The sequence below is a fragment of the Faecalitalea cylindroides genome (assembly GCF_028321995.1).
GTDB classification, from domain to species: Bacteria; Bacillota_I; Bacilli_A; order Erysipelotrichales; family Erysipelotrichaceae; genus Faecalitalea; species Faecalitalea cylindroides.
This window is the reverse complement of record NZ_JAQLXG010000010.1, coordinates 29,069-78,840: the sequence shown is the minus strand read 5'-3', so window position 1 is coordinate 78,840 and position 49,772 is coordinate 29,069. Positions and strand designations below refer to the sequence as shown.

Genomic DNA, 49,772 nt, shown 5'->3' with positions numbered 1-49,772 from the left:
TAAAATAGTGGACTTCATAAGCGGATTGAGTGGACTTCTCTATCGTACAGGATGGACTTCAGTTAACGGAATACTCATTAATTCATAAATTGAATGATTTTAATGTTACAGAAAAGTTTTAAATGTATTGATTTCGACGATGATAATAAGAGATTTAATATTTTGATTGGCGACAAAGGTAGTATTAATTATTTTGATATATCTAAAATTGATGTACTGAATCAACAGGCATCCTTTAAAGGAGAGCCTAAGCCATTTACCATTGAGTTCTAGCTGGAACAACATTCCTTTGTGAAACAATGAAGCCCCTTTTTATCTAGGTTTAAAGATCACCTTAAAAGATGGAACGATCAAGGCAGCATACATATCAGATAGAAAAACAGGCTTTAATATAGATATCTATCACGAGAATGAAGAAGAAGCCAATGCAATCAAAAAGATCATCAAAAAAAAGATCCTATCCTAAGATCATTCTAAGTACTTTTGCAGCTTAAACACAATAATTTAAGGAGAACATAATGAATCCAATTCTAAATATGATTTTTTCAATTATCATAATGTTGTTATTGATCATGGTATCGAGAAAGCTTCTTGATAATGAACATGAACTACTCTTCTTTTTAATTTTCAATATAGCCGGATTTATCTTTGAGTATTTAATTTGCGGTTTAAGAGGACCTTATCTTGTATTTCAACTGATTCTATGGTTCATTTTCTCATTATTGCGAATTTATATTGTACGAAATGAAAAGCGCTTTTGAGCGCTTTTTCTATTTAATATTTAATTTTCATGATTCTTCCAAAACCAATGGTTCCCTGCCCTGTATGCGACATGATAATAGCTTTAAATTCATGCTGTTCCACAGGTTGATGGACAGCTTCTTCTAACATTATCTTTAGCTCATCGCTCATCTTACGATTGTCTGCATCAATGATCATCCAATCATAATCAGTGGGGTTAACCCCTTTAGTAACATATTCAATACCTTGAATATATGCTTTCTTTAAAGTACGTACTTTGGCAACAACATCGATTGCACCATGATCAACACATAGAATAGGTTGAATCTTTAACAATCCGGCTAGACTTGCCGCCGCAGGAGAAATACGTCCCCCATTCTTTAATGTCGTTAAATTTTCAGGAATCAAAGCTGCCAACATATTTCCTTCAGTCTCAATTTTTTCTTTGACCTGGGCTGTAGTATATCCTTTTTTAAACATTTCTCGTGCCGTCAATAACATCTTGATAACCGGATAACAAACAAACTCTGAATTGACAACAGTTACTTTTCCATCAAAATTTTTTGCCGCCTGCAAGGCAATATTACAAGTACCAGACAAGGCATATGTCAAAGGTAAGTAGAAAACTTCATCACATGTTTCCAATAAATCATGCCACATTTTGACCATATCCCCAAGCAATGGTTGTGACGTTTTTACACTTTCATTATTGTTTAAAGCTTCAATGATCATAGAATCATCAATGTTTACACCTTCAATATATTCTTTATCTTTTATAACAATAGGCATTCTTAATACATGAATATCTAATTCTTTTGCTTCCTGTTCTGTAATATCTGCGCTTGAATCGCACATCAAAGCTATCTTACTCATACTCTCACATCCTCGTTATAATTTACCCTAACAATTAATTTGGAATTGACAGATTATTTCCCTTTTCGCTTAGATTTCTGGATCAGTTTTTTATAAACTGGAAGAACCGTTTTTAATTCATCAAAAGATGTTAACCTCCATTCCCAGTTTGGTGACCCGACAGTTCCTGGTGTATTGATTCTTGCTGCATCATCTAAAGCCAATAAATCTTGAACAGGAAAGATTACAAGATCAGCTACACTGTTAAAAACTGCATGAATGATTCGATCCGTACATTTTCTTTCTTTATACTTTTTAAATTTTTGTGAAATCTTTCTTTTCTGATAGGAAGATAAATTTTTATACCATCCTACTAAAGTTTGATTATCGTGAGTCCCTGTATAAACGATCGTATTCTGTGTTTCTTTAAAATCATTATTGGATTCATATGGATCCAATTCAAATTGAACGATTTTCATTCCACTTAAACCATAATGATCTCTTAATTCAAAAACTTCTTCTCTTAGATCGCCTAAATCCTCTGCTACAATATGTATATCAGGAATCTTTTTATTAATCATATCAAATAATTCATATCCAGGAGCCTCGACCCATTCTCCAATTTCTGCGGTTGGGCAGCTAACTGGAATCTTCCAATATGTATCAAACCCTCTAAAATGATCGATTCGAACAATATCAAATAAAAATGTACTCCAGATCAAACGATCGATCCAGAATTGAAAATCCGTTTCTTTTAAATATTCCCAGTCATAGATTGGATTTCCCCATCTTTGTCCAGTTTTACTAAAGTAATCCGGTGGTACACCGGCTACATATGTTGGATTGTATTTCTCATCTAATAAGAAACAATTTTTATTCGTCCAAACATCTGCCGAATCAATTCCGACATAAATGGGGATATCTCCAACAATTTCTATGCCTGCTTCATTGGCATATTTTTTTAGATCAAACCATTGTCTATAGAAGACATACTGAACAAACATCTCATACTCCAATTGTGGTCGATGTTGTTCAATATCATATTGATATGTGTCTGGCCATTCCTGCTCTTCAACAGGCCATTCCAGCCAACATTTCAGATCATGTTTTTTCTTCAGTGTAATAAAGGCAGCATAATTAAATAACCATGGATGTTTTTCTTTGAAATAATGGAATCCATCTCTTTCAATACCTGTTTCCATGCATCTTTCAAAGGCCATATGTAAGTAAGTTTCTTTAAAAGACCTTACCTTTGGATAATCAATCGAACTTCCTTCTTCTAGATACTCATCGATTTCTTCGCTCTTTAATAAGCCCCATTCTACAAGCAATTCCAGAGAAATATAGATTTCATCTCCTGCATAAGAAGAATATGGCTGGTAAGGTGAATTCCCATATCCAACAGGATTTAAAGGAAGGATCTGCCAAACTTTAAATCCTGCTTTTTTAATTAAATCTACAAACTCATAAGCACTCTTTCCAAAATCACCAATTCCATGTGCTCCACCAAGCGTAGATACTGGAGCTAGTATACCTGCACGTCTTGTCATAACGATCCCCCAATACTTTTACAATAAATGGTATTCATGTTCCCAATTGGAATCAATAAAGAATTGGCTAGATTCTTTAGCTTTTTCAAGATCCATGTATGTATAATTTCCACACTCTTCTTTTTTCGCACCTGGAATCTCCTTATCCCAGCAGGCAATTTCTTGAAACACTTCTTTGATGACATCAATGACTGTTTCAAATGATAGATCTTTAATGATCAGATAAAAACCCGTCATACATCCCATAGGTCCAAAATATATAATCTTATCGGCATATTTTCCATTTCTTAATAAAGTCGCTCCTATATGTTCAATCGTATGAGCAGCTTTGGGATCAAGTGGTGTATCCACATTAGGTTCACACATACGAATATCATATGTAATCAAAGTATCATCCACACGCGAGATATATACCCCTTTTTTTAACTTCGTATGATCCACACAAAAACTTTTTATTCTTTCCATAACCATTCCTCTTATCCTATATTGTAATCATTTCTTTTTTCAAACTCCTGTTTCTTGGCATCATTCCAACGATCTACAGGTCGATAGTATCCACTTACTCTTGCCCAGACTTCACTTTTCTTGCCACATACAGGACAGGTTGATTGTTTTCCGTTGATATATCCATGTTCTTTACAAATGGAGTAAGCTGGAGAAAGAGTAAAATAAGGCACTTTATATTTAGTACATATTAATTTGATTAAATTTTTGATTGCCTTTGAATCAAAGATGCGCTTATTCAAATACACATCAAATACTGTTCCACCTGTGTATAAGGATTGAAATCTCTCTTCAATTTCCAATGCTTCAAAGACATCGATCTTAGCATCAACAGGAAGGATTGCTGAATTTGTATAATATTGATCCGCCTGAATATCTGGATACAACATATGATCTTTTTTCTGAAAACGATACGTCACATGTTCAGCTGGTGTTGCCTCTAAGTTAAATAACTCATGATATTCGTGTTGATACTCCAACAAACGTTTCTTCATATGTAAAAGGACTTCTTCGCAAAAATCCTGTGTTTCCTTTTTCAACAAAGAAGCTTGAAGCCATTTGGCATTGATACCTGCTTCATTCATTCCAATCAAACCAATCGTTGAAAAATGATGATCAAACGTTTGAATATATCGCTTTGTATATGGGTAAAGACCACCATTTAAAAACTTATCCAGCACTTGTCGTTTAACATGTAAACTTCTGGCCGAAAGATCCATAAGATAATCTAATTTTTGAAAAAAATCCTCTTTATTTTCCGATAAATATGCAATTCGAGGCATATTGATCGTGACTGTACCAATATTACCGGTATTTTCTCCATAGGCAAACAACCCACCTGATTTATTGATCAGGATATCTTCTTTAAACTCATTATCAAAGCTTTCTCTTAAATCAATAGGTCTTCTATTTGTCGCAATACAGTTGGCAAAATAAGGGGTTCCATATTTTGCTGCCAATTCAAACAATAAATCATTGTTTTCTCCATTTTCAAAATCAAAATCTTTTGTAATTGAAATCGTAGGAATTGGAAATTTAAAACCTCTTCCTGTCTGATCGCCATGAATCAAGATATCCAAAAACACTTTTTGGATCATACACATCTCTTTTTGACAATCTTTATATGTAAAATTTTGAGGTTGTCCTCCTACGATACAAGGAGTATCTTTTAACTCTTCAGGAACGATCCAGTCAAAGCCAATATTGGAAAAAGGTGACTGTGTTCCCCAGCGGCTGGGAATATTCACTCCATATATAAACGTTTCAATACATTTGTGTACTTCATTCTCACTTAAACCATCCACTTTGATAAATGGCGCCAAATATGTATCAAATCCTGTAAGGCTTTGAGCCCCTGCCCATTCATTTTGCATGATCCCTAAAAAGTTGACTAGTTGATTTGCCAGGGCAAATAAATGTTTAGCCGGTCTCGATGTAACATTTTCCTTAACACCACCTAAGCCTTCCAATAAGAACTGGTGTAAAGACCATCCTGCTCGATCAGCCGTTAACATATCTAGATCATGGATATAAATATCTCCATTTAAATGCGCCTGAGAAATCTGTTCATCATAGACCTCATTTAACCAATAATTTTGTGTGATCGCTCCTGAATTGGATAAGATCAAGCCACCTACAGAATATAATTCAAGGGATCCCTCTTTTTTCTTTGCGGTACTTTGACTTAAATACGAATCGACAATATTTTTGTAGTCTTTGACCGTATTGGAAATATCTCGCACATTTTCTCTTTGTTTACGATACAGGATATAGGCCTTTGCCACTTGATAATATCCTGTTTCTGATAATATCTTCTCAACACTATCCTGAATTTCTTCGACTTGGATCGCATGATTTTTGATCTTGTCTTGAAAATCGGAAGTAACACGTAAGGCAAGCAAGTCAATGATCGAATCATCCGTATCCAGTTTCAAAGATAAAAAAGCTTTCTTAATTGCAGCCTTTATTTTATTGATATCAAAAGATACAAGTTTTCCATCACGCTTCTCTACCTGAAACATATGCTTCCCCCTTTATTTGTATATTTGGTATAAACGCTTTAAAAATATGTAAAGCTTCATTCATTTCGTTTTGATCAAAGGCATGATAATTTTCAACCATGGTCGATGGATTTGACATCAAAGTCACTTGTTTTACCCCTTTAAGCCATCCTGCCATTTCCTTTAAACGGTTGGTATCATGTAATTCTTTGATCAAAGTAATCGTAATATCATAATCGATTTGACCTTTTTTTAAGATTTCGATCGATTTTGTAATAATATCGGTATTAAAATTTGGAATACCAATCGTTTCTCCATAATAAGAAGGAGCATTTTTAATATCCAGGCTCACAAAATCAATCAATTTTTGATTGATCCATGATTTAAGTCGATCTGGATACGATCCATTCGTTTGAATCTTCACAAGATATCCAAGTTTCTTTACATATCTTAAAAAAGGTGCAAGTTCTTCGTGCATCAAAGGTTCTGGTTCCTTAAGACAAACGGCATCATATATATCTTTACGTTTCTCTAAAAAATTCTTGATATCTTCCAGGTTTAGCTCCATACGATTTTCGTTTAAGAAAATCAGATTGCGTTTCGTACAGTGTTTACAGCGAAAATTACAACCTGCTGTACTCAAGACAGTCGAAACTTTATCTGTATAAAAACTCAAATCCACTTTCTGATGATCGAAAAACTGAACCTGTTCATCATCTTTATCCGCGAAGACCTTTGCGTTTTCAGCCATATCTTCATATAAATAAGAAAACTCTTCGATTTTTTTAGAAGGAATCGATTGAATGATGTGCTTCCACCAATTTCTTCGAATGCTGTAAATCTGATTCATAACCTCTTTGGTCTTATCGGTCGTATATAATTCTTTTGCTCGTTTATCTTTGATTGAAGACTGTACAATAACATAACCTAAATTGACCAATTTTTGAACATTTTTTGTGATCGTTCCCTTGTCATATCCACCATCTAAGGCAATCTTTTGCATTGATATTCCCTCTTCTTCATAAATGGCGATCAAGATTGGCAATTGTGCATAAGTTAAAGATAGATTTGCAAGTTTTTTATCATAATATTTTTGAGTACTGCGATATAAAATGCTGATGTCCATCAACAAGTCATTCTGTCTAGCCATATATTCTCCTCAATTAGTCATAGTTTATCATGCAAAAGTTGCCCATTCAACTATTTATAAACAAAATAAAAAGATCAGACAATTGCCTGATCTTATCTACATTATTTTACTTTTGCATCAAAGTGTTCATCACGCACAACAACATCGTGTGCGCCACCTTCTACGATACTTGTACTTGACACAAGAGTAACTTTGGCATTTTTTTGAAGTTCTGGGATCGTTAAGCATCCACAGTTACACATTGTATGGCGAATCTTAGATAGAGTTAGACCTACATTATCGCGTAAGCTTCCAGCATATGGAACATAAGAGTCAACACCTTCGACAAAAGACATCTTATTTTCTCCACCAACATCATAGCGCTGCCAGTTTCTAGCACGAGCACTACCTTCGCCCCAGTATTCTTTCATGTAATTTCCATTTACACTGACGATCTTATTTGGTGCTTCTTTAAAGCGGGCAAAATATCTTCCTAGCATTACAAAATCTGCACCAAAGGCAAGTGCCAATGTGATGTGATAATCATGCACGATACCACCATCACTACAGATTGGAACATAAATACCTGTTTCTTCAAAGTATTTATCACGAGCACGAGCTACATCCAATGTAGCAGTAGCCTGTCCACGTCCAATTCCTTTTTGTTCGCGCGTGATACAGATAGAACCTCCACCGATTCCAATTTTAACAAAGTCTGCTCCGGCTTCGGCAAGGAATCTAAATCCTTCTTCATCCACAACGTTTCCGGCACCAACTTTTACTGTATCTCCGTATTTTTCGCGAATCCATTTAATCGTATTTGCCTGCCATGCAGAATATCCTTCACTTGAATCAATACATAAAATATCTACACCAGCATCTACTAGAGCAGGAACACGTGTTTCATAATCACGTGTATTGATACCAGCACCAACGATATAGCGTTTATCCGCATCCAATAGTTCATTTGGATTATCCTTATGTGATTCATAATCTTTTCTGAACACAAACGCTTTTAAATGTTGTTCATCATCTACGATTGGAAGCTGGTTCAATTTATTATCCCAAATCAAATCATTTGCTTCAGATAATGAAATATCTTCTTTACCTACGATCAATTTTTCAAATGGTGTCATAAATTCTTTGACTTTTGTTGCCTTATCCATTCGGCTGATGCGATAGTCACGACTTGTTACGATACCTACAAGTTTTCCATCCGCTTCCCCATTATCTGTAACTGCCATCGTAGAATGACCTGTTTTTTCTTTAAGGGCAATTACATCGGCAAGTGTTGCCTCTGGAGAAATATTTGAATCACTGCCTACAAAGCCAGCTTTTGTCGCTTTTACTTTTCTAACCATAGCCGCCTGGCTTTCAACAGACTGGCTGCCAAAAATAAAACTGATTCCACCTTCTCTAGCCAATGCGCATGCCATTTCCTCTCCACTGACAGCCTGCATTACAGCCGATACCATAGGGATATTCATGCTCAAAGAAGGTTCTTCCCCTTTTTTAAATTTAACGATTGGAGTTTTTAAACTCACTCGATCAGGGGTACAATCCTCAGATGTATAACCTGGAATCAATAAATACTCACTAAAAGTTCTTGATGGTTCTTCAAAAAATTTTGCCATAAACGTCTCCTTCTCTTAAGTTTTATCTATTATAAATCTTACACAAAAATTCATCAAGTTTATTTATGCTTAAGCTTAAAATTTAAAAACAATAACACTGTACGGAGCTACCAATATCTTGTTGGTATTGCTGGAATTGCATTGTCCATTGTCAAACAAGATCCTTGCATCGGCATTAAGATCATAGTTAAAATAACGATTCGTTGGATTAAAAATGACACCACAGCTATCATCATCTTTCTTAGTATAATAAACCAAAGCTGAACCTTCGATATCATTAAATGATACATTTTCCAATTCTTCTTTTGTACTTAAACGGAAACATTCATGTTCTTTACGAATACTTATGAGCTTTTTAGTATCATTCACGATTTTAATATGAATATCTCGTCTTTGATAATCGATACAGTTATAATGATCACTTCGATTATAAGAATTGCCTAGATTTTGTTTGGTACGACCAAATTCCTGCCCAGCGTGAAGAAAAGGAACTCCTTGTGCTAACAACACCATCGCATTGGCAAGAACTTGACGTTTTTCACGTATTTCTCTTCCTTCTTCTCGGCAACAAACCCTGTTTTTATCCCATAACGTATGATTGTCATGACACTCTACATAATTGATTGTCTTTTCCATGTTGTCATAATATCCAATATCTACACAACCACATAAGGCATGAGAAGCCGCTTCAATCATTTCAACAGCGCCATTCGAATACCCTTTTCTTTCTAATTCGCTATTCGAGCCTCGAATATGCTCTCTAAAATAATCATTGAAATGACCTACATGTTCCATCTTATGTTGATTTAATTGACTTGCTCGACGATCTTCCGACAAAAAGCTAGGCATGTTCCATCCTTCGCCATAGACCATAAAATCAGGTTTTAGCTTACGACACTCCTGCTCAATTTCATTCACAAGATCAACATCTAAGATTCCCATCAAATCAAAACGGAATCCATCTACATCAAACCATTCCACGATTCTTTTACAAGTATCGACAAAATATTTATGTGACATCCTTTGCTGGGTATCAATGTCATTGCCGCAATAACTGCCATTGGAAAACTCTCCTTGTTGATTCATCAAGAAATAATAATCTGGAACGAGTTTTTCTAAAGGATAATTTTCTTTCTCATAGACATGATTGAATACAAGATCCAAATTCACTCGTATACCGGCCATATGACAATTTTGAACGAGTTGAGCAAACTCTTCTACTCGACATAGTGCATCTTTAGGATTGGTGGAATAATACCCTTCCAGGCAGCGATGCGCCACTGGATCATAGCCCCAGTTATAAAAGATATTTGGATACACTTCATCAACACTGCCAAAATCAAATACCGGTAAAAGTTGAACATGAGTGATACCAAGGCTCTTTAAATACGAAAAACCGGTATTTAAAGCACGCGTTTTTTCATTTTCTTCCGTAAATCCTACAAATTTTTTTGGATGATCAACACCAATATTGGCTTGTGATGTCATATCACGGATACTCGCTTCATAAATGATCGCATCTGTTGCTTTTTTCATTGGTTTTAATTTGATTTTTTGTGGTATAGACAAAGTATTTGGATCAACTACCACGCTGGCCAAACCATTTTGGGTACAGAAAGAAGAATATGGATCAATGGTCTCATTCCATTGACCATTGGTTCGCACCATAAATGTATAATGATAACCTGAAATATTTTTGTTGACACGAACCTCATAGATTCCTTTATCTTTTCTCTCCATTTCATAGACTTCACGTTTGCCATCTGATTCTAGACAAAGCTGAATACGATAAGCCACTGGAGACCAAAGCTTAAATGTCGTTACAGCTGGAGCATATAAGCATCCAAGATCATTTCCATCATAAAAGAATTCATCGTTAAATCGATTGGTTTTGACAATATGCGAATAATGACAAACAGCTCGTTTACAGTGCTCATCATATAACGTATATTCCTCACCAACATTGATCATCCCATTAATTGATAATCGATAATGCGTATATCCGTTATATAGATCGCTCATTGATTGAATAGTCAAAGGAATAATGTGATCTTGTGTATCTTTTAAATGGAAGATGCGACTGCTTCCATTAAAAAAGTTCTTGGACATATACACATTTAAAATATCATAATCATCTAAATAAGCCTCATAAGGTTCTTTCATTCTCATGATTCATATCTCCTTTATTTGCTAGTATCATTCTATCATATTGAAAAGACAAAGCTCAAAAAAAATGGTATATTATACAAAGACAAGGAGGATTTGTATGAACAAATATCGTATCGAAGAAGATTGCCTGGGGCAAGTTCAAGTAGAGGCCGACAAATATTGGAAAAGCCAGACTCAAAGAAGCATTGAAAACTTTAAAATTGGCTATGAAACAATGCCTGAATCAATAATTGTAAGCTTTGCGATCCTAAAAAGTGCCTGTGCCAAGGCAAACCTGCATTTCAACAAGATTACTCAGGAGCAATGCGAGCACATCATGAAAGTCTGTAAAGAAATTGAAGAAAAGAAACATATGGATCAATTCCCATTAAAAGTATGGCAGACAGGTTCAGGAACACAAACAAACATGAACGTCAACGAAGTGATCAGTATGATGGCTAATGAAAGAGCTGAAAAAAATCTTTGCCATCCTAACGATACGGTGAATTGTTCACAAAGCTCAAATGATACATTCCCGGCAGCCCTGCATATCATGATTGCCAAAAAGATCTTGGAAGATTTGATCCCAGAGCTGGATGAAATAATCGAAACCTTCAAAAAGCTGGAAGAAGAAAATAAAGGAATCATCAAAATCGGACGTACCCATCTTCAAGATGCTACCCCCCTTTATTTCTCACAAGAATTAAGTGGTTATCGTTCAATGATCGAACATAGTAAAAATCAAATCCTAAACAGCTTAAATTACGTTTATGAACTAGCCTGTGGGGCTACCGCTGTTGGTTCTGGTATCAATTGTCCAAAAGGATTTGATGAAATTATCTGTTCAATCTTGCAGGAACACACAAACATTCCATTTAGACCCGATCCAAATAAATTTCATGCCCTTACTAGTAAAGATGCCTGTGTCTTTGTCAGTGGTGCACTTAAAGCTCTTGCAGCCAACTGCATGAAGATTGCCAACGATATTCGATGGCTTGCCAGTGGACCACGATGTGGTATTCATGAAATCGATATTCCTGCCAATGAACCAGGTAGTTCCATTATGCCTGGTAAAGTCAATCCAACACAGTGTGAAGCCTTAACAATGGTAGCCGTTCAAGTTATGGGAAATGATACTGCGATTGGCATCGCAGCCAGCCAGGGAAACTTTGAATTAAATGTATTTATGCCTTTGATTGCCTATAATATGAATCAAAGTATCCAGCTTTTAAGTGATGCAATCCATTCCTTTAATGAACATTGCCTATCTGGATTAAAAGCCAATCAAACTGAAATGGGAAAAAACCTTCATAACTCTTTAATGTTGGTAACATGTTTAAACCCAGTCATTGGTTATGAAAAAGCCGGAAAGGCAAGTCAATACGCCTATAAGAACGATCTAACGTTAAAACAAGCAATTCTAGAGTTAGGTTATTTAAGTGAAGAAGAGTTCGACCTTTACGTCGATCCTAAAAAGATGATCAATGAATAAACGCATCTACACGATGCGTTTTTTAATAAACTAAAAAGATCGCCATTTAGCGATCTTATAAGATTGGACTAAATACTTTTAATACATTTCGATATGTGCGGACAATGAAATTTGTCTTCATACATTCTTCCAATGTAACTAAATGACTTGCTTTAAAGATTTCTTCAAAGTCTTCCTTGATATCCTTAATACAATCTACATCATGTACCCAGACACCACATTCATAATGAAGATAATAACTTCTAAAATCCATATTAACAGTTCCTACTAAGGCACTTCGATCATCTGCCAAGGCAACCTTTCCATGAATAAAGCCTGGTGTATATTCATAGATTTTGACACCTTTTTTGATCAAGATATCAAAATTGGCCTTCGTAACTTCATAAACCGTCTTTTTATCTGGAATGCCGGGAACGACGATACGCACATCTACGCCATTGCTGATGGCAAGTGTTAAAGCTGATATCATTTCCTGATCTAAGATCAGATATGGGGTCGTGATCCAAAAATAATCTTGCGCACAGTTGATCATATTCAAGTGCATCAATTTTCCTGTATCATTTTCATCAGTAGGAGAATCTGAGAACGGAATCACATATCCGTTATAAGGTATTTTTGTTTTTTTGTGTGGTAACAAAAACTCCTCATATGGCGTATTAGTTTCTGCCTGATAATTCCAAATCTGTAAAAAAGAGATTGTAAACATTTCAACCGCTTCTCCACTGATCATGATACCCATATCTTTCCAATATCCAAACCTTTTTTTAGTATTGATATATTCATCACTAATGTTACATCCACCTGTAAAAGCTACTTTACCATCAATAACCAAGATCTTACGATGATCTCGATTGTTCATCTGCATAGCTAACTGTGGCTTCATTGGATTAAACAAATGCGTTTTGATTCCTCTGGCATTCAGCCAATCTGGATAATCAGGATCTAGATAGGTAATGCTGCCAGCATCATCATAAATCAAACGTACATCTACACCCTCACTGGCTTTATCTAGAAGGATCTGTAGGATCGTATTCCACATGACACCTTTATTAATGATGAAAAATTCCATAAAGATAAAATCTTTGGCTTTCACCAATTCTTCAATAAACATCTTATACTGCTCTTCTCCACTTGGAAAATAAATTGTTTTGCAGTTTTTATAAACAGGAAAGAAACCATTAGACCATGCCATAGATACCATTTTATCTAAAACATAATCATCTTCGTGTGATTCATTCATTAATTCGATATTTCTTGTCGCATAAATCTTATAATCTGAATAGGCTTGTCTATCTTGTATCATCAAAGCTTTTGGAATCTTTCTTTCTCCAAATAGAAGATAAACAAGACCTCCAAAGAATGGCAGTGACATGATCAATAAGATCCATAACATTTTTGAACTTGTATCCGATTCGCGATTGATGACTCGTAAAGACACGATCCAAGATAAAAGCACTAGTATATAGTAAATCCCAACAAATCGCTGTGAAAAATATGTTACCAGTAAAAATAATGCAATCAACTGAATCAACAGAGCAGAGGCGATATAAAATGTTTTTGATTTTAAGAACTTAATAATTTTATTCATTATCACAACACCTCTGATACGTGAATTCTATCACAAATAGAAATATATACAAGGGTCCGTTAATAAAGATTTTCTTAAGAGATCCATTAATAAATACATTGATTTTATATAAAAAAGCCATCAGATAAAAATCTATGGCTTTATGGCTCTTAATTGTTCGATTTCTTCCTTGTATGGAGCTTTTCCATCTATATAAGGTGTTTCTAAGATCTTAGTAATATTATCTAAACGAGGATGATGAACGATTTGGGCTAAGATATCAAATCCAATATATCCTTTACCTAAATTTTCATGACGATCCTTATGCGCACCAATCGGATTTTTTGAGTCATTGATATGTAAGACTTTTAAGCTATCCAATCCTAAAATTCGATCAAACTCATCCAATACAGAATCAAAGTTAGTTAAATCATAACCCGCATCGTGAATATGACAAGTATCCATACAAAATCCAATACGATTCGATTTATGAACTCCGGCTTTAATTATCGCAAGTTCTTCAAAATTACGACCACATTCACTGCCTTTTCCTGCCATTGTTTCCAAGGCAATACAAACGTTTGAATCATCCTGATCTAATACTTCGTTTAAGCCATCTATGATCCATTGTAATCCAACCTCGGCACCGGCCTTAACATGACTTCCAGGATGTAAGACAAGATATGAAGCACCTAGATACGATACTCGTTTTAATTCCTGTGCTAAAAATTCAGCACCAAACTTCGCTGTATCAGGATTCATAGAATTGGCTAAGTTTATGATATATGGAGCATGAACAATGATATTTTCCATCTTCATTCCACTTTCTTCCATTAATGACTTAGCTTCTTGAACCTTCATCTTGGAAATATCAACTCGACGCGTGTTGCTAGGAGGACCGGTATAGATCATACATGCATTGGCTCCATAGCTTAACGCCTCTTTGATCGAACCTAAGAAATAATCGGGTGCTTTTAAAGAAACATGACTTCCTAAATACAACATATTTTATCCTTCCCTTTTCGCTCTCTGTTTTTCCATTGCGCGTTCTTTTTTCTGTCTTTGAATATCCTTTTTGATCATAGCTCTACGTTGTTTACGATGAAGTCTTTCTATTTCCTGTTTCTGTTTTTTCTTGTAGTTTGGCTTTACCTTTTTATTTTTCTTTTTGACAATTTTTTCAATATCCTCTTTTAGCGGATCTTTTTTCTTAACAGCTTTATGTTCTAAAGGTTTCAAATCGATCCATTCATTGTTTTTTACATCCTTATGTTCAAAAATAATTCCATCTTTTGTCAATGTATCGATAGCGCGTTTATCTTCTGGGCGATATAGGGCAATACATTGTCCTTCACGTTTAGCACGACCTGTTCTGCCTGCACGATGAATATAAAATTTAAGATCTTTTGGGAAACCACAACTAATAACATGTGTAATTCCCTCAATATCAATTCCTCTTGATGCAATATCGCTGGCTACAATATATTTTTTCTTCTGAGATTGAATCATTTTAATTGCCTGCATACGCTCTCTTGATTCTAAACCGCTGTGCAGTTCCACAAGATCATATCCATTTTCACGTAATGTATTGGCCATGCTGGAAGCTTGTTCCGTTGTATTGGCAAAAATTAAACATACATATGGTTGAATAACAGGCAATACATCCAATATCTTTTGTTCATAGGTCTTATGCTTACATGGCACTAAGAAGTGTGTAACATCTGATTGAAATTCATCATTTGTATCAATCTGAATTAATTCTGGATCATATAAATACTTTCTTAAGAATGGTTGAAGTCCTTCAGGGATCGTTGCACTAAAGACCATCATCTGCACTTTTTTATCCATTTTAGATAAGATCATATCAATATCTTCCAAGAAACCAAATTCCAATGTCATATCGGCTTCATCAACCACAACAATTTTAGCTGTATCAAGACGTAATGTTTTATCTTTTAAGAAAAGATCTTTCATACGTCCAGGTGTGCCAATAACGATCTGAGGAACATGTTTTGACCCACTTGTTTTCTGCATTCCTCCTGTTACCAGTTTTGTGCGTACATTAAAGTAAGCCGCTATCTTCTTACAACGTTCATGTAACTGAAACGCTAGTTCACGTGTTGGAGCAGAAATAACCGCCTGTACTTCATTCTTTTCAAAGTCTAACTGTTCAAAAATAGCCATGAAAAAAGCATGTGACTTACCTGATCCCGTACTAGAAATACCAATTAAGTCTCGATGTTTGTTTTTTCTATTAACAACTTTTTCCTGAATTGGAGTTAACTTTTTAAAGTGTTCCAATTTCATTATCTCTTGAATACGTTCCATCATTACGCCTCCTTTTTAATTATCCCACAAACCGAATTCATTTACCAAAGAAACGAATTCATATATAATATTTACATGAAAACATTTGAAATTATTAAAGTAGATCCTCAAGGATATTGTGGCGGTGTTTTACAGGCAATTGCCATCGCAAAAAAAACCAGGCTTGAAAATCCAGACTCTAGAATAACAATTTTAGGCAATCTTGTCCACAATCAATATGTAAAAAAAGCTTTGTCTTACGATAAGTTAGATACTATTGAAGATAAAAGTAAAACAAGATTGGAACTCTTAGATCAAATTGAAGAAGGTATCGTAATTTTTACAGCTCATGGCATCAGCCAAGACGTTCGACAAAAAGCATTGAATAAAGGATTAAAGATCATTGATGCTTCCTGTCCTTTCGTCCTTCAAACACAAAAGATCATCCAACAAAAACTATCAGAAGGATTTGTGATCTTCTATATCGGCAAATATCGCCACCCTGAAGCAGAAGCCATCTATTCAACAAGTAATAAGATCTATCTTATTGAAAAAGAAGAAGACATCCCAAATGGTATTCAAGAACCAATCTTTGTGACCAATCAAACAACAATGTCAATTTTTGATATCCAGTTCCTGTTTGATGCGATCAAGCAAGCATATCCAGAGGCTGAATTTCATGATGAAATATGCAACGCAACAAGAATTCGCCAACAAGCCATCCTTGATTTAAAGGATAAGAACATTGATACTTTGATCGTCGTTGGAGATCCTTCCAGCAACAATACAAAACAATTAGCCAACATAGGAAAAAAGGCAAAAATAAAACAAGTAATACGTATCAATGATGTTAATGAACTCAATGTTGATGACCTACATGAAGCCTGGCGAATTGCCATTACAAGTGGAGCAAGCACACCAACATACCTTACAAATCAAGTCATAGAATATCTAGAAAACTATCCTTGTCAAAAACCAGAAATAAAGATACAAGACATACTTTAAAAGGCGCTAACTATAGAGTTAACGCCCCTTTTTTATTCGAATGAAATGGTCCAGATCCAATAATCTTCATCTTCTCCTATTGTACTTCTAACTTTGTCTAAATTATAGAAATCATCTAGCTCTGGTCTTACGTCCTTATCCTGTGGATAACAACGATATGCAAATACTGGTGTTTCCTTGGTTACATCTAAATCAACCGTTCCTATTTCGTCTACTTGTGAAACATAATTTACCCCATAAGTCTTTTTATTCTTTTCAATATCTATATGGTGATAAGTGCTCGCAAAGTTTTTATTAGTCATACCAAGTATGACTCGGCTTTCACATGTTCCCAAAATTGAAATTTCAATTGGTTTTGTATATTGTTGAATTTCAATTTCACTCTTATAATGACTAATCCATTCCCCATTTATATATTGATAAAATTTAAAATACATTGTTTGGATATTTTCTTTTATCTTGATATTATAGACAAAACCATTACGTCCACCACCTAATGCATATAAAAAGAATTCCTCTTTTTCTGTTTGTGGCTCATACCATTGGATCTTTGATTTTTCAATAACTTCTTCAGATTGATTAACTTCAGAAACATTATATGTTGCACAACCAACCAAAACCAAACATAAGCTAAGAAGCATCAATCCTTTTTTCATAGGAATCACCTCCTCAATTAAATTAAACCATATTAATTAAATAAATTTGTTAGCATTTCCTAAACGGTTGTTGAAATGGAAAAATTGGTCAAAAGAAAAGCGAAGACTAGCTTCGCTTTGATAATATATCAATAATTTCATGAACTTGATCCAGTGTTAGATTTTTGATACCACTGGCGCATTCATGACCACCACCATGATATTCCACAGCGACATCACGAATTGGAATCGTTCTTGAACGTAAAGAAGCACTATAGTGAATGCCATCTTCCATTTGTGTAAATAAGGCCCAAATTTCAATTTCATCAATGCCACTTAGAACATATACTTTCTCTTTAGCTTGAGAAAAAGTAAGTCCTGCTTCTTCATATTCTTTTTGATCAATGATCGCATACATAAACTTATTTGAAACAGTTGCCTGTTTACGAACAAGAGTTTCATATTGATAATCTAATAAAGAGCTATTAAAGTTAACTCTTTCTGCTTCGATCACATCCACACCTTGTGAATAAAGATACTTAGCAGCATCATAGGTTTGTTCTCTGACCGTTGAGATCGTAAAACGAATATTATCCGCAATTAGCCCTTCATAAATCAACTGGGCACTCTTCTTTGGCAGAGAAGCTTGAATATGATCAAAATATAAAGCTAACATCTCACATGTTGCACTTGCATGATCATCGATCCATTCTTGATCACAGAATGATTCAACTTGAACATGATGATCGATTCGGCATGTTTGTTTACAAAGAGTAAATCTTTGATCATCTACACGAGATGCATTGGATGTATCTAAAATAATTCCTAAAGAACCTTTTAAAACATCTTCCGTCACTTCATCCATTTGAAACCCTAGTTTATCCGACAGAGAATTGTTCTGACCTAAACAATATATCTGTTTTTGAGGATAACGATTCTTTAGCCATAAAGAAAATCCTAATTGAGAACCCAGAGCATCCATATCTGGAAACACATGGCGAAATAATACGATGGTTGAATGTTGTTCAATTAAATCGATTAGCCAATTAGGCATTGTTTACCAAGTCCTTATAAGCATCACGTGCAATCATTAATTCTTCATTTGTAGGAATCAACCATACTTGCATCTTGCTGGCATCACTAGATAGTTTTGCTTCTTTTCCACGAATGCCTTCATTTAATTCAACAGGAACATCTACACCAAAAACTTTTAAACCATCGCAAATCTTTTGGCGCATTTTCCAATCATTTTCTCCGATACCACCAGCAAATACGATAGCATCAGCGCCACCCATTAATCCATAATATCCACTTACAGTTTCAACGATTCTTGAAACATACATTTTCTGAGTAAGAATGGCTCTTTCATTTCCTTCATCTGCTGCTTTTTCAACATCACGTCCATCGCTGGAAATACCGCTAATTCCTAACATACCTGATTTTTTATTCAAGATGTTATCTACTTCATCTGGTGTATAACCATATTTTTTCTGAAGATAGATAACGATAGCTGGATCGATGTCTCCACTGCGAGTTCCCATCATGATTCCTGATAAAGGTGTAAATCCCATAGATGTTTTAAATGATTTACCATTCTTAACAGCTGTAATGCTGGCACCATTACCTAGATGGCAAGTGATAATATTCATTTCTTCAACAGGTTTGTTTAAGATTTCAGCCAATCGATATGTTAGATACATGTGACTTGTTCCGTGCATACCATAACGACGAATTTTGTCTTTTGTATAATATTCGTATGGAATCGGATAGATGTAGTTTTCTTCAGGCATGCTTTGATGGAAAGCTGTATCAAACACAAAAGTATGTGAACAGTTTGGCAAAGCTTTCTTAAATGAAAAATATCCTGTTAGACCAGCTGGGTTGTGCAGTGGAGCTAATTCGCTGCATTCTTCTATCTTATCTACAACATCCTGACTTGCTGGTACAGATTTAGCATAATACTCACCAGCATGAACCATACGATGTCCGATGGCTTTGATATCATCCAAACTGTTTACGACCTTGTGTTCGATCAAAGCATTGATCAAATGTTCTACGGCTTGTGCATGATCCTCAATATCCTGTACAGTCTCAAACTTTTCTCCATTTACTTTCATTCCAAAGATTGAATCTTTTAAACCGATTCGCTCAACGTTTCCCTGTGCCAAGACTTCTTCTTCTGGCATCTTGAAGACCTGGAACTTCAAAGATGAACTTCCTGCATTAACACTCATTACAATAGACATTTTCTTTTTTCCTCCTATAATATCTCCTGTATTTTTTCCAAAAGGATCGAATCATCCTTAATTAATTCAAAAACTTGATTTCGATGTTCGATGTAATGGATACAGTCTTCATATTTCTGTAACGCATTGCATCCTTTATGTACCGCATCCAATACGGCAGCACGAGAAATAGAAAGTTCTTCGCTGATTTCTGCATAGGAGAAGTCTTCCTGAAAATACAATTGAAGGATCTCCTGTTGACGTTTTGTCAGTAAAGAGCCATATATATCATAAAGTTCATTATAATAAACTTTATTCATCCGAATCCATACCTTTCGTGATTCCCATCAAGAAAGCATTGATATCAAAACTTTTTAGATCTTCCGGTTTTTCACCTAAACCCAAGAAGCGAACTGGTAAATGTAACAAATCTCGAATAGCCAAGACTACTCCACCCTTTGCGGTACCATCCATTTTGGTCAGGACGATTCCACTTACATCTGTAGCCTCTAAAAAGATTTTTGCCTGTGAAATACCATTCTGTCCAGTTGTCGCATCAAGAACAAGCCATACTTCATGAGGTCCACCTTCAATTTCTTTTGAAACGACACGACGCATCTTAGAAAGTTCATTCATTAAGTTTGTCTTATTTTGTAAACGACCGGCTGTATCACAAATCAAGATATCAACGTTATGTTCCTTGGCATAACGACAACCATCCACGATCACACTGCTTGGATCTTGATTTGGTTTTCCTTTAATACATGGAACGCCTAATCGATTTGCCCATGTATCAATTTGATCAATAGCGCCAGCCCTAAAAGTATCGGCAGCCACCACAGCTACTGATTTTTGTTGTTGAAGATAGTGACGGATCAATTTAGCCGAAGTTGTTGTTTTCCCTGATCCATTAACACCAACCATTAAGATAACTGTAGGACCATCTTCGTTATAATTGATTGGCGCATCCTGTTCTTCATCATAAAAATCATAAAGAATACTAATCAAATAATCCTCCATTGAATCATAGTTCTTCAAATCTTTGGCATTGGATTCAAACGCATCTACGATTTTTTGAGCAGTATGAATACCAACATCGCTTTCCAATAGTATCACCATGATTTCTTCTAATAATTCATCATTGATTCCATGAAAATTATTAGATAGAGCTCTTAATCTATCACCAAAGCTTTTCTTTGAACGATCAAGCCCACTCAAATATTTGTCTTTATCTTCATTTTTAATAAATGCTTCTTTAATCTTCTGAAAGAAAGCCATTATTGTTCTGCCTCCTTGTCTGTATAATGGATCGCATCTTTCAATTGTACACGCAACAGTTTAGATACACCATCTTTTTGCATGGTTACACCATACAAAGTATCACATTGTTCCATAGTTCCTGGCCTATGTGTTACCACAATAAATTGAGACTGACCACGATAATGTGATAAATACTTCGCAAATCGTTCAACATTAGCCTGGTCTAATGCCGCTTCCACCTCATCGAAAATACACAATGGTATTGTTCTTGCCTTTAATATCGCAAACAAGACACTGATTGCGATCAAAGCTTTTTCTCCACCCGAGAACGCCTGAATGTTTTTAACAAGCTTGCCTGGTGGCTGGACATCAATATCAATACCAGTATTCAAGATATCATCTGGATCCACCATGGAAAGTTTTGCCTTACCTCCACCAAACATAGATTTAAAGATTCCATCCAGTTCTGCATTGATCTTATCAAACATATCTTTGAATTGCGTGATCATTGTTTGATCCATTTCATCAATAGCCGCTAAGATCTGTTCACTGGCTTTTTCCAAATCTTCTTTTTGACTTGTCATGAAATCAAAGCGTTCCTTGATTTCTTCATATTCTTTTGGTGCATCAAGGTTAACATTTCCTAATTTATTAATTTCCTGACGTAAGAATAAAACTCTTTCTTTGGCCTGTTCAATATCGATATCTTCTTTTTGCGATTTCGCATTTTCATAGGTCATTTGATAATCAGTATTTAAACGCATCAATGCGTTTTCTAAATACGTTTGTTGTTGAGTAAGCTTTAATTCATCTTGATGAATCTCGCTTTGTAAAGAACTCATTTCACGTCTTGTCAAACGCACTTGATTTTCCATTTCTTCGACCTGATTGCCCTTATTAAAACGTTTTTGACGAAGAGATTGCATATTTGATGTAATTTCATCAATACGTGCATGCATCTTAGACATCAAAACGACAATTTCATCTTCAACAAATTCTTTAGACTCATCTAATTCTACACCTAACTGATTCAGTTCAGCTGCATAGTCATCATACTTTTGTTTTTTTGTAGCCAATATATTTTCTAATTTAGCTTGTTCAATTTGTAAATGGACACATGTATCCGTTTCATCATCAAGGCGAGTATTTAATACACGCATTTCCTCTTTTAAAGTATCTACCTTTAATTTCTGACCATCAATTTGAGACTGAATCGATTCAATTTGAGAACGAATGGTCATTGGAGTCGTCTGATTTTTGGTAATACCACCTGTCATACTACCACCCGTATGAACAATATCGCCATCTAAAGTTACGACTTTAATTTGATAATTTAACATTTTGGCAGCTTCGTTGGCATTTTCCAATGTATCAATTACCAATACATTTCCCAACAGACGATCTCTTAGATCCCCATATTTTTCATCGCAGTCTACTAAATTGCATGCCCAATCGATAAATCCATTACAATTTGAAGCAATGAGTTGTTGATTATTTGAAGCAAAACGAGGTTTACATACAGTCATTGGTAAGAACGTTGCACGCCCACTACGATTTTTCTTAAGAAAGCGAATGGCTTCTCGTGCAGATCTTTCATCTATTGTGACAATATTATAAACACTACCGCCTAAAGCCGCATTGATCGCATTTGCCATATTATTATGCGCCTTCAGCAATTCACTGATAACCCCTTCGATCCCAGATAAAGAACGTCTGGCACTCATAATGGCTCGTACACCAGCTTGATGCTGGAATGGCTGTTTGGCAAGATTTTCCAAGATTTGTTTTTGATTTAACAACTGTTGATATACATCATTAGCCTGTCGAAATTCATACTCTGCTCTTTGTGTTTTTGATTTTAAATCATTCATGCTCTTAGTATGAAGTTCTAATTCAGCCTTTTGTTTATCAAAACGAGCTTTACGATCAAAATACTCAAAGCGAGCTTCATCTACTAATGTTTTTAACTGTTCTTTTCGTTTAGCATTATCTGCCATAGACATCGCATATTTACGTTTTTCATCCAGTTCGACCTTCCGTTTTTCCAACTGGTAACTTTCTTCCATAGCTTTTGTATATTCGCCTTGAAGCTCATTGATTTGTTTATCTAAAGCATACATCTCTTTTCTTAGATCCATGATATCCAGATCTTGTTTAGATAAAGATGCTTCTTTTGAAGTATAGATCGTTTTGTTTTCAAACAAAGATTTCTGTAATTTTTCTATTTGTGAATTTAAAGATTCAATTTCTTCCGCAAGAACACTAATTTCTATTTTAGAAAGTTCTTCTCTTAATTTAAGAAATTTTTCAGCTTTCTTAGCTTGTCTTGATAATGGCGTTAATTGTCTTTCTAATTCATCTAAGATATCTTGTAAACGATCTAAATTCTCTTTTGTTTGATTTAATTTATTTAAAGAAATTTTCTTACGCTTTTTATACTTAGATACACCCGCTGCCTCTTCAAATAATAAACGTCTATCTTCTGGTTTGGCATCCGCAAAAGAAGAGATATTCCCCTGTGTGATGATACTCAATGAATCTCTTCCCAATCCTGTATCCATTACCAGATCTGTTATATCTTTTAAACGGCACGGTGTTTTATTGATAAAATAACTAGCCTCATTGGTAGAACGCTGTAATTGACGAGTTATTTCAATTTCCTCAAATGGAGAATCAAATACTTTTGTAGAATTATCAAACACAAGAGTAACTTTCGCCATATTTACAGGTTTACGATATTCACTACCAGAGAAAATAATATCTGCCATTGAGCTACCTGAACGAAGTGATTTAACACTTTGTTCACCAAGTACCCATCGTATCGCATCGTTAACATTGCTCTTACCACAACCATTTGGTCCAACGATACCAGTAATATCATTTTCAAATTGAATGATCGTCTTATCGGCAAAACTCTTGAATCCTTGAAGTTCGATTCTTTTTAAAAACATGGATTCACCTCATTCTAAACCACTAAACATTATAGCAAGAAACCCTCTTTTTTAGAATATGTAGCCACAAAAATTAACACTCTTCTAAACTTTATCAACAAAGTTCAAAAGAAAAGAAGAAGAATTTCAATCCTTCTTCTAATTTAAACATATATCTTAAAACTCAGTCATTCATCTGTTTGCTCTGTAGAAAGACTTTTATCTGTTTTCCCTTTTCGAAAATATGCCAAACCTATTCCTATTATAACAAAATAAGCTGGTAAAAAATCAATCTCAGAAATGATTATTGAAATTATATTTACGTATGTTGGCCATGGAAGAGTCCATTGAAGTAAAGGAATCATGCACCAAGGCATCATAAAAATTGTATATGAGATCAATAACACTACAAATACTATGAATATTTTAAAACTCGTTTTTTGAAGTCCTAGAAATCGAATTAAAGACCATCCTAAACACAAAGAACAGAACGGCATTACAAACGGTCGATTTACCCATAACAAATACCCAAGTTGATATGATGTTTGCATTTGTCGAAGTTGTATATATTCTAAAATATCAAATAATGGCAAAGCTAAGGCAAAAACAAGAACAAGAATTAAATATAAAGTACGATGCTGTTGTTTCATGAATATTCCTCCCTTCAAAATTAGCTCTAAATTTTTTACAACAAATAAATAATGAACCCTGTTAGATAGATTTCATTATATAGTAAATAAAATCAACCTTTTATAGACGGTTGCATACTAAAATTTATCTCGGTTAAATTTTATCTCTGCATGTACAAAGAGAAACATTCCTATAACGAAACCAACAGCTAGAACAAGAATGCCATATGATACATTTGTAAAGTAATTGATTAACCACATAAAAATGAAACTTAGGCCAACGATTATCAGTGCCACACCTATTTCTGCACAATATATTTTTCTATCTTGATCTTTTACTCTTTTATAATGGTACCTACGAATTAAAGAAATCTTTTGTTTTTTCCAAATTAAGTATCCACATACAATTAAAATTGATCCTAGAGATATATTCATAATTAATGTAAATAACCATTCCATAGAATTATCTCACCATCATTCAATATTATTATATAATAACGCTATATAAAAATAAATCATCGCAAGAGATGCAACAAAAAAATAGTTTTAATATGTCATCGTTTGATAATCAAATCTTTTTTTTAATAGTTGAAAAAGTTAACAATTAAGCCTATAGTATACCTATGAAAAAAAGTAAAAGTATGAAATACACATATCCATTACGCTTTTCTGAAGAAGTTGGTAACTCAATCAGTCATGGTGTAATGGGTCTATTATTGTTGTTTACCTTGCCATATTATTCTATATACGCATATCTAAAAGGTGGTCCAAAATTCGCAACTGGAATCGCAATTTACTTTATTTGCCTTATCTTCATGTTCATGGTTTCATGCCTGTATCATGCTATGAAACATGAAAGTATGCATAAATATGTGTTTAGAAAACTCGATCACATTATGATCCTTCTTGCGATTGCCGGAACATATACACCTATTTGCTTAACTTTAATGGATGATTTTACTGGAATTATAATCCTTGTCATTGAATGGATCATGGTTTTATTTGGTATTTTATTAAAATCAATTGCAAAGAACAGTCATCCAATTTTATCAATGGTCATTTATATGGTTATGGGATGGCTTGCGATTTTTGTAATTCCTGTATTGATTCAAAAAAGTTCACCAATCTTCTTAGGACTTATTATTGCAGGAGGTGTTCTTTATACGATTGGTGTGTTCTTTTATTCCAAACCACAAAAATATATGTTTCACTTTACCTGGCACATTTTTATTGTTCTTGCATCGATTTGTCATTTAATCGCAATCTTATATTTCATGATTTAATCTATTAAAAAGATGGATATCAAAATTGACTAGATATCCATCTTTTATATTTTCGAATTTTTTATTTGCGAACAATCATTTTATCTTAAACACATAGACATCAATATTTAATCATTGACCATCTATTCCAAATCTTCCATCAATTGTGAGTAAAATTCATAGGTCTGTTCATCGCCTTTTTTATTTAATAAAATATATGAATCTTTTGTCTTGATTGCAATATATGAACATTGATTCCAAAATATATATACTTTGCAATTGCCAAACAACTCACTATACCCTTCTCCTGCTGCAAATTCTCTAGTATCAACACCTCTTGAAGATGCTACATTTTCCTTCATAATTTGGCTTCTAGGTATTTTTTTATGTGGTTTTATTGGTCCTCTAACTTTAGTAGAATCGTATAATAAAACATCATTTTCAATATATTCTATTTCTTTTACTTCATCTAATTGTATTACCTCTTCTAAATTGTATCCTTCTTCTTTAATCACAATTTCATCGTTACCATATTCAATTTGAATCGTTTGCAATGAAGTAAAATAGAAAATGCAAATAAGTGCAATACCTATACCTAGTCCAAAAATAATACATGGTATTAAATAAGCCTTTTTCATATTTCCTCCAACAACATTTATAAAGATTTATCATTTACGTACAGAATAATTAATCAATCTGATTTATAGATGATCTTATTTTATCATAGAATTGTTTTGTTGCTTCTTCTGTTTCCAAATTAAAAATAAATTTTTCATTCTCTTTATCCGTATAAACATAAATATAATTCTTAACGACATAAGTTATATAAGCTCTACATTTCGGCACGGATAAAAGAGTCGTATCGTCATCTGTGATATTAAAAGCTGCATCACCAGAATAATAAATACCATTATCCCATCTATATCCATTTGCAGATAAATCGAGTTCTACATCTTCAAAATATTTAATACTTTTAATATCGTTAAATCGAATAATTTCATCTTTTTTAAAGATTAGACTATTCGCACTTATTGTTGCTTGAACTGGAGGATTATCAAAGCGAGCAAGAGCCATGTCAAAACATATAAAAGTTAAGATTGCACACAAAATAACAATAATTCGTCTTTTCTTTTGTTTTATGAATACTTGACAAAAAAATATAATTATTACAATCAAAACAGAGAAAAATATAGTTAATTGAGTATGAGTTATTGGCATTTTAATCACCTCATGAAGTTTTTAATACATTAGTATTTAATTCTATTATACCCTTGATTTTTATCTAACAATAAATTTTCAAACAAAAATTTTGGTATTATCTTTGTTTCAAAAAAAATTTTAAAGTATATACAAATATTAAAAGATATATCTTGTTAAAAACAAAAATACTCTGCTATACTTTCAGTAAGGAGATATTGCTTATGATCAATAAATGTAAACACGGAGTTTCTATTTTCTTAGATGTACTCTCTTCTTGTTTAATGCCATTAATTCCTATGTTAATTGCTGCCTCAATGTTTAAAACACTTGCAGCTATTTTAGGCCCTGATATGTTACACTGGGTATCCGATAAAGACGCTTTATACATTTTATTAACTTTTACCGGAGATGCTGGATTTTATTTTTTTCCGATCATGATTGGATATACGGCAGCGAAACATTTTAATTGTAATGTCATTCTTGGAATGTTTATCGGCGCCATCATGCTGCATCCAACTTTTGTACAAATGGCCGAAAACAAAACGAATTTTAATGTCTATGGAATCCCTTGTCATGTGCAAAATTATTCTTCAACAATTATTCCCATCTTATTATCTGTTTTTGTATTCTCGTACATTGAAAAATTCTTTAATAAATATATTCCTCAATCTTTATCGGCTATTTTCTCTCCCACTTTATCAATTGCCTTGATTTTACCAATAGCTCTATGCGTTTTAGGTCCCCTAGGTTCCATTATAGGAGAATATATAAACTACAGTTTAATTACGTTAGGAAATTTGGGTGGATTGGCTACAATTCTTTGTACAGCCTTAATTGCTGCTTTTTGGGAATATATTGTCATGGCCGGCATGCATTGGCTTTTCATTACAACAATATTCATGATATTAGCGCAAGAAGGTGTTGAAACAATGATTGCTCCATCGGTTTTGTTAGCTGCATTTACTGTAGGAGGAATGTGTTTTGGAACTTTACTTAGACTGAAAGAAAAAAAAGAAAAATCTTTAGCTGTCTCATATATTATTGCACAAATGATTGGAGGTGTTACAGAACCTGGATTATATGGAATTGGTGTAAAATACAAACGACCTTTTATAGGAATGATGTGCGGTGGATTTGTTGCTGGTTTATTCGCATCCATCGTTGGATTACAAGTATATAACTTTTTACCGGTTGCTAGTTTTTTGGCGCTTTTAAGTTTCGTCGGAGGCAGCACCTTAAATCTTATTTATGCCATCATCGGTGCAATCATTGCTTTTATAGTTTCCGCATTAGTAACATATATCTTAGATATTAGAGAAAATGAAAATATACAAATTAAAGAATAATACCATTCAAGAATAATTATATTTATCTATAGAACACATTTTGTAATGCCTCTAATTTAAAATTCCATTATATATAATAAATTCGTATATAAAAAAGCCCAAATACTTCAATACATATTTGAGCTTTAATAATAATTTACACTAATATTCTTAAATGTTCTTTATTCAATAATGGTGAGGCCGATGAGACTTGAACTCACACGGGATACCCCACTACCCCCTCAAAGTAGCGTGTCTGCCTATTCCACCACGGCCTCATTACCCGAATATTCTACAATAAGAAAGAAAAAAATAAAAGAAAAAAAGAAGATTAGAAGAGTTCTTCCTCTGTCTTATCTTCTTTTTTAGGATGGATCCAAATAGATTCAACATTTTCAATACAGTCATTGACCATGGTTTCAAAATCAAAACGATCTTCATATTTTTTACAACGATCAATCTTTGGCTTTGTAACAGGATTTTTTGGTGTAAAGATAGTACAACAATCTTCATAAGGTAAAATTGATGTTTCATATGTTCCTATTTTTTTCGCAAGATCAATAATTTCTACCTTATCCATACATACAACAGGACGAATAATTGGTGTGCTCGTTACTTCGTTGATTGCCTGCATGCTCTCAAGTGTTTGGCTGGCTACCTGACCAATAGATTCTCCGGTTGCGATTGCCTGAGCATGACGTTTTTCAGCCAGTCCTGTTGCGATACGCATCATCATTCTACGCATCAATGTAATCGCATAACTCTCATCTGCATGTTGATAGATTGCCAGCTGGAGATTGGTAAAAGGTACAACATGAACTAGCAGATCGCCCTGATATCCACAAATCTGCTGAGCAAGTTCCATGACTTTATCCTGTGCATTTTGTGATGTATATGGTGGAGAAGCATAATGAATGCATTCGATATGCGTCCCACGTTTCATCATCAAATAACTTGCAACAGGAGAATCAATACCTCCACTTAATAAAACCATTGCCTTTCCGCCTACACCAACCGGATATCCTCCAGCCCCTTCAATACGGTCTGTCATAATATAGGCAGCATCTTTATGAACTTCTACAACAACTTTAACATCTGGATTATGTACATCCACTTTCCAATTGCTATTCTTTAAAATTGCTGTTGCGACCAAACGATTCATTTGATCTGAAATAATTGGGAAAGTTTTATCACTTCTTCTAGCTGCTACTTTAAAAGTTTTGCAAGCATCTAAATCCTGCGAATCAAGACAAGCCTGAATGATTTCATCCATATCTGGTTTTGTTTTGATCGCAAGTGAGAAAGAAGAAATACCAAATACCTTTTTTAATACTTCACTTACTTGTTCGGCATTTTCATCATGAAGGTAAATATACATACGATCATGCTGGCGTTCAAATTCTAGAGTTTCAAAAGACTTTAATGCTTTTTTTACATTAACCATTAACTGTTTGATAAAACTGTTTCGATTTTTTCCTTTTAAACTTAACTCGCCATAACGAATCAAGATATGATCATAACGATAATCCATATTCTTTTACTATCTCCTTACATGCTTTGATAAACTGTTTTGCTTCTTCTAATGTGTTGTTCTTATCAAAAGATAAGCGAATCATATGGGTAGCACTCTTTTGAGACTTGTTCATAGCTAATAAAACACTGCTGGCATTGCTTGAATGCGATGAACATGTACTTTTAGCCGAGACACAGATTCCTTTTTGATCTAAAGCATTTAACAATACTTCACTTGTAATCATATCCAATGAAATATTTAGTATATAAGGAATCGCATCATCTGGCGAATTGATTTGTGTATTAGGAATCTTCATGATTTCTTTTCGAATGTATTCATTGATTTCTTTAACATGTTTATATCCAGCTTCCTGTTCTTCTAGTGCTAAGCGAATTGTTTTTGCCAAGACAATATTAGCTGGAGCATTTTCAGTACCGCCACGTAACCCTTGTTCCTGCTGGCCACCTTGAATCAAAGGTACCAATTGAATCTTATTTTTCTTCATCAATAAAGCGCTACCTTTTAATCCATGGATCTTGTGCGCAGAAATCGTAGCCATATCCAAAATTTCAAAAGGAACATCAATCTTCGAAAAACTTTGAACACAATCCACATGAAATGCACAAATAGGATTTAAGTGTACGATCTTTTCAATCTCTTTGATTGGGTTGATTGATCCAACTTCATTATTTACATGCATGATCGATACCAGAATTGTATCTTTACGCATGTGATTTTTAACGGTTTCAGGTGTAACGATTCCCTGCTCGTTAATCTTCAACTCCTCAATTTCAAAACCAAAGCGCTTCAAAAACTCCATTGAATGTGCGACACTTGCATGCTCCACATTGCTAGTAAGAATATGATGGCCTCGATGTTCATTTGCCAAAGCATAGCCAATGATAGCTAAAGAATTGGATTCACTAGCACATCCTGTAAAAATAATTTCAGAAGGATTTACATGCAAAAGCTGTGCGATATTCGCACGGCTTTTTTCTAATAATTGATGTGATCTACGCCCTAAAGCATGAAGACTATCTGGGTTTCCATATGTATCTTTTAAAAGTTTTGTATATACATCAAGGACCTCTGGGCGCACAGAGGTCGTTGAAGAATTGTCAAAATAAATCATATTACTGAGCCACATTCATGACCGCAGGATCTTTGCGGGCAACAAGTTTTTCATAAACACCAGGATGCATATTCTCAATTGACTGGATCGCAATTTTTAATGCTCTAGTATATTCACCATTCTGAAAACACAATTCAGCACGTGTTAAATCGGAGTCAATTGCCGGATGAGATGAACGGAATCTATTACCAAATACAATTGCATTTTCAACCATGATTGCAACACCGATCAAATTATTAGCATTGTTGTAAAGACGATAAACAAAATCAATCGCATCCTGTAAATCAGCATTTAAAGTTTGAACATCTAATGGTGAATGTTCAAGTACAACACGTACACGAGAAATCAAGCGTTCCCCCTCTTTAATATCTTCATTAAAAGAAGAAGAAATACTTGGTAAATGACGTGTCATGGCGCTTAAACGAACTTCATTTAAGATCAACTGTAATTTGATCAATTGTTTCTTTGCTCTTGATTCATCACTAGAAGCTCCCACAAGTTTTTGTTTCATGTCTTTGACCTGAGCATGGAACTCTTCAACTTCTTGTGTGTATTCACGATACTGATGAACTAATTCAACACTAGTCTGTTCATCATTCTTTAATAAATTAACAATTGAATCACGCTTTTTCTTTAAAGATGTTAGTTGTTCATTCGCTAACATGAAGCGTTGTGTCCAATCTTCCAATCCAAAGCGATCTTTAATGTTTGTATACAAATTAACGATTTCTTTTAATTCTACTTCAATCTGATCAACAACACTTAATGTTTCTTCTAGATTTCCATGAATTTCATCATATGCATGCTTCTCATTTAAGATATCATCCTGCAAAGCAAGGATATGATCTCCGATTTCATTAAGCGCATCACTTGCCTGATCAAAATTTCCAGTATCCAATAAAGATATAGTTTTTTCCAATGCATTTTCAATCGCATTGATTTTTTGCTCTGGTTCAAGATAGCTCAAATCAATTTTTTCAAGCTCCATCTGTTTCATAGTTGCCTTTACTTCTTCTAAGGCACGTGGCAAGACCACTTTTGCCTTCTCATAATATCCTGGGCAGGCAGCAATCTTAGAGCTGATATCATCTACCATCTTGGAAATTTTTTCCTGTTCCTCTTTTGCCTTATTGAACTCACTGGCAAACATCCATTCTTCAAAGTTTGAGAATTCGTCTTCAATCACATTCAATGCATTATCAATATATTCTGCAGCACTGTAATAAGAAGAACGATTATCATTGTAAACTTTTTTAACATTACCATAGCGTTCTTTTAAAGCATTGGCCTGTTCACGAACTTCCGTTTCTTTTTTCAAAATATGATCCAGAGATTGAGTTACAATTCGAATTCTTTCTTTTGTTTCATCAATCACTGTTTCTAATTCATCCATAGAACGCATTGCCTTTTTAATTCTATGTCCTGCTAGATAATCATCTGCTTCAGTAAACAATGTTTCACAATCAACCACACTGTCTACACATGTCTTATATTTTGGAGTTAAATTTTTAACACGTTCCATTATATCATCATTGACTCTTGCAAAAGCTGAAGCTTTATTGAACTTATATTGTAATGAATTGTTGCGAATTTCATTAACTTCCAGTTCTAGATCATTGATACGTTTGTTTGCCTTACGAGAACGAATTGTTCTTGTGATGATCCAAATCAAAATCAGTAATAATATGGCAATAGAAATATAAATTAACATTTCAGTTGATAAGTGCGATGTAACCACTGAAACGATTGAATTGAAAAAGTTAACAACGCTTTCCATAGTGCACCTCCCGCATACCGAGTCTATTATAGCAAAACTTATTCATTCTTGCACTAAAATTTAATTCAAGTTCTTGATTTTGCGTTTTTGCTCTGTTATGATACTAGAGCATAAATTGATAGCAGCATACAAAGCTATGGAAAATGCGTTACAAGCCACTAGGCGATACGAGTAAACAAAGAGCTGATTGTAAGAAAGTATCTTTTGTAACACAAGCTATAGTGATTTGTACTGTTATTGTTTTATGAAGCATAAAACAATAGGAGGAAAAGAATTTTATGTCAAGAAACACAGGAAGTACTTGGAAAAAGTCACGTCGTCTTGGTTTCTCAATCCTTGAAACAGGTGAAGAACTAACTCGTCGTAATTATGTTCCAGGACAGCATGGTAATGCACGTCGTGCAAAACTAACTAACTACGGTCTTCAGTTGCAGGAAAAACAACGTATCCGTCACACTTACCAGTTAAGTGAAAAACAGTTCTACAACACTTATATCAAAGCTAGCAAGCGTCCAGGACCTTCTGGCGACAACTTGTTAGTAATGTTAGAATCTCGTTTGGATAACCTTGTTTATCGCATGGGATTTGCCCGTACTCGTCGTGGAGCACGTCAGCTGGTGAACCATGGTCATATCTTAGTTAACGGAAAGAAAGTAGATATCCCAAGTTATCAGGTTAAACCTGGAACCGTTATCGAAGTTCGTGAACGCGATAAAAACATGTCAGTTGTTGCAGAAGCTTTAGAAGCTGCTACTACTCGAGTTGCATTCGTTGAAGTTGATGCAGAAAACAAAAAAGGAACTTATGTTCGTTATCCAGAACGTAACGAATTATTCACTGCTCAGCCAATCAATGAATTGTTGGTAGTTGAGTTCTATAACCGTTAATACTTGAATAAAATCACAAAGAAAGCTTGGATCAAACCAAGCTTTTTTTGTATGTCAAAATTAAAATAAAAAGTCTGTTTAAAACAGACTCTTTATCAAGATCCTATCGTTACTTCTTAAAGGCTTGAATAAAACCAACATTTTCCGCTATAAATGTATAAAATCGATAAGTTTTTTCGGATTTTTGGATCACTCTGGTTGCGATACGTCCTTTAACACTGATCCAAGCCCCTACTTCGGCAACATGGCAGATTGTTTCAGCTAATCCTCTCCAAACTTCAACCGTGATATAGTCGTTCTCAAATTCCCCTTCACTGTTGGAAAAGGGGCGGATCACCTTTAATTCAACTTCACACGTTTTCAATCCGGTGCTTGTTTCTTTTAAGACAGGAAGCCTTTCAATCTGACCTACTATACAAAACACATTCATATACTACCTCCGGTATGGTCGATAAACCATATTATCACCTGCCTTCAGCAGTATCTTATCGATTCTATTTTTCTATAACAAATCTCCTATCTTCTCTAAAATCTCATTTTAACCCTTATTTAGAGAAGTTTTTTTTACTCTAAATCACAAAGAATGAACTTATTTAGAGGATTTAGACTCATTTGGTAAGATTTCAATAATTGAACGATAAGAAAAATCCATATGGGAACACAAATCCTCAATCACACTTGGATCCATTTCTTTTACCAGTTCTAAAGATTTCAAATAATCGTAGTTTTCAAAATGCGCACGCATCATTTCAATCGCCAATGAATCAAAACTGTCCAAACTACGAATATTTTGTGAAATCAATTTTGTTGATAAAGCATGATAGATAGATGGATCAATTGGTTCTTTTATCTTTTTAACAAGCATATCAACAAGATCGATAAATTCCTGCACCTTATAGGTTTGAGCCACAAAAATAACATAGCCATGATCTACATTAAAATCACATTCCGCAAACGCTACCTGTGAAATGATCTGCTCATCCATCCAGGTTTGATATTCTGGGTTCAAAGGACCAAACAAAGAGTCCATTCGCATCTGCAAGGCAATATCCAAACGCATTGCATCCTTGATCGTATCCACAGGATTTAATTTATAGGCAACACAAACATATGGCATCGTGATATCCATGTATTCAATGCTCTCTTTTAAAACAACTTCTTTTGGCTCTTCTGGCATGATACGAGCAATATCTCCCTGAATCTTAGAAGCAACACCTTTTTGATGCTCAATAACAAAATCCATGATCTTATTGATATCTTTGCCTGTAACACCTACTAAAGTAAGTCTAGACGGATCATAATTCATTTGATAGAACTGAGTCAGTATTTCTGGGGTCATATTTGAAATATCGTCCTTGTTTCCAAGAATATCAATTTTCAAAGGATGCTTATGATAAAGTGCACGCCATGTATTCATCAAAAGTCTTTGTTCGGGATTTTGTTCATACATATTGTATTCACTAAGGATGATTCCTTTTTCCTTTTCAACACTTTGTTGATCAATATCTAAATTCTCAACAAAATCTAATAATAAAGCCAAAGGCTTTTCAATATCAGATGTAGTTTGAAAATAATAAGCAGTCTCTGTATATGAAGTAAAAGCATTTGTCTGTGCCTGCATCTTGGCAAAATCCTGGGTCACATCTCTTTGATTCAACCGAAACATCTGATGTTCTAAAAAATGAGCACAACCACTGGAATGTTTTACGATTTCATCCTGATTTTTTTGGACCACATCAAACCCACCGGCTGGTACACCTAACATAAAAAGCGATTTAACATAATCCGGCTTTTGAATCAAGATCACATGCAAAGAGTTATCTAAAGTTTTATTCAATATATTCATATTGTACTTCATACTATTCTACTTCCTTTACTATAACTGAAGAAATTTTCTTTAATTTTTTTGCAGCTGCAGATACATCTTCAAGACTAACTTTTTGTATATTCTTTATTTTCTTATCTCTATCTGTATCCCTTGACAATAAAACATCCATAAATCTTTGATCAATTTGTGAGAATGGATAATCTTGAGCAACGATCAATGAATCGATACAATCCTTTTTAGCCGTATTCAATAATTCCGGATCAAAATCAAGATCTATGATCCTTTGAATTTGCTGATTGATCAAATCAATAGCCTTTTCTATATTTTCTTTATTTGTACCCAAGGTGATGATCAATGCTCCATCAAACTGAATTAAATAAGAAGAAATGGAATAGCATAAGCTATGTTTCTCACGAACCTCTTCGAACAAAAGACTTGTTGGACTTTGCCCCAACAAAGAGTTCATTACAAACATTTTATAATAATCTTCAGACAGAATATCTGTACTTGTTGCATACACCAAGGCAATGCTGGACTGTGAGATATTCTTGTCGATAATTTCTTCCTGATAATCAAGTATCGGTAATAAACTACGTGTTGAATTTAACTTTGAACTAGAATCCATTCTTTCTAGATACGTTTTCATTTCTTCATCCAAACATCCACAAACAAATATATGCTTATCCGCCTTTAAATATGCACTGTACACATTCTGGATATCTTGAAGCGTTAATTGATCTAAATCATCCAGACTTCCTTGAATAGGTATGGAGATCTCATGATTTGTATTTAACGTCGTTAAACAAGTATATATAGCTAAACCATCTGGATCATCTAAAATACGTGTCAATTTATTTCTATATAAATATTTTGCTTCTTCAAAACTCGCTTCATCCAATACAGAATGAAATAATACTTGATCTGTAATTTCTTTAACTTTATGGATATAGTCTTCCTCTTCGATCCAATCCGAACGAATATATTGAATACGTGTTGTCAAGATAAGATCAGCCCCATAGGAACTCAATCCACAAGCCAGTTTCATTCCATAAGCTTCATTTAAATTTGAAATCAAAGCTTGTTTTGTCTTAAATAATTCTGTTTTGGTTTTCAACATATAAACCAGAATATTATATGCCGTTATTGTAGAGCGCTCTAAAGGAAGCTGTGTTCTTATCGCAACGCTCACATCACTAAATTTATTCGAAGAAATATAATTCATAAACTACCTCCGGCGAATATAACTATATTAAAAAATACGACCTGAATAATCAAGTCGTATACAAAAAAAGAGAAGATTTTCTCTTCTCTTTATTAACCTATGTGAACGTATCCAATCAATGCGTTACCGCAATTGACTGATGCTAATACGGTTTGGTTACCAAGCCATCCACCGTGGATTGCCTGTCCATTACCAACATAGATTGCAACATGTCCACTGTAGACAATAATGTCACCTGGAACAGGATTGCTAGTTAATGTACCTAAAGATAAATAGTCTTCAGGCCATCCGTGGAAATTGATACCAACTGCAGCTAAAGAGTTAGTAACTAACATTGTACAGTCCTGCGTTCTTCCTAATTGAGCGTATGCTGCACTTACAATAGCATCATTGCTTACATTAGGTGTTGATGGGACATTGCTTGAACCTGAGTTACCAGAACCAGCATTAGAGCTTGATCCTGAACCAGTTGATGGTGTTGATGGAGCTGTTGATCCACTATTAGAAGGTGTTGATGAACTTGTATCTTCTTGAACAGGCTGTGTATTGTCAGCTTGTTCAACGATCTCTTCAGCAACCCCGTCTTCACCGATCGTATAACCATCTTTTTCTGTATTAGTGATCATTTCACCATTTGCATCAAAAGCGTATTTCTTTCCATCAATATCTTTGAATGTGTCTTTTACAAGATTACCATTTTCTTCATAATAGTATTTTTTACCATCTTTTTCGACCCATCCAGTTTTGAATGTTCCATCTTCCTGTAAGTAATAAGTCTGACCATCGATATCAACCTGACCTGTGCACATCTTTCCATCTGTACCCATGTAGTATTTGTTACCGTCAACTTCTAGCCAACCAGTAACTAGGTTTCCATCTTCGTCAAAATAGTACTTAGCTCCTTGATCTTCGACCCAATTTCCTGTGATCTTGAATCCCTTCTCGTCATAGTAAGATTTTCCATCTTCTGACCAGCCATGTTGAAGAGTACCTTCACTCTGGAAGTTGTAAGTAGTACCCTGAATGTTTGTTTTACCTGTTGCAGCTGTTCCATCTTCTTCGAAATAGTAAGTTTCGTTAGAAATTTCTTGCCATCCGAATTGCATCTCACCAGCGTTATTGAAGTAGTATAACTCATCTTCAATTTCTGTTAAACCAGTTGCAGTCTGATGATTGGATTCCAGAATATAATATCTGTCGGCTCCTTCACCATGCCATCCTGGTTTAGTTTCGTATGCGTAAACTGTAGAAAGAACTGGTCCGCAAGCACAGAAACATAAGGCTACAGCCAATAATTTACTGTGTTTTTCGATAAAATTCACTTCTATCACCTCTCATACAACACCAACAATTTAACATGATTACCCATTTCAAACAAATTTTGAAAAAAATATTTATCAAAAATTAATTGTTAATTTTGTTTAAAAATTTATAATTCTCCTTTATATAAAGGACTTTCAAACAAATTATGTAAAATTATGTGAATTTGACTAAAATTATCAAATCATTTTTGATATATACATCTGTTCACGATTTAAAAACAAAATTATTCAAATAGTCGAATATACTCAAAAACATAACCTACGATTCGATATATCAGATATACGATAATTACACATTCAAAACCAAGGATAATCATGGATAATATATGTAAAATACTTACTAATTCATCAATAGATGAAACTTGAAATCCGTAAAACAAGCTTCCCTCTACTACAGCAAACATCAATATATAAAGAACAATCAAAAAGATCCAACTCTTTTTTTGTCTAGATTTCATGAACAAAATAACCGTAAAGAAGACAGCCAGAATATCAATGATTCTCACATTATTGACTACAGCATTCAAAATTGATATAAGCGATACACTATTACTTGAAATCATGTCTAATACTATTTCAATTAACAAAGCATGAGAATACTGACTTAAATTTTCATAAAATGAAAACAAGGTGTCATAATTGCTTACACGAGCTAAATCAAACATGAATACCCCTTGCCAGATATTCTGCCATGTCCAATACACTAAAACTAAAATTGCAACAAAGCATGATCTTTTAGGATAGGTATCAAACAAACGATCAATCCACTGATAGATCTTCAAGCCAATGATCTCCCTTTAATTGCTCACTGGTGGCAAGCCCAGGATAATTTTGTTGACGTAAAACCTCATAAACGATGATTGCTGCACAATTGGATAAATTTAAACTTCTTGCACTGGCAACCATTGGAAGTCGCATACAACTGTCTAAGTGATCTTTTAAGATTTTTTTATCGACACCTGTACTCTCTTTTCCTAAGACTAAATACACATCTTTTGAAGTATCGCTAAAATCAAATTCACTTGGTGCCTTATGTCCATATCGAGTCATAAAATAATATTTATCGCTTGGATTCTCTTTTACAAACTCTTCCCAGTTTTTATGAATATGAATATCCGCATCTTTTATATAATCCATTCCGCTTCTTCGTAAATGCTTTTCATCCAATGAAAATCCAAGTGGTTCGATCAAATGAAGACGAGATCCTGTCGCCATACATGTGCGAATGATATTTCCTGTATTCTGTGGTATTTCCGGTTCATATAATACAACGTGTAACATTATTTATTTCTCCAATCTTTTAAAAATTTCTCTAAAGCACGAGATCTATGTGATACTTTGTTTTTCATCTCACTTGAAACATTCGCTAAAGTCGTACCATACTCAGGATAATAGAAGATTGGATCATATCCAAATCCGTTGCTCCCAAGGATCTTATCGTTGATTTGCCCTTCGACTTCACCACGATATGTATGGCCTTTGCCATTTTCATCAATATAGGCAATTACACATACGAAACGAGCAGTTCTAGTCTTACCTTCAACATTTTTAATGATTTGAGCATTCTTGACATCATAGCTTGTATCTTCGCCCATCCAGCGTGCTGAATATACACCCGGTGCCTTATCCATGGCGTCCACTTCAAGTCCAGAATCATCACTGATAACTGGCTGGTGTAAAACATCATATAAACTGCGAGCTTTAATCAAGGCGTTTTCTTCGAATGTCTTACCATTCTCAACAATTTCAACCTCCTGATCAAGATCTTTTAAACAACATACTTGTACATCTTCGCCAAGCATTTTCTGAAATTCTTCAACTTTGTGCGCATTTGAAGTTGCGATCCATATTTTTTTCATTTTTATCACCGGTACTTATTATAAAAAGAAAAAAAGTCCAATTCAATGGACTTTTTTAATTCTAGTACATTCCCTGAGGCATTGGAGCTTCTTTTTCAGGTTCTGGAATTGAAGCAACCCCAGCTTCTGTTGTAATGAATAAAGCAGAAATACTTGCGGCATTCATTAATGCATTACGAGTTACTTTTGTTGGATCAATGATACCTTCTTTTAACATGTCGACCCATTCACCATGTTTTGCATCAAATCCGATATTTTCATCTGCACCCTTCTGGATCTCTACGATTTCTTCACTGTTATATCCAGCATTATCGGCAATTTGAGAGATTGGTGTCAACAATGCATCAAATACAACTTTGATACCTTTTTGTACATCAACAACATCTGATTTGATCTCATCTTTCAATGCTACATAAGCATTTACTAAACAAGCTCCACCACCGATAACGATACCTTCGCTTACAGCAGCACGAGTAGAGTTCAATGCATCTTCAATACGAAGTTTCTTTTCTTTCAATTCACTTTCAGTAGCTGCACCAACTTTAATGATCGCAACACCATTTGATAATTTACCTAAACGTTCAGCCATGCGTTTCTTATCATATTCACTTGTTGTGTTTTCCATCTGTGCTTCGATTTCTGCAATACGAGCCTGCACATCTTCAGTCGATCCAGCACCACCGATCATTGTTGTGTTATCTTTTGTAACGACGATCTTCTTAACTGTACCTAAATCACTCAACTGCATATCTTTCAGTTCCATCTGAAGATCTTTAGAATAGAATGTTGCACCAGTTAAAATAGCAATATCCTGTAACATTTCTTTCTGATTATCTCCAAATCCAGGAGCTTTTGTGGCAACAACATTGAATGTTCCACGTAATTTATTCAATGCTAAAGTAGAAACAACTTCATTTTCAAGATCATCAGCAATGATCAGCAAAGCACGATTTGCTTGAACAAGCTGTTCTAGTAATGGAAGAATTTCCTGGATATTTGAGATCTTCTGATCTGTAACCAATACATATGCATTTTCCATAACTGCTTCCATCTTTTCACGGTCGCTTACCATATATGGAGAAATGTATCCTTTGTCATACTGCATACCTTCGCTGATTTCAAGTTCTGTTTCAAAACCGTTGGATTCATCAGTCGAGATAACACCATCACGTCCTACTTTTTCCATTGCACGAGCGATGATTTCACCGATTTCTTCAGATCCTGCAGAAATTGTAGCTACATTGGCAATATCCTGATTGCTTTCAACTTTTTTCGAATTTTTCAAGATATAATCACTGATTGCCTTAGCAGCTTTTTCAATACCTTCACGCATCAAAACTGGATTTGCTCCACGATCTACTGCACGCAATCCATTTTCAATCATGCTTTGAGCAAGGATCGTTGCTGTCGTTGTACCATCACCTGCTGTATCATTTGTCTTGTTAGCTACTTCATATACTAACTTTGCCCCCATATTCTCGAATTTGTCTTCCAATTCGATTTCTTTGGCAATACTTACACCATCATTTGTGATAAGTGGTGAACCATATTCCTTTTCAAGGACCACGTTGCGTCCTTTAGGGCCTAAAGTAACACGTACGGCATCTGCCAATGTGTTTACTCCTTTTAACATTGCTTCACGAGCATCTTTTGAAAAACGCACTTCTTTAGCCATAAAAATGTACCTCCTTATTTGCTTACTGCAATAATATCTTCATCTTTGATCACGATATATTCTTCGTCATCTACTTTGATCGTTGTTCCTGAGTATTCTTTATATAATACTTTATCATTTAAAGCATATTCACAATCTTTAACACCTGAACCGATTGCAGCAACAACGGCCAATTTAGATTTTTCTTTACCGCTTGTCAAAATAATTCCACTAGCGGTTGTCTTTTCTTCCTTTTCTCTTTTTAACAAAACATAATCATGTAATGGTTGTAACATAATATTCCTCCTTTAGCACTCTTTTAAATCAACTGCTAAGAATATTATACACGCTTTTAGCAGTTATGCAATAGGTTTGCTAAAAAATTTATACACCTTTTTTACTTTGCTGGATCCAGTTTTCAAAAGAAATCAATTCATAGCCTTGATAAATCAACCTCCCTTCCCATCCTACTTCAACAACATTATATTCAAAGGCACTTACTTCTAAAGAAACAGTCGATTTATCTTCTTTTAAAAACACCAATTCATAAACTTTCTGTGGTTCAAAGATATTTCCAGGCATAGGATAATAGTCACTGCATTTCTTTTCAATCAACTTGGCATTACAGTTTGTGATTTCATGTCTATTTATAGTATAGCGTTTCATTCTTCATCACCATCTTCTAAATGATCTACTCTTTTTACATAAATTCGATTTACGCCTGTTAAAATTAAATACATTAAAATCGTAACGATCAAAAATATCATCAATAGATATCCAACATGCAATCTATTTAACAAATACAGTTTATACCCAAATATAAAAGCTCCAACAATTCCCACAAAGATAGATACCACAATACTTTTCTTTTGATTTACATCCTGATATGACCATATCCCCTCTTTAAAACAAACAATAATGAAATAAATGGAAACAATCACAAGCAAAACTATTGGTAAGATAACTTCTTGGATGTCTTTAAAATCGTTCAAAAAAGCTTGAACCACAATTACGAATACTAAGCCATAAAACATCAAATAAAAACCCTTTTCTTCAATTTTAAGAAGTTTTAACCTTTTCATTTCATCTAACTTTTTCATTCGTCTTCCTCCCAGAACAAATCATCCAATGTTTTGTCTAATGCTCTACAGATAGCACGACATAACTTGATCGTCGGATTATATTCTCCTTTCTCGATCATATTGATCGTTTGTCTAGAAACATCCACTGCTTCAGCTAATTCTTTTTGTGTCATATCTTTTGAAGCTCTGGCAGCTTTCATTGCTAGATTTTTTGACATCCCCTCACCTCAATTACACAATAAATTATAATTTACTTTATGTCAATTATATTTTACTTTTAAAATATAGAAAAAGAGCGATTTCTCGCTCTTACTTGATCAATCCTTCTGGAAGTTCAATATTAAATAGATTTAAGAATTCTTCAATTTGATCTTTTACATCACTTGCTGCTTCATAGCGAATATTCTGTTTAGAATATGTATTAACCGCAATTTCAGCATTTGGAACGCCAAGCTTATCAACACCAACTTTATCAATAATTTCTTTCATTTCATCTTCGCTTAATTCTGTATCTTGCAACAGTTCTAAAGCATAATCAACATTAGCATCCGCTCTTACAAACAACGAAGCTTGTGGATACCCATCTTCGTCACTATCCGTTTTTTCTTTCCAAAGTGCTTGAAGATCTTCAAGAACAGATAACTCTTTTCCTTGTTCTTTAGCCTTGGCAATCGTTGCAGCGGCAACAGGCTGCGCCAATAAGGCAACTTCAGACTGCCCAGTCAACAAAGCCTGCTGAGCTTCTTGAACACTGGCATAATATGTAACATTCATATTAGCTGTATCCATTACATACTGGAAAACCAATTGAGGAACCGCTTTTTCGCCAAAAGCTGCAATAGATGCACTTGTTAGATCAGAACCTTCTGGTCCAACCAAATATAGATTTCCCCAGGTCAATACCGCTTCAAGATTAAAAGCTTCTGCCTGCGAATACAATTTAGCACCTAAATTTGTTGGTGCTACGATGATATCATATTCACTATCTTTTTTAGATAATTCTGCAGTTAGTACATCTGTACCTTCTACTGTTTCAATGTCTACATTTTCATTTTCATACAAAGATAATAATGATAAGGCAGGTGCCCCTGTAGGTGAAAGGATCTTAATTGGTTCTTGTGGTTCATTACTAGAAGAACAAGCAACCAATGATACCGATAAAACTAAAGATAAAGCCAAAGATATTATTTTTCTAACAGACATTTTTCTTCTACCTCTTTAACAAATTTTTCTAAGGCTTCATTTAGTGCCATTGTCTTACTTTCTTTTTTACCACTCTGACGAATCGTAACTGTTTCGTTTTCGGCTTCACCATCACCAACTACGATCTGATACGGTACTTTAGACATCTGTGCTTCACGTACACGATATCCCAGCTTTTCATTTCTATCATCTAGTTCCACACGCATACCGGCATCCTGCAACGCTTTTACAACCTTCTGTGCGTATTCTAGATGTTTTTCCTGATGAACTGGAATTACGACAAATTGTCTTGGAGCCAGCCACAATGGGAAATGACCTGCAAAATGTTCGATCAAGATACCAATGAAACGTTCGATAGAACCATAGATAACACGGTGTAACATAACCGGTGTTTTCTTAGAACCATCTTTGTCAACATATGTACAGCTAAAGCGTTCTGGCAAGTTCATATCCAACTGAATTGTTCCACACTGCCATACACGACCTAAACTGTCTTTGATATGAATATCCAATTTAGGACCATAGAATGCTCCATCTCCCGGGTTCACTTTATATTCTTTTCCGGCATGGATACATGCATTTGCCAATGCCTCTTCGCTCTTTTGCCAAATTTCTTCAGAACCAATATATCCACTCTCTGGACGTGTAGAAAGCTCAATATTGTAAGGAAGACCAAATACAGAATAAATTCGATCGATCAATCCCAATACATTTTTAACTTCGCTCTCAATTTGGTCTGGAGTAACAAACAAATGCGCATCATCTTGAGTAAATGTACGAACTCTAAATAAACCATTTAAAGCACCACTTGCTTCATGACGATGTACCTGGCCTAATTCTCCGATACGATATGGGAGTTCTTTGTATGAATGCAAAGTACTGTTGTATACCAATAAAGCGCCTGGACAATTCATTGGTTTGATCGCAAATTCACGATCATCTACCATAGTTGTATACATGTTTTCTTTATAGTGTTCCCAATGTCCACTTGTTTCCCATAACTCTTTAGACATCATGATAGGTGTCTTGATGAACTGATAGCCAGCCTTTGTATGTTCTTCATACCAGAACTGTTCCAAGATATTACGCAAGATCATACCATTTGGCAAGAAAATAGGCATACCGGGAGCATATTCACTGACTGTAAATAATCCCATTTCTTTACCAATCTTTTTATGATCGCGTTTCTTTGCCTCTTCTAATAAAGCTAAATGTTCTTCCAATTCTTCAGCTGTTGGAAAACATACTCCATAAATACGCTGCAATACTTTATTATTGGCATCCCCTTTCCAATAGGCACCAGAATGCTTCAATAATTTAAAGTTTTTACATTGTTTAACTGTTTCCACATGAGGTCCACGACATAAATCAATGAATTCACCTTGTTGATAACAAGTAATTGTTCCATCTTCAAGATCCTGGATCAAATCAATCTTATATGGATCATCTTTAAACATTTCCAAAGCTTCAGCTTTAGTAATTTCTTTACGTACGATACGTTTACCATCTTTGGCAATCTTCTTCATTTCTTTTTCGATCTTAGGTAGATCTTCGTCTTTGATAACTTCATCTCCTAGATCCATGTCATAATAGAAACCTTCGCTGACAACAGGTCCGACCCAGAATTTTGCCTGAGGATATAATCTTTTTACGGCCTGTGCCATCATGTGTGCACATGAATGATTCAATACATTTAATTCAGCATTTTCTTTAATGTCGATCATCTTAATTCTCCTCCTATTTCCATATAAAAAGCGACAGTCATCTCAAAGGACGTCTGTCGCACGCGGTACCACCTTTGTTCATACAATAATTGTATGCACCTCATTTTCTTTTAACGCAAGAGTACGGCACACTTTTTCAAGGGCAATTCAAAGGGAGTAAACACATGTTTTGTCAAAAAGTTTTCACCAACCACTTTTCTCTCTACATCCAAGATTCATGCATTCATGTCCTTATCACTATTGTTGATTCGATTATAAAACGGCTATGAATAAATGTCAAAACTTTTGAACACAAAGACTTCTTTAACCATGAACAGATTGATTAAACTCTTCTTTTACTTGTTTTAGTTTATTTGGATTTTCCAATAACTCCAAAGCAACCAAAGCAATTGCCTGACTTGCCTTGATTAAACCATTTTTCCCATCTTCAGATATCGTAGCCGCTGCCATTTCTTTAGAATGACCTAAAACATCATCTGAAGCAATTTTGATATTTCCCTGGATCGTAGGACATTTATAACTAGCTGCTCCAACATCTGTACTTCCTTTAGCTTCTTCATCCACTGGATCTACATTCGGCAGTCCAAGTTCATGATATGTATTAGTTAACATCTCTGCCAATGTGTAATTGACAAGCGTATCTTCATAAGGACATTCATAAACAGAAGTTTTTAAGGTTGTATTGGTTGCCTGACATGCACCTTTAGCGCAATTAATAGCTTTTTCTGTTACTTCTTTGGCGTATTTCATTGTAGAAGCACGGAAATAATACTCTAAACTTGCATAAGCAGGAATCACATTGGCTGCAGTTCCTCCATCTTTAATTATGCCATGAATATAAGTACCTGGTTCAACAAATTGACGAAGCATATTAATTGAAACAAAAGTCATAACTGCTGCATCTAAAGCCGAAGCCCCTTGTTCTGGATGGCAGGCATGGGCGTTCTTTCCAAAGAACTCAAATTTGATTGGATTCAATGCCTGTGATTTTGAGCCTACACCATTTTTAGTACCTGGATGCACCATCAAGGCAACATCAATCGTATCAAAGACACCGGCATTGGCCATGGAAACCTTGCCGCCAAAATTTTCCTCAGCCGGTGTTCCAAGCACGATTACTTTTCCACCATATTGATCTACAACTTGTTTTAAAGCTTCTCCAGCAGCAATTCCAATTCCTGCGATCAAGTTGTGACCACATCCATGTCCGACTTCAGGTAAAGCATCGTATTCACACATAAAGGCAATAGTTGGACCTTCCTTCTTTGTATCATATGTTCCAATAAATCCGGTTGGTACAACATACCCTTTTTGTGTTTCAAAACCTGCATCTATCAAATAGTTTGTCAATAATTCCATTGTTTCAAACTCTTGATTTCCTATCTCTGGATTTTCATACATTGTTTTGACCAAAGCCATATAATCATCGGTTTTGGAAACAATGAAATCTAAGATCGTTTGTTTATTATCCATTGACTATTCCTCCACTTCAACAGCCTGTGCAGATAATTCTTTCGCTTCTGTCACCCATTTTTCCAAGTCACCATTTTCTTTAGCTTTCTCAATTACATCGTTACATAAATCGATCAATGACTGATATTCATCTCCTAATGGGAATCCAATAACATTTGTGGAATACATTGCATCCGGGTCTAAATCAAATCCATCTTTAGGAAGTAATGTTAAATCTGTAAATGTATCCAACATAGGTAAAGCAGAGTTTGAAGAAACAATGACTGCATCAATATCTCCAGCATCTAAAGCTAAAGCAGAAGCATCTGTTGTTCCATATTGTTTGATATTGGCTTCATCCGTCAACTTCATTGCCAATTCATACTGAATGGAACCGGATTGTGCCGCAATTGTTAGATTTGCTGCTTTAAATTCCTCTAAAGTTTTATATTTTTCGGCATTTTCTTTTGTGGTTAAGATTCCTTGATAATCCGCACTGTCTTCTCTTTGATACCCTTCAGAAAACTGCATCACTTGTTTTCTTTCTTCTGTCTGAGCAAAACCAGAAATCGCCATATCTACACTTCCTGATTGTACATTGGCTAATACACCATTGAAATCGGTTGCCTTGATTTCCAGTTCAACACCTATTTCATCCGCAATAGCCTGCGCTAAAGAGATATCGCTTCCTACGATTTGTTTCTCGCCATTTTCATCTAAGATATAGAATTCATTAGGTGGAAAATCTGGAGAAGTTCCTAGTACGATTTTACCTGCTTCTTTGATTTGTTCTAATTTATCCGCAGAACCAGATGTTGTCGATGAACATCCAGCTACACCTATCATCATCGTTGTTGCTAATACTACACTAACTAATTTTTTCATTTTCATAATTGTTTCCTCTTTCTTTCTACATAACTTTATCTAAAAATTCTTTTGTTCTTTGATTTTTTGGATGATTGAATATCTCATCCGGTGTTCCTTCTTCCATAATGATTCCTTCATCCATAAACATGACACGATCTGCAACTTCTTTGGCAAAGCCCATTTCATGCGTTACGATAACTATGGTCATCTTGCTTTGGGCAAGACTTTTGATAACATTTAATACTTCTTTTACCATCTCCGGATCAAGAGCACTTGTTGGTTCATCAAACAACATCACTTCTGGATTCATAGCCAAGGCTCTGGCAATCGCAACACGTTGCTTTTGTCCACCAGACAAGTTATTTGGATAGGCATCTTTCTTTTCTTCCAAACCAACCTTCTTTAACAATTCAATTGCCTGTTCTTTTGCAGCCTGTTCTGACATTCCTTTTATTTTGATTGGAGCTAATGTCAAATTATCCAAGACCGACATATGTGGAAATAAGTTAAAATGCTGAAATACCATCCCAATATGTTCTCGAACCTTATCGATATCGACTTCCTTTTTGGCTTTGGACGTGATATCTGTATCTTTAAAGAAAACTTGCCCTTTTGTTGGTTCCTCTAAAAGATTCAGACATCTAATAAATGTGGATTTACCAGAACCCGAAGGTCCGATAATGGCCACAACTTCTCCTTTATGAATCTCTGTATTGATTCCCTTTAATACTTCCAAATCCCCAAATGATTTATGTAAATCTACTGTTTTAAGCATATACTTTCAACTTCCTTTCGATCAAAGACATAATCGTCGTTAGAACACTAGTTAAGGCAAAATAGATAATTGCGATAATGATCAATGGTTCAAATACAGAATATGTTGATGCCTTTACGATATTGGATGTATACATGATATCGAATACACCTACAACACTAACAATACTTGATTCCTTGATCATCATGATAAATTCATTACATAATCCCGGTAAGACAACTCGAATCGCCTGTGGGACGATGATATATCGCATCGTTTCTAAATTGGAAAATCCTAATGAGCGTCCAGCTTCCATCTGACCTTTATCAATGGAATCTAAACCGCCTCTTAATAACTCACAAATATATGCGCCTGAGTTAATTGCCAAAGCAACCACTGCCGTCAAGAACTCACGACTTCCATAAACACTTCCCAACATTGGAATTGATGGAATGGAAATTCCAATCATTGGAAAGCCATACAACCAAATATATAACTGAAGTAACATTGGCGTTCCACGAATCACCTGTGTATAAGCTGTTGATATCGCATTTAACACCTTTATATGTGATCGTTTCATCAAAATAGCCAACAATCCTAAAATACAACCTAAGATAACGGTCATCAACGCCAAGACAATAGTTACGATCGTTCCATCTATAAAAGTTGGGATCCATTTGATCATCTTGGTAAAATCAATCGTTACTGCCATTAAAGTATTTCCATACATCTCTTTTCCCTCCCATAAAAAAACGTCTCTTGAAATCAATCAAGAGACGACATGTATCGCGGTACCACTCTATTTGCCATAGCCTAGCTATGACCACCTCTAGTCTGTAAAGTAGACAACTTGATATCCTACTCTATGTTCAGATATCCCTCTCCAAAGTGCGGTTCACCATAATTTGTATGCTGATCTTTCACCATCATCAGCTCGCTTCTTTTACGCCTTATGACTACTCTCTTTTTCCTTGAGTTTTGTGTATTCACTTGTACCAGGTTCCGTGATAAAAAAAACGTCTCCTGAAATCAATCAAGAGACGACATGTATCGCGGTACCACTCTATTTGCCATAGCCTAGCTATGACCACCTCTAGTCTG

Annotated in this window: 47 protein-coding genes, 1 tRNA gene and 2 other annotated features; of the genes, 6 read left to right on the top strand and 42 right to left on the bottom strand. The window is 34.8% G+C overall.

Going from position 1 to position 49,772, the window contains the following annotated elements; translation table 11 throughout:
• The first annotated feature begins 518 nt into the window (after positions 1-518).
• Complete coding sequence (locus tag PND65_RS06730; RefSeq protein ID WP_271992447.1) at positions 519-761, top strand: hypothetical protein; 243 nt, start codon at positions 519-521, stop codon at positions 759-761.
• A gap of 13 nt (positions 762-774) precedes the next feature.
• Here the strand turns inward: PND65_RS06730 and PND65_RS06725 are convergent, their stop codons facing one another.
• The 7 genes from PND65_RS06725 to pulA form a co-directional block, all read right to left on the bottom strand.
• Positions 775-1,614, bottom strand: a complete 840-nt coding sequence (locus tag PND65_RS06725; protein ID WP_271990968.1) for a DegV family protein — start codon at positions 1,612-1,614, stop codon at positions 775-777.
• 53 nt (positions 1,615-1,667) lie between these two features.
• Positions 1,668-3,143, bottom strand: coding sequence for a 4-alpha-glucanotransferase (gene malQ, locus PND65_RS06720; RefSeq protein ID WP_271990970.1), 1,476 nt, complete (start codon positions 3,141-3,143; stop codon positions 1,668-1,670).
• 18 nt (positions 3,144-3,161) lie between these two features.
• Positions 3,162-3,608, bottom strand: coding sequence for an S-ribosylhomocysteine lyase (locus PND65_RS06715; protein WP_087158179.1), 447 nt, complete (start codon positions 3,606-3,608; stop codon positions 3,162-3,164).
• Between the two features lie 11 nt (positions 3,609-3,619).
• The gene (locus PND65_RS06710; protein WP_271990972.1) at positions 3,620-5,668 is read right to left on the bottom strand and encodes a ribonucleoside triphosphate reductase; all 2,049 of its coding nucleotides are present in this window, start codon (positions 5,666-5,668) and stop codon (positions 3,620-3,622) included.
• A complete protein-coding gene (locus PND65_RS06705; RefSeq protein ID WP_271990975.1) occupies positions 5,646-6,797 on the bottom strand; it encodes an anaerobic ribonucleoside-triphosphate reductase activating protein in 1,152 nt (383 codons plus the stop codon). Before PND65_RS06705 ends, PND65_RS06710 begins: the two co-directional genes overlap by 23 nt.
• Positions 6,798-6,898: 101 nt before the next feature.
• Entirely contained in the window at positions 6,899-8,410 is a 1,512-nt protein-coding gene (locus PND65_RS06700) for an IMP dehydrogenase (RefSeq protein WP_087158182.1), read from the bottom strand.
• A gap of 75 nt (positions 8,411-8,485) precedes the next feature.
• On the bottom strand, positions 8,486-10,579 hold the full coding sequence (pulA, locus tag PND65_RS06695) for a type I pullulanase (RefSeq protein ID WP_271990978.1): 2,094 nt from the start codon (positions 10,577-10,579) through the stop codon (positions 8,486-8,488).
• A 97-nt stretch (positions 10,580-10,676) separates the two neighbouring features.
• Between pulA and PND65_RS06690 the strand changes: the two genes are divergently transcribed.
• The gene (locus PND65_RS06690; protein WP_271990980.1) at positions 10,677-12,050 is read left to right on the top strand and encodes a class II fumarate hydratase; all 1,374 of its coding nucleotides are present in this window, start codon (positions 10,677-10,679) and stop codon (positions 12,048-12,050) included.
• Between the two features lie 55 nt (positions 12,051-12,105).
• Here PND65_RS06690 and cls read toward each other — a convergent pair whose 3' ends face one another.
• The 3 genes from cls to PND65_RS06675 all read right to left on the bottom strand — a co-directional run bounded on the left by cls (position 12,106) and on the right by PND65_RS06675 (position 15,945).
• Positions 12,106-13,638, bottom strand: a complete 1,533-nt coding sequence (gene cls, locus PND65_RS06685) for a cardiolipin synthase (RefSeq protein ID WP_271990982.1) — start codon at positions 13,636-13,638, stop codon at positions 12,106-12,108.
• Positions 13,639-13,770: 132 nt separating this feature from the next.
• Positions 13,771-14,622 carry a deoxyribonuclease IV gene (locus PND65_RS06680; RefSeq protein ID WP_087319124.1) on the bottom strand — a complete coding sequence of 284 codons (852 nt, stop codon included), beginning with the start codon at positions 14,620-14,622 and terminating at the stop codon, positions 13,771-13,773.
• 3 nt (positions 14,623-14,625) lie between these two features.
• The gene (locus tag PND65_RS06675) at positions 14,626-15,945 is read right to left on the bottom strand and encodes a DEAD/DEAH box helicase (RefSeq protein ID WP_271990985.1); all 1,320 of its coding nucleotides are present in this window, start codon (positions 15,943-15,945) and stop codon (positions 14,626-14,628) included.
• 75 nt (positions 15,946-16,020) lie between these two features.
• Between PND65_RS06675 and ispH the strand changes: the two genes are divergently transcribed.
• Positions 16,021-16,929, top strand: a complete 909-nt coding sequence (gene ispH / locus PND65_RS06670) for a 4-hydroxy-3-methylbut-2-enyl diphosphate reductase (protein WP_270458704.1) — start codon at positions 16,021-16,023, stop codon at positions 16,927-16,929.
• 32 nt (positions 16,930-16,961) lie between these two features.
• On the opposite strand, the gene PND65_RS06665 is transcribed toward ispH, so the two are convergent.
• From PND65_RS06665 to PND65_RS06630, 8 genes are all read right to left on the bottom strand, one after another.
• Complete coding sequence (locus PND65_RS06665; protein ID WP_271990988.1) at positions 16,962-17,585, bottom strand: hypothetical protein; 624 nt, start codon at positions 17,583-17,585, stop codon at positions 16,962-16,964.
• 106 nt (positions 17,586-17,691) lie between these two features.
• Positions 17,692-18,618: a DHH family phosphoesterase gene (locus tag PND65_RS06660; RefSeq protein ID WP_271990990.1), complete on the bottom strand. Its 927-nt coding sequence runs from the start codon at positions 18,616-18,618 to the stop codon at positions 17,692-17,694.
• The gene (locus PND65_RS06655; protein WP_035401798.1) at positions 18,611-19,810 is read right to left on the bottom strand and encodes an acetate/propionate family kinase; all 1,200 of its coding nucleotides are present in this window, start codon (positions 19,808-19,810) and stop codon (positions 18,611-18,613) included. The genes PND65_RS06660 and PND65_RS06655 overlap by 8 nt, the downstream gene beginning before the upstream one ends.
• A gap of 14 nt (positions 19,811-19,824) precedes the next feature.
• A complete protein-coding gene (locus PND65_RS06650) occupies positions 19,825-20,109 on the bottom strand; it encodes a sigma factor-like helix-turn-helix DNA-binding protein (RefSeq protein ID WP_015536038.1) in 285 nt (94 codons plus the stop codon).
• Positions 20,102-21,067, bottom strand: a complete 966-nt coding sequence (gene ftsY / locus PND65_RS06645; RefSeq protein WP_022356479.1) for a signal recognition particle-docking protein FtsY — start codon at positions 21,065-21,067, stop codon at positions 20,102-20,104. The genes PND65_RS06650 and ftsY overlap by 8 nt, the downstream gene beginning before the upstream one ends.
• Entirely contained in the window at positions 21,067-24,000 is a 2,934-nt protein-coding gene (locus PND65_RS06640; protein ID WP_271990992.1) for an AAA family ATPase, read from the bottom strand. Before PND65_RS06640 ends, ftsY begins: the two co-directional genes overlap by 1 nt.
• A gap of 167 nt (positions 24,001-24,167) precedes the next feature.
• On the bottom strand, positions 24,168-24,629 hold the full coding sequence (locus PND65_RS06635) for a hypothetical protein (protein WP_271990995.1): 462 nt from the start codon (positions 24,627-24,629) through the stop codon (positions 24,168-24,170).
• 117 nt (positions 24,630-24,746) lie between these two features.
• Positions 24,747-25,067, bottom strand: a complete 321-nt coding sequence (locus tag PND65_RS06630; RefSeq protein ID WP_271990997.1) for a DUF3784 domain-containing protein — start codon at positions 25,065-25,067, stop codon at positions 24,747-24,749.
• 182 nt (positions 25,068-25,249) lie between these two features.
• Between PND65_RS06630 and trhA the strand changes: the two genes are divergently transcribed.
• On the top strand, positions 25,250-25,891 hold the full coding sequence (gene trhA, locus PND65_RS06625) for a PAQR family membrane homeostasis protein TrhA (RefSeq protein ID WP_015536041.1): 642 nt from the start codon (positions 25,250-25,252) through the stop codon (positions 25,889-25,891).
• Between the two features lie 122 nt (positions 25,892-26,013).
• On the opposite strand, the gene PND65_RS06620 is transcribed toward trhA, so the two are convergent.
• Positions 26,014-26,508 carry a hypothetical protein gene (locus PND65_RS06620; protein ID WP_022356475.1) on the bottom strand — a complete coding sequence of 165 codons (495 nt, stop codon included), beginning with the start codon at positions 26,506-26,508 and terminating at the stop codon, positions 26,014-26,016.
• A gap of 49 nt (positions 26,509-26,557) precedes the next feature.
• Positions 26,558-27,088, bottom strand: coding sequence for a hypothetical protein (locus PND65_RS06615; protein ID WP_271990999.1), 531 nt, complete (start codon positions 27,086-27,088; stop codon positions 26,558-26,560).
• A gap of 203 nt (positions 27,089-27,291) precedes the next feature.
• Between PND65_RS06615 and PND65_RS06610 the strand changes: the two genes are divergently transcribed.
• Complete coding sequence (locus tag PND65_RS06610; RefSeq protein ID WP_271991001.1) at positions 27,292-28,416, top strand: PTS transporter subunit EIIC; 1,125 nt, start codon at positions 27,292-27,294, stop codon at positions 28,414-28,416.
• A gap of 172 nt (positions 28,417-28,588) precedes the next feature.
• Here PND65_RS06610 and PND65_RS06605 read toward each other — a convergent pair.
• From PND65_RS06605 to PND65_RS06590, 4 genes are all read right to left on the bottom strand, one after another.
• Positions 28,589-28,673, bottom strand: a tRNA-Leu gene (locus tag PND65_RS06605).
• Positions 28,674-28,726: 53 nt separating this feature from the next.
• Entirely contained in the window at positions 28,727-29,926 is a 1,200-nt protein-coding gene (thiI, locus tag PND65_RS06600; RefSeq protein WP_022356472.1) for a tRNA uracil 4-sulfurtransferase ThiI, read from the bottom strand.
• The gene (locus PND65_RS06595; RefSeq protein WP_271991004.1) at positions 29,910-31,040 is read right to left on the bottom strand and encodes a cysteine desulfurase family protein; all 1,131 of its coding nucleotides are present in this window, start codon (positions 31,038-31,040) and stop codon (positions 29,910-29,912) included. The genes thiI and PND65_RS06595 overlap by 17 nt, the downstream gene beginning before the upstream one ends.
• Position 31,041: 1 nt before the next feature.
• On the bottom strand, positions 31,042-32,817 hold the full coding sequence (locus tag PND65_RS06590; protein WP_271991007.1) for a septation ring formation regulator EzrA: 1,776 nt from the start codon (positions 32,815-32,817) through the stop codon (positions 31,042-31,044).
• A gap of 278 nt (positions 32,818-33,095) precedes the next feature.
• Between PND65_RS06590 and rpsD the strand changes: the two genes are divergently transcribed.
• A complete protein-coding gene (gene rpsD, locus PND65_RS06585) occupies positions 33,096-33,704 on the top strand; it encodes a 30S ribosomal protein S4 (RefSeq protein WP_087319110.1) in 609 nt (202 codons plus the stop codon).
• Positions 33,705-33,813: 109 nt separating this feature from the next.
• On the opposite strand, the gene PND65_RS06580 is transcribed toward rpsD, so the two are convergent.
• The 18 genes from PND65_RS06580 to PND65_RS06495 all read right to left on the bottom strand — a co-directional run bounded on the left by PND65_RS06580 (position 33,814) and on the right by PND65_RS06495 (position 49,401).
• On the bottom strand, positions 33,814-34,134 hold the full coding sequence (locus PND65_RS06580; protein WP_022356469.1) for a single-stranded DNA-binding protein: 321 nt from the start codon (positions 34,132-34,134) through the stop codon (positions 33,814-33,816).
• A 159-nt stretch (positions 34,135-34,293) separates the two neighbouring features.
• Positions 34,294-35,562 carry an EF-P 5-aminopentanol modification-associated protein YfmH gene (gene yfmH, locus PND65_RS06575; protein WP_271991010.1) on the bottom strand — a complete coding sequence of 423 codons (1,269 nt, stop codon included), beginning with the start codon at positions 35,560-35,562 and terminating at the stop codon, positions 34,294-34,296.
• Position 35,563: 1 nt separating this feature from the next.
• Positions 35,564-36,754, bottom strand: a complete 1,191-nt coding sequence (locus tag PND65_RS06570) for a M16 family metallopeptidase (protein ID WP_271991013.1) — start codon at positions 36,752-36,754, stop codon at positions 35,564-35,566.
• Between the two features lie 92 nt (positions 36,755-36,846).
• The gene (locus tag PND65_RS06565; RefSeq protein ID WP_271991015.1) at positions 36,847-38,076 is read right to left on the bottom strand and encodes an NlpC/P60 family protein; all 1,230 of its coding nucleotides are present in this window, start codon (positions 38,074-38,076) and stop codon (positions 36,847-36,849) included.
• Positions 38,077-38,300: 224 nt separating this feature from the next.
• Complete coding sequence (locus PND65_RS06560) at positions 38,301-38,858, bottom strand: hypothetical protein (RefSeq protein ID WP_271991017.1); 558 nt, start codon at positions 38,856-38,858, stop codon at positions 38,301-38,303.
• Positions 38,836-39,357, bottom strand: a complete 522-nt coding sequence (locus PND65_RS06555; protein ID WP_015536048.1) for a tRNA (cytidine(34)-2'-O)-methyltransferase — start codon at positions 39,355-39,357, stop codon at positions 38,836-38,838. The genes PND65_RS06560 and PND65_RS06555 overlap by 23 nt, the downstream gene beginning before the upstream one ends.
• Positions 39,357-39,935, bottom strand: coding sequence for an RdgB/HAM1 family non-canonical purine NTP pyrophosphatase (rdgB, locus tag PND65_RS06550; RefSeq protein ID WP_022356464.1), 579 nt, complete (start codon positions 39,933-39,935; stop codon positions 39,357-39,359). Before rdgB ends, PND65_RS06555 begins: the two co-directional genes overlap by 1 nt.
• Before the next feature lie 61 nt (positions 39,936-39,996).
• Positions 39,997-41,610, bottom strand: a complete 1,614-nt coding sequence (gene groL / locus PND65_RS06545) for a chaperonin GroEL (RefSeq protein ID WP_015536049.1) — start codon at positions 41,608-41,610, stop codon at positions 39,997-39,999.
• A gap of 14 nt (positions 41,611-41,624) precedes the next feature.
• A complete protein-coding gene (locus PND65_RS06540; RefSeq protein WP_015536050.1) occupies positions 41,625-41,885 on the bottom strand; it encodes a GroES family chaperonin in 261 nt (86 codons plus the stop codon).
• 88 nt (positions 41,886-41,973) lie between these two features.
• Complete coding sequence (locus PND65_RS06535) at positions 41,974-42,255, bottom strand: DUF2500 family protein (protein ID WP_271991019.1); 282 nt, start codon at positions 42,253-42,255, stop codon at positions 41,974-41,976.
• The gene (locus PND65_RS06530; protein ID WP_271991021.1) at positions 42,252-42,689 is read right to left on the bottom strand and encodes a DUF6773 family protein; all 438 of its coding nucleotides are present in this window, start codon (positions 42,687-42,689) and stop codon (positions 42,252-42,254) included. Before PND65_RS06530 ends, PND65_RS06535 begins: the two co-directional genes overlap by 4 nt.
• The gene (locus tag PND65_RS06525; RefSeq protein ID WP_015536053.1) at positions 42,686-42,889 is read right to left on the bottom strand and encodes a helix-turn-helix transcriptional regulator; all 204 of its coding nucleotides are present in this window, start codon (positions 42,887-42,889) and stop codon (positions 42,686-42,688) included. The genes PND65_RS06530 and PND65_RS06525 overlap by 4 nt, the downstream gene beginning before the upstream one ends.
• 91 nt (positions 42,890-42,980) lie before the next feature.
• Positions 42,981-43,874 (bottom strand): hypothetical protein, encoded by an 894-nt coding sequence (locus tag PND65_RS06520; RefSeq protein ID WP_271991024.1) that lies wholly within the window; start codon positions 43,872-43,874, stop codon positions 42,981-42,983.
• Complete coding sequence (thrS, locus tag PND65_RS06515; protein ID WP_271991027.1) at positions 43,856-45,598, bottom strand: threonine--tRNA ligase; 1,743 nt, start codon at positions 45,596-45,598, stop codon at positions 43,856-43,858. Before thrS ends, PND65_RS06520 begins: the two co-directional genes overlap by 19 nt.
• 42 nt (positions 45,599-45,640) lie before the next feature.
• Positions 45,641-45,845: a binding site (T-box leader), on the bottom strand.
• A 56-nt stretch (positions 45,846-45,901) separates the two neighbouring features.
• On the bottom strand, positions 45,902-47,071 hold the full coding sequence (locus PND65_RS06510; RefSeq protein WP_022356457.1) for a M20 family metallopeptidase: 1,170 nt from the start codon (positions 47,069-47,071) through the stop codon (positions 45,902-45,904).
• Positions 47,072-47,074: 3 nt separating this feature from the next.
• Positions 47,075-47,941, bottom strand: a complete 867-nt coding sequence (locus PND65_RS06505; protein ID WP_271991030.1) for a transporter substrate-binding domain-containing protein — start codon at positions 47,939-47,941, stop codon at positions 47,075-47,077.
• 19 nt (positions 47,942-47,960) lie between these two features.
• Positions 47,961-48,692, bottom strand: coding sequence for an amino acid ABC transporter ATP-binding protein (locus PND65_RS06500; protein WP_015536058.1), 732 nt, complete (start codon positions 48,690-48,692; stop codon positions 47,961-47,963).
• Positions 48,685-49,401, bottom strand: a complete 717-nt coding sequence (locus tag PND65_RS06495; RefSeq protein ID WP_015536059.1) for an amino acid ABC transporter permease — start codon at positions 49,399-49,401, stop codon at positions 48,685-48,687. The genes PND65_RS06500 and PND65_RS06495 overlap by 8 nt, the downstream gene beginning before the upstream one ends.
• Before the next feature lie 39 nt (positions 49,402-49,440).
• Positions 49,441-49,652, bottom strand: a binding site (T-box leader).
• Between the last annotated feature and the right edge of the window lie 120 nt (positions 49,653-49,772).

Excerpts from the sequence above, each read along its gene's own strand:
- PND65_RS06730 (WP_271992447.1), top strand. The coding sequence starts at position 519 with ATGAATCCAATTCTAAATATGATTTTTTCAATTATCATAATGTTGTTA.
- PND65_RS06725 (WP_271990968.1), bottom strand. The coding sequence starts at position 1,614 with ATGAGTAAGATAGCTTTGATGTGCGATTCAAGCGCAGATATTACAGAA.
- malQ (WP_271990970.1), bottom strand. The coding sequence starts at position 3,143 with ATGACAAGACGTGCAGGTATACTAGCTCCAGTATCTACGCTTGGTGGA.
- PND65_RS06715 (WP_087158179.1), bottom strand. The coding sequence starts at position 3,608 with ATGGAAAGAATAAAAAGTTTTTGTGTGGATCATACGAAGTTAAAAAAA.
- PND65_RS06710 (WP_271990972.1), bottom strand. The coding sequence starts at position 5,668 with ATGTTTCAGGTAGAGAAGCGTGATGGAAAACTTGTATCTTTTGATATC.
- PND65_RS06705 (WP_271990975.1), bottom strand. The coding sequence starts at position 6,797 with ATGGCTAGACAGAATGACTTGTTGATGGACATCAGCATTTTATATCGC.
- PND65_RS06700 (WP_087158182.1), bottom strand. The coding sequence starts at position 8,410 with ATGGCAAAATTTTTTGAAGAACCATCAAGAACTTTTAGTGAGTATTTA.
- pulA (WP_271990978.1), bottom strand. The coding sequence starts at position 10,579 with ATGAGAATGAAAGAACCTTATGAGGCTTATTTAGATGATTATGATATT.
- PND65_RS06690 (WP_271990980.1), top strand. The coding sequence starts at position 10,677 with ATGAACAAATATCGTATCGAAGAAGATTGCCTGGGGCAAGTTCAAGTA.
- cls (WP_271990982.1), bottom strand. The coding sequence starts at position 13,638 with ATGAATAAAATTATTAAGTTCTTAAAATCAAAAACATTTTATATCGCC.
- PND65_RS06680 (WP_087319124.1), bottom strand. The coding sequence starts at position 14,622 with ATGTTGTATTTAGGAAGTCATGTTTCTTTAAAAGCACCCGATTATTTC.
- PND65_RS06675 (WP_271990985.1), bottom strand. The coding sequence starts at position 15,945 with ATGGAACGTATTCAAGAGATAATGAAATTGGAACACTTTAAAAAGTTA.
- ispH (WP_270458704.1), top strand. The coding sequence starts at position 16,021 with ATGAAAACATTTGAAATTATTAAAGTAGATCCTCAAGGATATTGTGGC.
- PND65_RS06665 (WP_271990988.1), bottom strand. The coding sequence starts at position 17,585 with ATGAAAAAAGGATTGATGCTTCTTAGCTTATGTTTGGTTTTGGTTGGT.
- PND65_RS06660 (WP_271990990.1), bottom strand. The coding sequence starts at position 18,618 with ATGCCTAATTGGCTAATCGATTTAATTGAACAACATTCAACCATCGTA.
- PND65_RS06655 (WP_035401798.1), bottom strand. The coding sequence starts at position 19,810 with ATGTCTATTGTAATGAGTGTTAATGCAGGAAGTTCATCTTTGAAGTTC.
- PND65_RS06650 (WP_015536038.1), bottom strand. The coding sequence starts at position 20,109 with ATGAATAAAGTTTATTATAATGAACTTTATGATATATATGGCTCTTTA.
- ftsY (WP_022356479.1), bottom strand. The coding sequence starts at position 21,067 with ATGGCTTTCTTTCAGAAGATTAAAGAAGCATTTATTAAAAATGAAGAT.
- PND65_RS06640 (WP_271990992.1), bottom strand. The coding sequence starts at position 24,000 with ATGTTTTTAAAAAGAATCGAACTTCAAGGATTCAAGAGTTTTGCCGAT.
- PND65_RS06635 (WP_271990995.1), bottom strand. The coding sequence starts at position 24,629 with ATGAAACAACAGCATCGTACTTTATATTTAATTCTTGTTCTTGTTTTT.
- PND65_RS06630 (WP_271990997.1), bottom strand. The coding sequence starts at position 25,067 with ATGGAATGGTTATTTACATTAATTATGAATATATCTCTAGGATCAATT.
- trhA (WP_015536041.1), top strand. The coding sequence starts at position 25,250 with ATGAAATACACATATCCATTACGCTTTTCTGAAGAAGTTGGTAACTCA.
- PND65_RS06620 (WP_022356475.1), bottom strand. The coding sequence starts at position 26,508 with ATGAAAAAGGCTTATTTAATACCATGTATTATTTTTGGACTAGGTATA.
- PND65_RS06615 (WP_271990999.1), bottom strand. The coding sequence starts at position 27,088 with ATGCCAATAACTCATACTCAATTAACTATATTTTTCTCTGTTTTGATT.
- PND65_RS06610 (WP_271991001.1), top strand. The coding sequence starts at position 27,292 with ATGATCAATAAATGTAAACACGGAGTTTCTATTTTCTTAGATGTACTC.
- thiI (WP_022356472.1), bottom strand. The coding sequence starts at position 29,926 with ATGGATTATCGTTATGATCATATCTTGATTCGTTATGGCGAGTTAAGT.
- PND65_RS06595 (WP_271991004.1), bottom strand. The coding sequence starts at position 31,040 with ATGATTTATTTTGACAATTCTTCAACGACCTCTGTGCGCCCAGAGGTC.
- PND65_RS06590 (WP_271991007.1), bottom strand. The coding sequence starts at position 32,817 with ATGGAAAGCGTTGTTAACTTTTTCAATTCAATCGTTTCAGTGGTTACA.
- rpsD (WP_087319110.1), top strand. The coding sequence starts at position 33,096 with ATGTCAAGAAACACAGGAAGTACTTGGAAAAAGTCACGTCGTCTTGGT.
- PND65_RS06580 (WP_022356469.1), bottom strand. The coding sequence starts at position 34,134 with ATGAATGTGTTTTGTATAGTAGGTCAGATTGAAAGGCTTCCTGTCTTA.
- yfmH (WP_271991010.1), bottom strand. The coding sequence starts at position 35,562 with ATGAAGTACAATATGAATATATTGAATAAAACTTTAGATAACTCTTTG.
- PND65_RS06570 (WP_271991013.1), bottom strand. The coding sequence starts at position 36,754 with ATGAATTATATTTCTTCGAATAAATTTAGTGATGTGAGCGTTGCGATA.
- PND65_RS06555 (WP_015536048.1), bottom strand. The coding sequence starts at position 39,357 with ATGTTACACGTTGTATTATATGAACCGGAAATACCACAGAATACAGGA.
- rdgB (WP_022356464.1), bottom strand. The coding sequence starts at position 39,935 with ATGAAAAAAATATGGATCGCAACTTCAAATGCGCACAAAGTTGAAGAA.
- groL (WP_015536049.1), bottom strand. The coding sequence starts at position 41,610 with ATGGCTAAAGAAGTGCGTTTTTCAAAAGATGCTCGTGAAGCAATGTTA.
- PND65_RS06540 (WP_015536050.1), bottom strand. The coding sequence starts at position 41,885 with ATGTTACAACCATTACATGATTATGTTTTGTTAAAAAGAGAAAAGGAA.
- PND65_RS06535 (WP_271991019.1), bottom strand. The coding sequence starts at position 42,255 with ATGAAACGCTATACTATAAATAGACATGAAATCACAAACTGTAATGCC.
- PND65_RS06530 (WP_271991021.1), bottom strand. The coding sequence starts at position 42,689 with ATGAAAAAGTTAGATGAAATGAAAAGGTTAAAACTTCTTAAAATTGAA.
- PND65_RS06525 (WP_015536053.1), bottom strand. The coding sequence starts at position 42,889 with ATGTCAAAAAATCTAGCAATGAAAGCTGCCAGAGCTTCAAAAGATATG.
- PND65_RS06520 (WP_271991024.1), bottom strand. The coding sequence starts at position 43,874 with ATGTCTGTTAGAAAAATAATATCTTTGGCTTTATCTTTAGTTTTATCG.
- thrS (WP_271991027.1), bottom strand. The coding sequence starts at position 45,598 with ATGATCGACATTAAAGAAAATGCTGAATTAAATGTATTGAATCATTCA.
- PND65_RS06510 (WP_022356457.1), bottom strand. The coding sequence starts at position 47,071 with ATGGATAATAAACAAACGATCTTAGATTTCATTGTTTCCAAAACCGAT.
- PND65_RS06505 (WP_271991030.1), bottom strand. The coding sequence starts at position 47,941 with ATGAAAATGAAAAAATTAGTTAGTGTAGTATTAGCAACAACGATGATG.
- PND65_RS06500 (WP_015536058.1), bottom strand. The coding sequence starts at position 48,692 with ATGCTTAAAACAGTAGATTTACATAAATCATTTGGGGATTTGGAAGTA.
- PND65_RS06495 (WP_015536059.1), bottom strand. The coding sequence starts at position 49,401 with ATGTATGGAAATACTTTAATGGCAGTAACGATTGATTTTACCAAGATG.